At 47.8% G+C, this 57,671-nt stretch carries 52 protein-coding genes (2 of these 52 running past the window's edge); 8 read left to right on the forward strand and 44 right to left on the reverse strand.

What is annotated here, in order from left to right:
- Positions 1 to 902 carry the 5' portion of a WD40/YVTN/BNR-like repeat-containing protein gene (locus ASG93_RS14435; protein ID WP_056833019.1) on the reverse strand. Its footprint begins 133 nt before the window's first position, so 902 of the gene's 1,035 nt are visible here — the first part of the coding sequence; its start codon is at positions 900 to 902; the stop codon falls past the left edge of the window.
- Positions 903 to 1,064: 162 nt separating this feature from the next.
- On the opposite strand from ASG93_RS14435, the gene ASG93_RS14440 reads away from it, so the two are divergent.
- Positions 1,065 to 2,087, forward strand: coding sequence for a polysaccharide deacetylase family protein (locus ASG93_RS14440; RefSeq protein ID WP_082614902.1), 1,023 nt, complete (start codon positions 1,065 to 1,067; stop codon positions 2,085 to 2,087).
- 48 nt (positions 2,088 to 2,135) lie between these two features.
- Here ASG93_RS14440 and abc-f read toward each other — a convergent pair whose 3' ends face one another.
- Complete coding sequence (abc-f, locus tag ASG93_RS14445) at positions 2,136 to 3,983, reverse strand: ribosomal protection-like ABC-F family protein (RefSeq protein WP_056833022.1); 1,848 nt, start codon at positions 3,981 to 3,983, stop codon at positions 2,136 to 2,138.
- A gap of 387 nt (positions 3,984 to 4,370) precedes the next feature.
- Here abc-f and ASG93_RS14450 point away from each other — a divergent pair, with 387 nt between their 5' ends.
- Complete coding sequence (locus tag ASG93_RS14450) at positions 4,371 to 5,387, forward strand: CobW family GTP-binding protein (RefSeq protein WP_056833024.1); 1,017 nt, start codon at positions 4,371 to 4,373, stop codon at positions 5,385 to 5,387.
- A 73-nt stretch (positions 5,388 to 5,460) separates the two neighbouring features.
- On the opposite strand, the gene ASG93_RS14455 is transcribed toward ASG93_RS14450, so the two are convergent.
- Positions 5,461 to 5,919, reverse strand: coding sequence for a Fur family transcriptional regulator (locus ASG93_RS14455; RefSeq protein WP_056833491.1), 459 nt, complete (start codon positions 5,917 to 5,919; stop codon positions 5,461 to 5,463).
- Between the two features lie 157 nt (positions 5,920 to 6,076).
- Here ASG93_RS14455 and ASG93_RS14460 point away from each other — a divergent pair, with 157 nt between their 5' ends.
- The 3 genes from ASG93_RS14460 (at position 6,077) to ASG93_RS14470 (ending at position 9,843) form a co-directional block, all read left to right on the forward strand.
- Positions 6,077 to 7,096 (forward strand): permease, encoded by a 1,020-nt coding sequence (locus ASG93_RS14460; protein ID WP_056833026.1) that lies wholly within the window; start codon positions 6,077 to 6,079, stop codon positions 7,094 to 7,096.
- A gap of 26 nt (positions 7,097 to 7,122) precedes the next feature.
- Positions 7,123 to 8,148 carry a TIGR03943 family putative permease subunit gene (locus tag ASG93_RS14465; RefSeq protein WP_056833028.1) on the forward strand — a complete coding sequence of 342 codons (1,026 nt, stop codon included), beginning with the start codon at positions 7,123 to 7,125 and terminating at the stop codon, positions 8,146 to 8,148.
- Positions 8,149 to 8,946: 798 nt separating this feature from the next.
- A complete protein-coding gene (locus tag ASG93_RS14470) occupies positions 8,947 to 9,843 on the forward strand; it encodes a transposase (RefSeq protein WP_056833030.1) in 897 nt (298 codons plus the stop codon).
- 833 nt (positions 9,844 to 10,676) lie between these two features.
- Here the strand turns inward: ASG93_RS14470 and ASG93_RS35105 are convergent.
- From ASG93_RS35105 to ASG93_RS14540, 15 genes are all read right to left on the reverse strand, one after another.
- Positions 10,677 to 10,829: a hypothetical protein gene (locus ASG93_RS35105; RefSeq protein WP_156410896.1), complete on the reverse strand. Its 153-nt coding sequence runs from the start codon at positions 10,827 to 10,829 to the stop codon at positions 10,677 to 10,679.
- A gap of 188 nt (positions 10,830 to 11,017) precedes the next feature.
- A complete protein-coding gene (locus ASG93_RS14475; protein WP_321166684.1) occupies positions 11,018 to 12,139 on the reverse strand; it encodes a GTP-binding protein in 1,122 nt (373 codons plus the stop codon).
- 89 nt (positions 12,140 to 12,228) lie between these two features.
- Positions 12,229 to 12,792 carry a hypothetical protein gene (locus ASG93_RS14480; protein ID WP_056833032.1) on the reverse strand — a complete coding sequence of 188 codons (564 nt, stop codon included), beginning with the start codon at positions 12,790 to 12,792 and terminating at the stop codon, positions 12,229 to 12,231.
- 4 nt (positions 12,793 to 12,796) lie between these two features.
- Complete coding sequence (locus tag ASG93_RS14485; protein ID WP_056833034.1) at positions 12,797 to 13,960, reverse strand: metallophosphoesterase; 1,164 nt, start codon at positions 13,958 to 13,960, stop codon at positions 12,797 to 12,799.
- Between the two features lie 38 nt (positions 13,961 to 13,998).
- Entirely contained in the window at positions 13,999 to 14,679 is a 681-nt protein-coding gene (locus tag ASG93_RS14490; RefSeq protein WP_056833036.1) for an SOS response-associated peptidase, read from the reverse strand.
- Between the two features lie 153 nt (positions 14,680 to 14,832).
- Positions 14,833 to 15,303, reverse strand: coding sequence for a hypothetical protein (locus ASG93_RS14495; RefSeq protein ID WP_056833037.1), 471 nt, complete (start codon positions 15,301 to 15,303; stop codon positions 14,833 to 14,835).
- Entirely contained in the window at positions 15,300 to 16,556 is a 1,257-nt protein-coding gene (locus ASG93_RS14500) for a DNA polymerase IV (RefSeq protein ID WP_056833039.1), read from the reverse strand. The genes ASG93_RS14495 and ASG93_RS14500 overlap by 4 nt, the downstream gene beginning before the upstream one ends.
- Before the next feature lie 30 nt (positions 16,557 to 16,586).
- A complete protein-coding gene (locus ASG93_RS14505; RefSeq protein ID WP_056833041.1) occupies positions 16,587 to 16,958 on the reverse strand; it encodes a hypothetical protein in 372 nt (123 codons plus the stop codon).
- A gap of 147 nt (positions 16,959 to 17,105) precedes the next feature.
- On the reverse strand, positions 17,106 to 17,393 hold the full coding sequence (locus tag ASG93_RS14510; protein WP_056833043.1) for a stage VI sporulation protein F: 288 nt from the start codon (positions 17,391 to 17,393) through the stop codon (positions 17,106 to 17,108).
- 128 nt (positions 17,394 to 17,521) lie between these two features.
- The gene (locus ASG93_RS14515) at positions 17,522 to 17,788 is read right to left on the reverse strand and encodes a DUF1294 domain-containing protein (RefSeq protein WP_200984482.1); all 267 of its coding nucleotides are present in this window, start codon (positions 17,786 to 17,788) and stop codon (positions 17,522 to 17,524) included.
- 96 nt (positions 17,789 to 17,884) lie between these two features.
- Entirely contained in the window at positions 17,885 to 19,204 is a 1,320-nt protein-coding gene (locus tag ASG93_RS14520) for an alpha-L-fucosidase (RefSeq protein WP_156410897.1), read from the reverse strand.
- A gap of 495 nt (positions 19,205 to 19,699) precedes the next feature.
- Positions 19,700 to 21,745, reverse strand: a complete 2,046-nt coding sequence (gene recG / locus ASG93_RS14525; protein ID WP_056833047.1) for an ATP-dependent DNA helicase RecG — start codon at positions 21,743 to 21,745, stop codon at positions 19,700 to 19,702.
- Positions 21,746 to 21,748: 3 nt separating this feature from the next.
- Positions 21,749 to 22,606 (reverse strand): DegV family protein, encoded by an 858-nt coding sequence (locus ASG93_RS14530; protein ID WP_056833050.1) that lies wholly within the window; start codon positions 22,604 to 22,606, stop codon positions 21,749 to 21,751.
- Between the two features lie 49 nt (positions 22,607 to 22,655).
- Positions 22,656 to 24,389, reverse strand: coding sequence for a DAK2 domain-containing protein (locus ASG93_RS14535; protein WP_056833052.1), 1,734 nt, complete (start codon positions 24,387 to 24,389; stop codon positions 22,656 to 22,658).
- A gap of 29 nt (positions 24,390 to 24,418) precedes the next feature.
- Entirely contained in the window at positions 24,419 to 24,778 is a 360-nt protein-coding gene (locus ASG93_RS14540) for an Asp23/Gls24 family envelope stress response protein (RefSeq protein ID WP_056833055.1), read from the reverse strand.
- A gap of 346 nt (positions 24,779 to 25,124) precedes the next feature.
- Between ASG93_RS14540 and rpmB the strand changes: the two genes are divergently transcribed.
- Positions 25,125 to 25,313, forward strand: coding sequence for a 50S ribosomal protein L28 (gene rpmB / locus ASG93_RS14545; protein ID WP_029197753.1), 189 nt, complete (start codon positions 25,125 to 25,127; stop codon positions 25,311 to 25,313).
- Between the two features lie 101 nt (positions 25,314 to 25,414).
- Here rpmB and spoVM read toward each other — a convergent pair whose 3' ends face one another.
- The 18 genes from spoVM to ASG93_RS14640 all read right to left on the reverse strand — a co-directional run bounded on the left by spoVM (position 25,415) and on the right by ASG93_RS14640 (position 46,943).
- Positions 25,415 to 25,495, reverse strand: coding sequence for a stage V sporulation protein SpoVM (gene spoVM, locus ASG93_RS14550; RefSeq protein ID WP_036634233.1), 81 nt, complete (start codon positions 25,493 to 25,495; stop codon positions 25,415 to 25,417).
- Between the two features lie 582 nt (positions 25,496 to 26,077).
- Entirely contained in the window at positions 26,078 to 26,728 is a 651-nt protein-coding gene (rpe, locus tag ASG93_RS14560; RefSeq protein WP_056833059.1) for a ribulose-phosphate 3-epimerase, read from the reverse strand.
- Positions 26,729 to 26,733: 5 nt separating this feature from the next.
- Positions 26,734 to 27,663, reverse strand: coding sequence for a ribosome small subunit-dependent GTPase A (gene rsgA / locus ASG93_RS14565; RefSeq protein WP_056833062.1), 930 nt, complete (start codon positions 27,661 to 27,663; stop codon positions 26,734 to 26,736).
- Positions 27,663 to 29,777 (reverse strand): Stk1 family PASTA domain-containing Ser/Thr kinase, encoded by a 2,115-nt coding sequence (gene pknB / locus ASG93_RS14570; RefSeq protein WP_056833064.1) that lies wholly within the window; start codon positions 29,775 to 29,777, stop codon positions 27,663 to 27,665. Before pknB ends, rsgA begins: the two co-directional genes overlap by 1 nt.
- A complete protein-coding gene (locus tag ASG93_RS14575) occupies positions 29,774 to 30,538 on the reverse strand; it encodes a Stp1/IreP family PP2C-type Ser/Thr phosphatase (RefSeq protein WP_056833066.1) in 765 nt (254 codons plus the stop codon). Before ASG93_RS14575 ends, pknB begins: the two co-directional genes overlap by 4 nt.
- Positions 30,539 to 30,553: 15 nt before the next feature.
- Complete coding sequence (rlmN, locus tag ASG93_RS14580; RefSeq protein ID WP_056833068.1) at positions 30,554 to 31,621, reverse strand: 23S rRNA (adenine(2503)-C(2))-methyltransferase RlmN; 1,068 nt, start codon at positions 31,619 to 31,621, stop codon at positions 30,554 to 30,556.
- Between the two features lie 479 nt (positions 31,622 to 32,100).
- Positions 32,101 to 33,519, reverse strand: a complete 1,419-nt coding sequence (gene rsmB / locus ASG93_RS14585) for a 16S rRNA (cytosine(967)-C(5))-methyltransferase RsmB (protein ID WP_056833495.1) — start codon at positions 33,517 to 33,519, stop codon at positions 32,101 to 32,103.
- Positions 33,520 to 33,770: 251 nt separating this feature from the next.
- A complete protein-coding gene (fmt, locus tag ASG93_RS14590) occupies positions 33,771 to 34,733 on the reverse strand; it encodes a methionyl-tRNA formyltransferase (RefSeq protein WP_056833496.1) in 963 nt (320 codons plus the stop codon).
- Positions 34,734 to 34,744: 11 nt separating this feature from the next.
- Positions 34,745 to 35,227, reverse strand: a complete 483-nt coding sequence (def, locus tag ASG93_RS14595) for a peptide deformylase (RefSeq protein ID WP_056833069.1) — start codon at positions 35,225 to 35,227, stop codon at positions 34,745 to 34,747.
- 41 nt (positions 35,228 to 35,268) lie between these two features.
- Positions 35,269 to 37,782 (reverse strand): primosomal protein N', encoded by a 2,514-nt coding sequence (priA, locus tag ASG93_RS14600; protein ID WP_056833071.1) that lies wholly within the window; start codon positions 37,780 to 37,782, stop codon positions 35,269 to 35,271.
- The gene (gene coaBC / locus ASG93_RS14605; protein WP_056833073.1) at positions 37,782 to 39,002 is read right to left on the reverse strand and encodes a bifunctional phosphopantothenoylcysteine decarboxylase/phosphopantothenate--cysteine ligase CoaBC; all 1,221 of its coding nucleotides are present in this window, start codon (positions 39,000 to 39,002) and stop codon (positions 37,782 to 37,784) included. The genes priA and coaBC overlap by 1 nt, the downstream gene beginning before the upstream one ends.
- 68 nt (positions 39,003 to 39,070) lie before the next feature.
- Positions 39,071 to 39,298 carry a DNA-directed RNA polymerase subunit omega gene (gene rpoZ, locus ASG93_RS14610; protein WP_056833077.1) on the reverse strand — a complete coding sequence of 76 codons (228 nt, stop codon included), beginning with the start codon at positions 39,296 to 39,298 and terminating at the stop codon, positions 39,071 to 39,073.
- Complete coding sequence (gene gmk / locus ASG93_RS14615) at positions 39,299 to 39,937, reverse strand: guanylate kinase (protein ID WP_056833079.1); 639 nt, start codon at positions 39,935 to 39,937, stop codon at positions 39,299 to 39,301. It lies immediately after the preceding gene.
- Entirely contained in the window at positions 39,927 to 40,187 is a 261-nt protein-coding gene (gene remA / locus ASG93_RS14620; protein WP_009672664.1) for an extracellular matrix/biofilm regulator RemA, read from the reverse strand. The genes gmk and remA overlap by 11 nt, the downstream gene beginning before the upstream one ends.
- Before the next feature lie 33 nt (positions 40,188 to 40,220).
- Positions 40,221 to 41,093: a YicC/YloC family endoribonuclease gene (locus tag ASG93_RS14625; protein WP_321166685.1), complete on the reverse strand. Its 873-nt coding sequence runs from the start codon at positions 41,091 to 41,093 to the stop codon at positions 40,221 to 40,223.
- Positions 41,094 to 41,134: 41 nt separating this feature from the next.
- A complete protein-coding gene (locus ASG93_RS14630) occupies positions 41,135 to 43,009 on the reverse strand; it encodes a bifunctional homocysteine S-methyltransferase/methylenetetrahydrofolate reductase (protein WP_056833082.1) in 1,875 nt (624 codons plus the stop codon).
- A gap of 36 nt (positions 43,010 to 43,045) precedes the next feature.
- Complete coding sequence (dapF, locus tag ASG93_RS14635; protein ID WP_056833084.1) at positions 43,046 to 43,876, reverse strand: diaminopimelate epimerase; 831 nt, start codon at positions 43,874 to 43,876, stop codon at positions 43,046 to 43,048.
- A 271-nt stretch (positions 43,877 to 44,147) separates the two neighbouring features.
- A complete protein-coding gene (locus ASG93_RS14640) occupies positions 44,148 to 46,943 on the reverse strand; it encodes a calcium-translocating P-type ATPase, SERCA-type (protein ID WP_056833086.1) in 2,796 nt (931 codons plus the stop codon).
- A 226-nt stretch (positions 46,944 to 47,169) separates the two neighbouring features.
- Between ASG93_RS14640 and ASG93_RS14645 the strand changes: the two genes are divergently transcribed.
- A complete protein-coding gene (locus ASG93_RS14645; RefSeq protein WP_056833088.1) occupies positions 47,170 to 48,930 on the forward strand; it encodes an NFACT family protein in 1,761 nt (586 codons plus the stop codon).
- Positions 48,931 to 49,477: 547 nt separating this feature from the next.
- Here ASG93_RS14645 and ASG93_RS14655 read toward each other — a convergent pair.
- From ASG93_RS14655 to ASG93_RS14680, 6 genes are all read right to left on the reverse strand, one after another.
- Entirely contained in the window at positions 49,478 to 50,800 is a 1,323-nt protein-coding gene (locus ASG93_RS14655) for a UDP-glucose dehydrogenase family protein (protein ID WP_056833497.1), read from the reverse strand.
- Positions 50,801 to 50,844: 44 nt separating this feature from the next.
- The gene (gene galU / locus ASG93_RS14660; protein ID WP_056833092.1) at positions 50,845 to 51,726 is read right to left on the reverse strand and encodes a UTP--glucose-1-phosphate uridylyltransferase GalU; all 882 of its coding nucleotides are present in this window, start codon (positions 51,724 to 51,726) and stop codon (positions 50,845 to 50,847) included.
- Positions 51,723 to 52,580, reverse strand: coding sequence for a PHP domain-containing protein (locus ASG93_RS14665; protein WP_056833094.1), 858 nt, complete (start codon positions 52,578 to 52,580; stop codon positions 51,723 to 51,725). Before ASG93_RS14665 ends, galU begins: the two co-directional genes overlap by 4 nt.
- Positions 52,581 to 52,655: 75 nt before the next feature.
- A complete protein-coding gene (locus ASG93_RS14670; protein WP_056833096.1) occupies positions 52,656 to 53,567 on the reverse strand; it encodes a selenium metabolism-associated LysR family transcriptional regulator in 912 nt (303 codons plus the stop codon).
- Between the two features lie 112 nt (positions 53,568 to 53,679).
- On the reverse strand, positions 53,680 to 54,117 hold the full coding sequence (locus tag ASG93_RS14675; protein WP_056833097.1) for a hypothetical protein: 438 nt from the start codon (positions 54,115 to 54,117) through the stop codon (positions 53,680 to 53,682).
- Positions 54,118 to 54,328: 211 nt separating this feature from the next.
- Complete coding sequence (locus ASG93_RS14680; protein WP_029195610.1) at positions 54,329 to 54,592, reverse strand: YlbG family protein; 264 nt, start codon at positions 54,590 to 54,592, stop codon at positions 54,329 to 54,331.
- A 47-nt stretch (positions 54,593 to 54,639) separates the two neighbouring features.
- Between ASG93_RS14680 and ASG93_RS14685 the strand changes: the two genes are divergently transcribed.
- Entirely contained in the window at positions 54,640 to 55,644 is a 1,005-nt protein-coding gene (locus tag ASG93_RS14685; protein WP_056833099.1) for an asparaginase, read from the forward strand.
- A 3-nt stretch (positions 55,645 to 55,647) separates the two neighbouring features.
- Here ASG93_RS14685 and ASG93_RS14690 read toward each other — a convergent pair whose 3' ends face one another.
- A complete protein-coding gene (locus tag ASG93_RS14690) occupies positions 55,648 to 56,097 on the reverse strand; it encodes a YlbF family regulator (protein WP_156410898.1) in 450 nt (149 codons plus the stop codon).
- A 129-nt stretch (positions 56,098 to 56,226) separates the two neighbouring features.
- Positions 56,227 to 57,671: the 3' portion of a helicase-associated domain-containing protein gene (locus ASG93_RS14695; RefSeq protein WP_056833102.1), read on the reverse strand. It continues 592 nt past the right edge of the window; the window shows 1,445 of its 2,037 coding nt (coding positions 593-2,037); the start codon falls outside the window, past its right edge; the stop codon is at positions 56,227 to 56,229.

Raw genomic sequence — 57,671 nt, forward strand, 5'->3', positions numbered from 1 at the left:
GGAAATTCGTGTTGGCTCCACGTTTTGCCTCCATCAGATGTCCGAAGGAATTGCCAGGTTTTCTCACTGCTTTGTGAATTTGTTTGCAAGAGTATGAACCCATTTTTTGAATCAGCAAAAGAAATGGCCTGCGGCGCAAGGAAACTTGGCAGCCTGCCTGTTTCTTGCCATGTCTCCCCGTCTGTCATGTGATACAGCATAGATACTTCTTTATCCTTCTTACTGGGCCCGATAAACCAACCCTCGATGGCTGAACGGAACGTAAACATACCCTTTTCTTCATTCGGCATTGAGATGCGGCTTGATGCGGACCAAGTCAAACCCCCATCTTGTGTACGAAGGAGCATCATCTCTTTACCGCTCTGGAACGCAATCAACCCTTGATGTCGGTCAAAAAAGCGAAAAAACGGCTCTTCTCCCCTAGTCTCTAATCCAGGTAAGCCCTTTGCGATTACCTCCCACGTTTGACCACCGTCCAAGGTTAATCGAAGTTCTGATTTATCATTAGAAGCTTCATTGGTAAGCAGCCAACCCGTTCGAGAATCAAAAAAAGTAACCGCAATTGGCATGATTGTGTTAGGCAATCTACTCAGAGCCTGCCAGGTCATCCCACCGTCGCTGGATTTCAAAAATTGTAGATCACGAGTGCTCGAAGCAACACCATAGCCATGAAGCTCATCCACGAACGAGATTGCTTTGGTTGGTGTTAAGTGTCTAGGTTGAACTTGATCTTGAATATCTATTTTTTCACCTGGAACAACTGAAACATCATTGTCACTTTTTTGAGTCGAAGAAGTCATTCGATTGGGAGACGGAGTTGAGACTACTTCATGAAAACAACCTACACACAGCAGAAAAACCAGCAGTATAACTAATTTTTTGTTGCTTATCAAGGCTGTCATGAACTCATTCCTCTCCTTTCTTGCTGCTAATATTGCTTTGGGTATATGTAATGACGGTCTATGATCCGAAATAGTTCATGTCCAATAGCTGCGGCCACTTGAATAGGATGTCCCTTATTAACAAAAGCTAGAGCATATTCATAATGCTCGGAGGGGATTGCCATGACCAAATGGCTTTGGTCCATCGCCATCGCAGGCTTGTTAGCGACTGGCTGCGGTGTGTCAAAAAATAAGCCTATTTACGATCAACGCTCTACGCAAAATTCTCATGTAGAAGAACAAGATTTAACAGCTGATTCTAGTTCCCGCAACGACGAAATGGCTACTGAGCATCTTGCGAGTCCGAGGAGCATGGATAGTCCACTCGCTATTGGAACACCCACGACTTCAGCTCAACCTGAAGCAATATCAACTACTTTAACGCCCAAGCCTAACCCAAAAAAAGCAGCAGCACATCCAGAATCTTCTAAGAAACCTTCCGTTCCTGTTCAAAAAAATCAAGGCCAAGCCAGAATTTCTCAGAAAAAGCTTACGCTCTCTCAACTGGTCGTGAAATATCCAGATACCTTCAAGATGCGCGGCTCTGCTCAGGAAAAGAAAGTAGCGCTAACCTTCGATGACGGACCTGATACCCGTTTTACGCCAAAAGTGCTTGATGCGCTTAAGGCAAGCCAAGTGAAAGCAACCTTTTTTGTACTTGGTTCTCAAGCAAACGCCCACCCCGATATGATTAGGCGGATTGTCAATGAAGGCCATATCATTGGGAATCATTCCTACAGTCATGCGAACCTGCCAAAGCTGACGGTGGACAAATTTCAAAGTCAGATTATGAGCACGGAGAGCGTGCTGCAAGGCTTAATCGGCTACGCCCCTAAGCTAATCCGCCCTCCGTACGGCGCGATAAATGAAGAGCAGGTCAGATGGATCGCTGACCACCATTATTTGGTCGTGAATTGGAATGTCGATTCTCTTGACTGGAAATCGTTGAACTCCGATCAGGTGCTGAACAATATCATGCAGCAAACGAAGCCTGGTTCTATCATCCTTCAGCACTCCGGAGGTGCTGATAGCCAGGATTTGTCGGGGACGGTACAAGCCATTGGACCGTTGATTAGTAAGCTCAAAGCAGCTGGTTACACGTTTGTAACCGTACCTGAGCTGCTTCATGTCGCAAAAAGCAAATAAGCCGGAGCGCATCCTGAGGGTGCGCACCCGGCTTATTCTTTTGCAAATTTATTCTTGCAGCTCCGAGAGCCTACTCTTGATGTCTCGGATGATCTGAAGCTGCGCCGGGGCGTTCTCGGGGCTCCACGCCCCCTCGCTCATGAGCTGCGCCAGCGTTAACTCCAGCTGGCGTCGTTCGTTGGCTCGCGCCAGCAGCTCGGGCGAGCTCTCACTCGCCAAACTCGCTTCCGCATACTCATCGTAAGTGCCGGAGAAAGCGATTGGGCTGCGCTCCGCGCTCAGCCACAATAGCTTCGTCGCCAGCTTACGAATGAAGAAGCGGTCATGCGAGACGATGACCATGGCGCTGGGATAGCGAAGCAGCGCCTCTTCAATCCTCTCCCGCGAATCAATATCCAAATAATTCGTCGGCTCATCCAGCACCAGCAAGTTCGCGCCGCTGAAGTAAAGCTTGAGGAAGGCGAGCCTACAGCGCTCGCCCATGCTTAAATCACCGATGCGCTTGCGCACCTCTTCGCCTGAGAAGAGGAAGCAGCCCAGAATCGTACGGGCTTGGGTCTGCGTCATGGCAGGCAGCGCCAGCAAGCTGTCCAATAGTGTCTCGCCGTCGTCGAGAGACCTTAGCTCCTGCGAGAAGTAGCCGATCGACGTCTGCGGGTGCTGCCGCACCTTGCCGGCAGCGGGCTGCAGTTCACCGACGAGCAGCTTTAGCAGCGTCGTTTTGCCTGAGCCATTGGGGCCGAGCACGGCCAAACGGTCGCCGCGATCCACGCTGAGGCTCAGCTCAGCGAACAATTCGTGTTCGCCGTAGCGGAACGTGGCCCGTTCCAGGCTCATAAGCGAGCGTGAAGCGAAGTCGCTCGCGCTCAGCTTCACCTTCAGGTGCGCCGCCTCCCGCGGCTTCTCCACGCGGTCGCCCTCTAGGCGCTCCAGCTCCCTCATCTTCGCGTTCATCCGCGAGGCATGCGCGCCGGCTCGCGCCTGAAAGTACCCGCGCTGTATCGGCACCTCAGCCATTCGGGCGTTTTTCTCGCCCTGATGGAACCACTGCCGATACGTGCGAATGCTCTCCTCCAGCTGCTCGCGTAGAAGCTGCTGCTTGCGATAGAGCTGCTCCTGCGTACGCAGCTCAAGTTCTTTTTGGCGTGTATACTCCGTATAACCGCCCCGGTATCTTCGGCTGCCTGTCGGCGCCAGCTCGACCAGGCAGGTCGCCACACGATCCATGAAATGGCGATCGTGGGAGACGAACACGACGGTGCCCGGATAGGCTCGAAGCCACGCTTCGAGCCATTCCAGCGACGCCGCGTCGAGGTGATTGGTGGGCTCGTCGAGCAGCAGCAGCTGCGGCGCGCGCACCATTAGACGCGCCAACTGGGCGCGCGTCTTCTGCCCGCCGCTCAGCTGCCCGAGCGGCTGGTCCCACAGTTCGCGGCCGAGGCCGAGCTGCAGCAGCTTGCGCTCCACTTGGGTTTCCCAGTGGTAGCCGTCTAGCCCCATGTATCGCTCTGCCGCCTCCTGATAGTCGGCGAGCAAGCTCTCCATGCAAGGAGCATCCGCGTCCTGCATCCGCGCCTCCAGCTCCTTCAAGCGGCGCTTCGCAGCACAGTGCTCTGGGCAGCCTTCCTCGACATAGGCGTGTGTAGACACCGCCTCATCAGCCTCTGTCTGCTGCCCCATCCAGCCCCACTGATCGAGCGGCAGCCTGCGTTCCACGCTGCCTTTATCCAGCTCCAGCGTGCCTGCCAACAGGCGAAGCAGCGTCGTCTTTCCTATGCCATTGCGGCCATAGATCGCGATCCGCTCCCCTGTATTCACTTCCAACTCCACTTGTTCAAAAAGTGGTTTCCCCGCAAATTCCTTCATCACATTCATCGCTTTTATTAGTAAAGTCATAGACTCATTTCCTCCTTTAAATTCAAATGCAAAAAACCGCAAGCAATCGCCTACGGCCAGGAAGAACAAGTCATGATTTTGGTATGCAAAGAACAGCAACCCCTGAAGGAGTCAGCCCCTTTGGACATACGTATCCCACTCGCTCTACCTGCACAAACGTAGAGTCTGCCTATCAACGAACAATTTCGTTTTAGCAGAAAAAGTTAGGCTACATACTTCATCGTCAAAGGGTACCTCCGAGTTCTTCAAGATGGCTTTATTGTAACATAGCCTCCTGAGCACTCAAGGGAAAAAATTATTATAACCAACTTGCAGCCTGCCCTTTTTTATACTACAATTCAATTCGTAATAATTACTTTTTAATCCCATGACGAAGGAGTCCTTGTTTTGAGCAAAATTCCCGTTATCGTACTGAGCGGATTTCTAGGCAGCGGCAAAACAACACTTCTCATCCGCATGCTTCAAGAAGCTGCCTCTTTTAACCTCAAACCGGCTGTTCTTATGAATGAGCTTGGGAAACAAGATGTAGACGGCCATCTTCTCCAAGAAGCCTCTCCTGATGTTAACATGGCTAAACTGCTCGATGGCTGCATCTGCTGCAGTAAGAAAAGTGATATTAGTGATTCTATTAAGCAACTGTTAGCGCGCAAGCCTGACGTCATTCTCATTGAATTAACCGGTGTTGCCAACCCAGAGGAAATCGTCGATGCACTGACCGAGCCTGCACTACTTCCTCATGTGAAACTGCATAAAGTCATCACCATACTTGATGCCGAAAACGTACTAGAATATAACAGTATTTTCGCCTCGGACCGAGAGCTTGTCCATACACTTCGTAGACAAATGGAAGTTGCGGATCTTCTTATTTTGAACAAAATAGACTTAATCTCTGATAAACAACAGAAGTCCATCGAAAAAACAATTCGCAAATTCAATGAACGCTCCCTAATACTGCCAACCGCACATAGTCAATTTGATTTAGAGCTTATTTTCGGCACTCTGAGTCCACAAGAATCACAATCCACCGTCTCGTCCAATTTTAATAAAAAGTTTCAATTTCAAGCTATTAAACCTGCACAGCCGTCAAGCGAGAAATCCAAACATAACCCATCGTTCTCACGTATTCAAACAATTACAATCCCCATGGTTGAAGACCTTGCCTTGTCACAGCACTTTGTAGAACGTTATTTAACAAAATGGGGCTCCCTACTACTTCGCGCGAAAGGTTATTTGATGATTGGCGCTAAGCACGAATCCTTTGTTATGCAATTCGCAGGCAAACGCACGAACTGGCAGCAGACCACTTTCCAGGGAACGCCTTATCTCGTACTCATAGGTATGGATCTGGATGCAAAAACCCTCGAAGATGACTGGCAAAAGCGATTAACGGAATCCCAACTATAAAAGCAATACATACTAAAAAAAGCAGTTCCGCTGAGTTCACCTTCAGCAGACTGCTTTTACTTTCCATGACTTTTTAATGCAACTCCGAAGAGGGAGAAATGCCCGACTTACAAGCTGAACAGTATCCAAATATCTCAAAACGATGGCTTTGAATTTCAAAACTCTCCGGCAAATCCTTCACCAGCTTCATCGGACAGAACTCGAAGGTGACCGTCTTTTCACAACTGATACAGATCATGTGGTGATGATGATGGGACAAACAACTCGCCTTGAATTTCAAGCCATCTGCCAAGTGAAACTGCTCCAGAACACCCATCTCACTCAACAATCGAAGATTACGGTAGACGGTGTCAAAACTCACACCAGGATATTTAACTTTCATGTATTCATAAACGTCTTTTGGCGACAAATAACTTCCGGATTCAGCGAATAACGTTGCCAAACTTCTGCGCTGCTCTGTAATTCTCCATCCTTGCTGAGCCATTGCCCTTAGCATCTCGTCAATCGTATGCGTATGAGTGCCCACTTGCATTACCCCTCTGTCATAAATTGTTCTATTAACATAGTGCAGCAAATGGTCCTCTTGCGTCAAGTAGATGAACATCTCGTCATTAACAAAGTTGTCCTATTCCCCTTTCATTCATCATAGGTTACAATAGTAATAATTATGATTAAGGAGTCTTCGTCAAATGCCTACTACTGTTTTTCGAGCGAGCATGCATGTTATATTCGCGATCTGTTTCCTTTTAATTGTGCTTATCCTTCTAAACAACGACATGCCTACACTGTCACTGCTAACGACTGAACGTATTCAAACTTTCAAAACCTTGTTCATCAGCATCCTATTAGAAGCCATTCCTTTCATTTTACTAGGTGTATTGCTTTCATCCTTGCTCCAAACATTCGTATCCGAACAAACCATACGCCGCTTCATTCCCAAGAACCCTATTCTTGGCATCCTGTTCGCCTGCGTTTTAGGCATCCTATTCCCAATGTGCGAATGCGGCATGATTCCTGTCGTTCGAAGACTAATACTCAAAGGAATGCCCGTCTATATCGCAGTCGTTTTCATCGTAACCGGACCTATTATTAACCCTATTGTATTCGCGGCTACATTTATGGCTTTCCGAAATCATCCCACAATCGCTTATTCCCGCATGGGACTTGCTTTTGCAGTTGCCATAATAATCGGTCTCGTCCTCTACCGTTTTATCAAAAGTAATCCGCTGCGTATTAGCCGCGCCAACTTTTCCAGTGACGAAGCGTTGGAGGGTCATCAGCACCAGGGTGGCGGCATATCCAGTAAGTTAAATACATTTTTCGTTCATGCTTCTGATGAGTTTTTCGAAATGGGAAAATATCTCGTCTTTGGCTCCCTGCTCACCGCGCTGATTCAAGTTTTTATGCAGCGTGAAAGCCTGCTTGCCATTGGTCAGGGCCCTATCAGTTCCCATTTGTTTATGATGGGCTTCGCCTATATTCTTTCTCTATGTTCCACATCTGACGCTTTTGTCGCTTCATCTTTTCAAACGTCATTTACGTCTGGCTCATTGCTTACTTTCTTGGTTCTCGGCCCTATGCTTGATTTCAAAAGCACACTTATGATGCTTTCCGTTTTCAAATCCAAATTCGTACTCGTGCTTTCAGCATTAATTCTTATCACCGTGCTGGGTTGTTCACTGCTTTTGGAACGCTTTTCTAACTTTTAAAGTCATAAAATCTAGGAGGAATTGACATGAGCGAAGTCCGATTAATAAGCTTTCATTATTTCTTTCGTACGTTAATTTTGCTTGGTTTTTCCAGCTATATCGTTATTCTCACCAAGACAGACGCCCTTCAATACTACATAGCTCCGCGTATGATGATTTATGTCAAAATCGCCTCCGTGATCCTTTACATCATCGCCTGCTATCAAGGCTATATGGCACTGCGTGCTTACTGGGGCAAACCAGTTGCCTGCGAATGTGAACAACCAGTTTCTCGCTCAACCTTGCGCAATTCAGTTGCTTACGGTCTGCTCATTCTTCCGCTGTTAATAGGTTTCCTGCTGCCTAATACAGCATTAAGTAGTGCTATGGTAGCTGCCAAAGGGATGAATCTCTCTGCTGCGAAAGCTAGTTTAGGCAAACAAAATACAGACCTGATCAGCGATAATGGGGCCTCATCAGGAGTGAATGCGTCCAACCAGGGAACTGCAGCTGCTCCAAGCCCCTCAACAGTTCCACCTTTGAACAATACAGCTAACAGCCCTGTTCCTGCTTCTAGTACCGAGACTCCAGCAATCGCTAAATCCGATGCCGAGCTCCAAAAGATGTTCCACGCTGATAACGAGTGGGATGAAGATTTTTCCAAAATTGGCATGATCCTTTATAAAAAAGACACCATCGTCGTTAAACCAGAAATATACATGGAAATCCTCTCGTCCATTGACCTTTTCAAAAACAACTTCATAGGCAAAAAAATCGAACTCACCGGCTTCGTCTACCGCGAAGAAAACATGCCAAAAAGCCAATTCGTTGTCGGACGCTTTGCTGTAAGCTGCTGTTCTGCTGATGCTACCCCTTACGGAGTCATGGTTGACTTCCCGACCGCTCAAAGCTACCCCAAAGACATGTGGGTCAAAGTCACAGGCACCATCCAAAACGGCAGCTACAACGGAAACGAAATCTTCACCATAAAAGCAACCCAAATCGAAAAAACCGCAACCCCAGACTCACCGTATATATACCCAAACTTCGAACCGCTCAAAGCGCTCAACTAGTCAGCACAACTAACAATCCCCAAAAACCGACAAGGATCACTCATGATCCTTGTCGGTTTTTTCTTTACACTGCGGTTGTCCATTAAGATTAAATGTTCCTGTTCCTGTTCGATTAAGTTCTTAATTCTAATTGTTTTATTGTTCTTTACTTAACCAACATGCATTCACCCCTAGCTCATACCTCTACTTCTTACTCCTCACCCCTTACTCCTTACTCCTTACTCCTTACTCCTTACTCCTTGCTCCTTGCTCCTCACCCTTCACTCCTTACTCCCTGCGCTTTTCTCCTTACTTATACTACTAATATTACCATAAAAGGCAAATTGTTTCACCTATACATCAACTTCCAACTCTTATATAGACACTATCCCCATGACTCATTATGTTTTAATATCCACAGAATGCTTTATCCTGAATCACTGCTCAGATCCGATCGGAATTCATGACTTTCATACTTTGAAATATTATTTTAATCCCCGCCACCCTGTATTCTTCAAAACAAGTCTTACCACGAATCATAAGCTTCATATTGATCATATACCCAAACCATAAGATTAAACTCTTTTGCCGAGACTTTCATTTAAATCTCCTGACTAGCCTCCATAATCCCCTGTACCGTTTTCCTCCTATTTTATGACTAATTGTTTCTGCACTAATTTGCTACGCCCTGATTAATAATTTCACCCACGTACTCAAAAATAAAAAAGAAAAGTATGAATTATTGTTGATATAAGAACAAACATTCGATATAATGAAATAGAACAAATATTCCCAACTTGATCGAATTGAGGTGTCATAATGGGGACGAACTTCCATTTACCAAGCACTCTAGAGCAGTTTCAGCAGCAATTCCCCACTGAAGAAGCCTGTATAGATTTCTTTTTCTCAACGAAATGGCCCTCCGGTTTTTCTTGTCCTAACTGCGGGCATTCGCATGCCTATATAACAAGTACACGCCGACTCCCTCTTTATGAATGTCTTCAATGCCATCACCAAACTTCCCTTACAGCTGGAACTATAATGGCAGGCAGTCGCACGTCTTTACATAAATGGCTTACAGCTATTTTTCTGATATCGCGCACGGAGCAGGGCACGAATGCTGTTGCGCTCTCCAAGATTATTAGTGTCACCTACAAAACAGCCTGGCTCATCCTCCACAAAATTCGTCACGCTATGAGTACAGCAGACCAAGGCACATTACTCTCGGGCATCGTCCAAGTAAACTCAGCTGTCTATGGAAAGCCGTATAATCCTTACTTCCGCAGCCATCCACAGGAACACTATCTTCTAGCAGGTTCCTCCCTTAATATTCAGGGCGAACCTTCTTATATCAAACTCAAACTCGTCCCTAAAATACATGTTAAAGAAAAGCTTTTTCAACGCTCCGCGACATTGGACTTCACCCAACAACATATCGAATCACATACAAACAACATCGAATTTATTACTGGACGCTTTAGTTCCAAAAGATTTCGCACTCTCCTTGCATACGCTGCGCAGGCCGGTAAATCTATTAACAACACTTTCCATGGCATTGGCCAAAAGTATCTACAACATTACTTGGATGAGTTTTGCTATAAGGTAAATCTCACTTTACACAAAGCAACCATCTTTCAGCATTTGACCCACTTATGTACAGTACCTCATGCCAAGTTAACCTCTTTCAATCCCGAAAACACGCCCATGTGCGCCTAATCGCAAGAGTATAATAATGTATCCTTAGGCTGCCCTATATTGTAAGATAATTAGTTTTGCACTAATCCCCAAGCTACTTGTGGTAATATTCACTAGGCTTTTTTGGTGATATACGAAAGCTGAATACAGAAGGGAGTTAGTAGTTAGTAGTTAGTAGTTAGTAGTTAGTAGTTAGTAGTTAGTACTACATCCTTACTACTTTACTGTAGCCTGAGTCAAAGGGATAGCGGGATAGCGGGCATACTTAGTAGGCGAGAAGTAATAGATAGTACTCAAGCATTTCGTTATTCGATTAAAGGAGACCGTCGATTAATTATATTTTTATTTTGTGCCCTATTTTTTTTGCTCTAAAATTTGCCCTGTATGTTGCTTTAGGAATAACTTGTGAGGTATATTTCCCCTATTTTTGCCCTAGAGTCTCCTTAAAATCGATTTAAACGCCTCTGAGAGGGGGATTTGCAGGTGATCTACGTCTACCTGATGCATGAAAATAGCAGTCAAACGGGTTTATTGTCAAGATAAATTTTCGCGATTTAGTTAATCGACGGTCTCTAAAGATACATTTTTTAATAATGGTTTAAGCACTCTCTTCTTTTCCATCTTTCTCACTCTATTTTTTACTATTTTTTACTTTTTTCACTCTTATTTACTCTTCCGTCTTTCCTCTCACTCTCTTATTAACTCTTCTTTTCTTTTCTTTTCTTGATTCCACCCTCTCCACTCACTCTCTCATTTACTCTCATTTACTCTCATTTACTCTTGTTTACCCTTATTTACTCTTGTTTACTATTATTTACTCTTGTTTACTCTTATTTACTCTTGTTTACTCTTATTTACTTTGACTTACTCTCCTTACTACCCTTACTATCCTTTATTTCCCTTTCCTTCCTTCCTTCCTTCCTTCCTTCCTTCCTTCCTTCCTTCCTTCCTTCCTTCCTTCCTTCCCTTCCTTCCTTCAAAACCTGAGCCAAGGGGATAGTGATCATAGTCCTCCGTTAGAAAATAGGTATGACCCGCGTAACAAGTAACCCTAATCACTCGCTCCCCTGCTATCTGAGCCAAAGGGATAGTGGCTAAAGTGTCCCCTTAGACCATATCCAACTCGTTTGTTACAAAGAATATATAAAAAAGAATCCTCAGCTTGATCGCTGGGACTCTTTTGGCATTGAATTGCTTATTTTGCAGCTATTTCGGATAGGGATTCCAGTTTGAGCAATTCGGTTCGAACTGCGTCTTTGGAGAAATTCTCTCCTATAAATACGGCAACATCCGGCACATCGCCTTTAGGATTGATTTTGACGAAATCCATTTCTCTGTAGGCGTACTGGAATAAGAACCGGCTTGAGGTATCGGAAAAACTGAGAATCCCTTTAGCACGGTAAACCTCTTGCGGTAGCTTACTGACAAATTCTTCGAATGCGTTGCTATCTACTGCCCGCTCAAAAAAGTGCGTATACGCCATCACATGATTGTGAGAATGATGATGGTGATTGTCGTACGTATGATCATGGTCATGGTCATGAGGCAGATTATCGCGAGATTCATGTGGCTCATGATCCTCATGATCCTCAGACAGATGGGTCGCATGGTGGACGTCATGATCACGGTCGGTGCTCTGCCCTCGCTCTTCTTCCAGCATCTCGATGAGTCTCATGTCGATTTGGCTGAACACGGTGTAGTGTACAGATGCATATGGATTCCATTCGCGTACAAGAACATCTACTTCCTGAAGCGCCGCTTCCTGTAACAGGTCTGACTTGTTCAGTAAAAGTAAGTTCGCACAACGGATTTGTTCCTGCATAAGCCGGTAGGTCTTGCCTCGGCTTGTCCGGCTTAGCTCCAGCAGTTGCGGTGCATCTACTACGGTGATGACGGCTTTGAGCTCTACTGGGAGTATAAGAGAAGCATCTGTTACTTCATCAATGATTTCCATTGGATTAGCGATACCTGTGGATTCTATGAAAATCAGGTCAGGCTGCTCCTCAGTTACAAGTTCTTTGAGCGCCGTCGCAAGATCACCTCGGCTCGAACAACAAATGCAGCCGCCCAGCAGCTCGGACATCGGTACTTCATTGGCAATTAATTGCCCATCCAGGTTAACTTCACCAATCTCGTTCATAATGACCGCGGGTTTACGTCCCGCTTCGGTAAAATGATCAATTGCCTTCGTTAATAAGGTTGTTTTGCCGCTTCCGAGGAACCCGGATAATACATATACGGTAACTCTTTTGTATGCTGCCATACTCATTCTACCTCCGTCAAGCAGTATGATAGCAAATGCTTCTAACCTGCTCATAATTGATTTCTCTTCTATTATTCGTAATTATTACTTTTAAGTCAAGAGGATACAACATTTCCGTAGACTTGGGCATGTTGATTCCTTGATTATGTTTCTATTATTTCAGAGGACTTTTGCTTCACTTCGAATTTAGTAAAAAGGATCGGCCATTTTCCTACAAGCTGGACAAGAAAGGGAAATAGCTTGACCCACAACAGGCTGTTTACCCGATCGGTTGGCTTGAGCGGAAGCTCTAGTCGATCATAAAGGATTGTCGCAGCTTCTTCGACAAGTGCTAGCGCTAGGTCCGCTGGAGCAGCTGCGTTGACTGCTTCCAAACGCGGAAGATAGTGTTGACTGATGGATTCCGATAAATGATGCTCAGACAAGTTGTCTGAACCCATCACTTCCCCCATCCCTAAGCTGACGAGATGTGCAACATCTGTATCGAAAGCATGAGGAATGCAGTAAATTTCCAACGCTAAAGCTGCTATGTATATCTCCCTTAATAACTCGTCTTCTTTAGACTCGGATAATATGGGATCTTTTAGGTAGGCCGCAACGACCGGTTTGATTGTTTCCCAGCTATTTTCTATGCTTTTCATTGTAAACTGCATCATTGCTGCAGCGAGTTCTATTGGTGTAATTTGTTTTCTGTCTGCCTCTTGCATGTGCTTAACCCTCTTCTCTGTCGTTACTTTTAAAATGAATGATGAGTTCAATTATTTCTGAGCGGCTGCCTAGACGAATGGGTGGTCCCCACGTACCAAAACCTGAGGAAACGATAGCATGAAGGTTGCCTTTGCGCAAGTAGCCCCAATCTAGCTCAAAGAGCCTTCTGGTTATGAGGTGATTAGGCGCCATTTGGCCTCTATGTGTATGACCTGATAGCATCACATCTGCTCCAGCATCGGCTGCTTTGTCTAGGTGGTAGGGTTGATGGTCCATCACGATTATTGGCTGCCCGGGATCTGCGCCCTCCAGCAATGCAGCCAGCGCCTTACGTCCATCGGGCGTTCGCTCGGCCGCTTTATCTTTTCTCCCAACGATGTAAAGCCGTTCTTTGATATGAACGGTTTCGTCCATGAGCACACGAATGCCGATCTGCTTCATTTGCTCCACGAAGGCAGCAATATGTCCGCCAATGTACTCATGATTACCGAGCACAGCATAAATCCCTAGTGGAGCTTGCAGTTCTCGCATGGTTTTACCCATATTATAGCGGATAAATGGCTTAATATCATCGTCAATGACATCCCCCGGCAAAAGAATCAAATCCGGTTTTAAGCCATTGACTTGCCCTACAAGCTTACGCAGATGGCGGTTTCCCACAATTGAGCCCAGATGGATGTCGGAGGCTACTGCGATGCGAAGCTGCTCCCAGTCTCCCGCTTTTTTGGGAACTGTAATGTCATATCTGCGAATAATAGGGCTCCGTGCATTATAAGAACCACGAATCATAGCGATGAGTATAATCCCTACATTTATCCAACCGAGAATCGGAACGTAAGTATTTGAAGGAATGGATGCCAGATGGAACACACCTATCGCCAAATCAGTAAACGGCAGCAGCAGCACTCCAAATTGCATGATGGCAAACCAGTAGGAGCCGATAATTTTTAATAGTCGTGACACGCTGGCAGGCAGCACCCGCGAGCTCACCCATGCTAATAGATATGACAAAGCGATAATCCAGAAGACAACCCAGTATAGTGCTGGATGAAACCAAGAACCTAGTTGGTTGGATAGAAAGACTTGACCGTGCCAACCTATGTAGCCATTCACACCAAAGACAATAATGAATATAAGTGTGATGCTTATTGCCATACGTACTTTCATGCTATGACTCTCCCATTCTGTTCTCAAAGCCAGTTCTTCTATATGAGCAGGCTTAACGGTTCTATGCATATCTCATCGTCGTTGCGAACATTGCCCACTCGGCTCGACACTGGGTACGCAAACATTTGCTCAGCCGGATACGGTTGTAGTAATGGTCGTAGCGTGTCGGTGTTTGTGATACTGCGATCCAACCAAACTGCCTCCATCTCTCTCGGCAAAATGACCGGCATACGCTCATGAATATCCGCCATCATTTCGTTCGCCTCTGTTGTAACGACGGTGCATGTAGAAATACGCGTGCCATCCGGAGATGTCCACGTGTCGTACAGTCCTGCCATACTAAAGATGCCCTTGCTGCGCAGCATAATACGCATCGGCTGCTTTTGCTTACCTGTCCCTTTCCAGTCGTAGAAGGAGTCCGCCGGAATCAGGCAGCGCTTACGCTCAAACGGCTTGCGGAAGGCAGGCTTATCCGCGAGCGTCTCAGCTCGTGCATTGAGCATCTGGTAACCTAGCTTCTCATCCTTCGCCCACTCTGGAACGAGCCCCCAGCGCAGCTCGCCAAGTTTATTCTTCTTCCCGTCATGGACGATAGCCATGACTTGCTGTCCAGGTGCTACATTATATCTGGGGCTATATCTTCCAGAATATTTGTAATAAATATCATAATGAAGCATAAGCTCCTCTAGCGTCACGGTGATCGTATAGCGTCCGCACATTAGTACACATCTTCTCCTTTGCACGGTTCTCCCACATGAGAACTAATTCTTTTAGCTGCTGCAACACTCTTCCTCCATTATGAGAAAAAGAATTACTCACGTCAATTCGCGAAAGCCCGAGGAAGATTTCTCCACGGGCTTTCATTCTTCTGGTTATTTTTCATCTGCTACTCGGCCGATAATTTCTTTTATATATTTTTTCAACTGGACACTGATTTCCGAACGCATAACATCACGAGTCATCCCAAAACGATCCTCATAACCTCGACATAGAAAACGGTGATACACGACCAATTCCGCATGTTCGTCACTGATGATTTTTATATTACGCTTAGTCAATTCACGCCGTATATCATACATGTCTCTGCTTATTTTGTTCATGACCACTTGACCAGTTGCTAGATAAAGCTGCTTTAAAAGGTTAGAACTACTCTTAATGTCATCTACGCTCTTTTGTACTATTGTAAGCATGTGGGGTAGTAAGATGTAGTCACGAATCATATTGAGCTCCTCTGATGTAGGGCGAGACGTTTTTTTGGGATCATTTCGACTTTCATATTCCTCTTGATGTTCGGTGAGTAGCATCTTTGATTTCCAACGCTCATTACCGTCTAGTTTGCTCATTTGTAATGACCTCCAATCTGTTCCGCTCGTTCTCGTGCTACTCCGGCCGTTAATAAAGAGGATGCCCGCATAATAGCGGCGCTGCCAAATCGATCTTTGATTTCATCAGTCGCTTTTTCCAAGCCGTATGCTTTCTCACGGTCCTCGAATAGAGTAAGCTGGTAAACGCTATCGTCCACCAATTGTGTGAGTGATATATGCAAGTGACTTACGGGCATTCCACTCCAATATTTATGAAATATCCCGAGCACTGCTGCCGCTACTTCATGAGAGAGCGACGTAGCTTGCTGCAGTGTTACCTGCCGACTAAACCCTGTAGACCGTACCCCATCGGTCTCCGCTGCACCAACGGTCACCACATGGCCCATGTATCTATGTCTCCTACTACGGCGACAGACCTCCACGACCAACTCTAAAAGCACAACCTCAATATCTTCAAGCTTACGATAAAGGCTGCTTCGCAGCGCCTTACCATGGCTAATAGATTTCAGTTTGTTACGAATACTTGGTACAACCGGGCTAGGATCGATGCCCCGCGCCGTCTGCCAATAGTACTCCGCTTGAATATCGCTTTGCTTTCCCATCTCAAAGCGCATGCGTCGTTTGAATTCGGCCAATTCCAATCGCGCTATGTCACCAATCGTGTTTAATCCCATTCTTATAAAATGACGAGTCATTCGCGATGCGACCATAAACATTTGGTGTACGGGCAGCGGCCACAAATCAGATTCAATATTGTCAAAGCCTAGTTTGAAGATACCTTCAGGTCTTTTTTTCGCGAAATTGTCCGTTGCCATCTTGGCTAATATTTTTGTTGGTCCGATCCCGCAGCGAGTCCAGACCCCAGTTGATAGCAGCACGCGAGATTGAATTTGCAGTGCGATTTCTTCCGGAGAACCAAAACATGAAGTAGAGCCGGTAACATCGAGAAATTGTTCATCTATGCTGTACGGCTCAACCTGATCAGTAAAAGACTCAAAGATCTCAGTAATGAATAGGGATATGGTAATGTAGGTTTGCATCCGCGGTCGAATGATGTTCAAATTCGGGCATTTAGCAAGCGCCTCACCTACCCTTTCAGCCGTTGTCACTCCATGAAACTTGGCGACTGGGCACGCCGCGAGAATGATGCCTGATCGGCGTGAAGGATCGCCTACGGCTACCGGTTTATCTTTTAGCTCAGGATGAGCGGCCTTTTCGATTGATGCGTAGAATGATTGGCCGTCGATCAGAAAAATCGTCCTTTCATGCATAGCGCTTCACCCCGCCGTGGCGATCTCTGCTCACCGCAATCCCCCCCGCATATTCATGAGCGTGGTCATAAGCTCAGCCTTGACCAAGCTGCGAAGCATCGTGAAATGATGAATGTAGCCTCGGACTTTGTACTCTACATTAATGCCTAAGGCATTCATTTCAGTATGGATAACTTTAATATCTCGTTTCTTCATCTGGCTCTTAATACTTTGTAATTCCGGATAAATAGCCATTTCAACCTCTCTGAGATAAAAAAGAATATGATTGTACACGATTTTATCCTTATAAACCTTGAGCTCCTCCATGTCCCTTGCCAGCATATCGAGCAAAATGGGCAGCAGCGTGTATTCTTTGATAATTTGAACATCCTCTTCTGTCTCAATTTTTGAACCAACACTCATATCCTCACCACCATATGCGAACATATATTCGTGTTACTTATTATATACCGAACATGTATTCGTTATGCAAGTGAATTTTTCTGGAAACAAAAAAAGCCACTTAACGGGGCATCTTTTGACCCTGCAAGTGGCACATTTCGCCTAAGTCTATCGAAACATGGACCATAGTTTAATCAAGTGAAAGGCATTGTTAGGATCAATTTTTTGGGCTAGGATAAACTCGAGAATTTGGTTCGTTTGGCTTCCGGTCAGCTTCTCGCCGAGAATGCCGGCAGCAAGCCCTATTAGGCGTGTAACCTTCGTATGATTTTGCAAATCAGCCTTCGTAACGCCCTGCAGCAGCATCTTCATGCGTTCCTTGATTTCCGGATTTTTCATCTTGAACTTTACGCGCTCCACGAGCGCGGGATCGATGCCATAGTGCTGGTAACTCAATGTTCGCACCCCCGATACCTGTCATGTTCCTATCTTATGAGTGAAAATGCGTAAACTTGACTCAGAGCTTTGTATAAAAAAAAGAAAAAAGCCACCGCTGCCGGTGACTGTTCGTCTATTTAGCCATGTTACATATAAATCGCAATCAGAATGACGCATATACAATTTAACGCAACAAGCAGCGGCATGCCAATGACGAATGAGGTATGTTTCGTCTTATGGCGCCAAGCCCTCATACCAAGCCACCCGCCAATCCCGCCGCCGAGAGCAGCCAGTATAAAAAGACGTTTTTCAGGCACTCTACGCCCGCCTTTTTTCGCTTGTCCTTTGTCATGTCCCATTTCTATGAACGTAACGATATTCATCAGCAGTAAGTAACAGAGGAAATAAGTCAAGTTCCATACACCTTCGTTTCCAAAAAAATAGTAAGATTCCTACTATCATCTTAAAATCGAATGCGGGTACGGTCAAATGTTAATTTATTTCTTTCTTTATAGCAACTCCAACTCCACAACCGTAGCTCTTTGATCCGGCAGCGGATAGCTGAAGTGTTCAGGTTTAGCGAAACTAACGAACGCATCGTCCGGATACTGAGCGGCGCTCCAAGGACGGCTTAGGAAGAGCTCGGAACCATCAGATAGCAGCCTTGCTTTCTTCACCTTCCCAGCCAAACCATTCAAGTTAACGGGGCCCACGCTTTCCTCAAACAAGTGGGCATACAGCAGATTGCCCTTTTGCGTATACCTGCCCCACTCCGGTTTCGGTAAGTCGGCTTGCCCGCAGCCGTAGATGCTATCCCCATTTTTTTGAACCCAATCGCCAATCTCTGCCAAAATGTTCAACGACTCCTTCGGAATCTCGCCGAGCGCATTCGGACCCACATTCAAGAGCAGATTCCCATTTTTGCTGACGCACTCTATCAGCTTCCGGATAAGGGTAGTTGCCGATTTATATTGGAAATCTTGGGCTGCGTACCCCCAGTTATTATTCAGCGTGATACAAGCTTCCCATGGAAGCGAATTGCCCTCGTCATCCGTCACGCCTTGCGGCGGAATGATCTGTTCCGGTGAAGCAAAGTCGCCCGAATAGCTGAGCGGATTGTTCGTGAAGATGCTTCCGCCTTCTTCGCCGCTTGCGTCCAATCGGTTGTCTACGACGATATGCGGCTGCAGAGATCGAATCATCGCCATAAGCTCGGTTGCTTTCCAAGTCTCCCCCTTCATGTGATCATAAGAGAAGTCAAACCACATCACATCCAGTTTGCCATAGTTCGTCAGCAGCTCCCTTACTTGTCCATGCATGTACTGAAGGTACCGATCGAACGTCTCCGGATTTCTGGCATAGCTCTCATTATTCCGCATCGGATGAATGCGATCCCCATAAGCCGGATAATCCTCATGATGCCAATCGATTAGCGAATAATAGAGTCCCACCTTTAAGCCTTCCGCCCGAAACGCTTCAATAAATTCGCGAACCAAATCTCGCCCGGCCCGTGTATTCGTTGACTTATAATCTGTGAGAGCGCTATCAAATAAACAAAAACCGTCATGATGCTTCGCCGTCAATACCGCATATTTCATACCCGCTTGCTTCGCCGCACGAGCCCACGCCTTTGGATCATAACGGACAGGATCGAATTCATCATAATACGTTTGATAGTCCTCTACCGAAATACGCTCGACGCTTCGCACCCATTCTCCTCTAGCAGGAATGGCGTACAGTCCCCAATGAATAAACATACCGAATCGATCCTGCAGAAACCACTGCGTACGCTCTGTTCGTTCTTGAATAATCGGATGATTGCTTGTCATCAGCTACACACCTTTCGAATTTAAATGCGTGTTTAAAAAGTCCACTTTCAGAACCGAGAAGGTTGGACGAAGTCCGGAGAAGGAGGAACGGAGCGTAGAGATTTGCTACGTGAGTACCGGACTTCCCGGTTTCGTTCAAGATACTTCGTTATCAAAGTGGATTTTTTAAACAACCTCTTCAAACTTCACAGCTTTAGTTTATCAAGCCTGTGTTATAATTGACAGGTACGAAACTAACCTCAATCAGGATATAATTAACATTTTCAGGTGAACATGATGATGAATACGCAGCAAATTACATTCCTATCAGACCTCTGCAGAACCTACAGATTCACATTTTGGAAGCCCATCTTACACAATGCACCGCTTCGTGGAAGGAGCTTAATTTTACACCAGCGCAAACGGGGCAAAGAATAAAAATAGCAAAAACGCTAGGATCAGCGACTGACAGTTATTCATCAGTCTATCCTAGCGTATTTTTCGTTATAAAGCGGGTTAATCCAACACTTCACTGTCAAAAATATGAGAGCGCTGCAAGTAGGCCCTCAGCGGCATGAATGAGGCGCCCGTCCAGAAGGACGAGTCACCGACAAGCTCAGCCGCATCATCGCGTGCCTGCTCCATGACTTCAAAGTCCGCCATCATGTCGGCGATCCGGAACTCCGGCAGCCCGCTCTGCTTCGTGCCAAAGAAGTCCCCCGGCCCGCGCAGCTCTAGATCGCGCCGGGCAATCTCGAAGCCGTCGGTCGTTTCTGTCATCGCCTTCATGCGCTCCTTGCCGACCTCGGTCTTCGGGTCGGCGATGAGCACGCAGAAGGACTGGTGCTCGCCGCGGCCAACCCGCCCGCGCAGCTGGTGCAGCTGCGACAGGCCGAAGCGGTCGGCGTCGTAGATCACCATCAGCGTGGCGTTCGGCACGTCCACGCCAACCTCGATCACCGTGGTCGATACAAGCGCCTCCACGGTGCCCTCCTTGAATGCGCGCATGATCGCTTCCTTCTCCTGCGCGCTCATTCGCCCGTGCAGCAGGCCAATCCGCATGTGCGGAAAATGCTGCTGCAGTTGAATGTGGACGTCGATGGCATTCTGCACGTCCAGCTTGTCCGACTCTTCGATGAGCGGACAAATGATATAGGCCTGCCGCCCTGCGGCGACTTCACGCTGGATGAAGCCGAGCACACGCTCCAGCATCGCGTGCTGAACCGCGTACGTCTTGATCGGCTTACGCCCCTTCGGCAGCTCACGCAGCGTCGAAACGTCCATATCGCCGAAAGCCGTAATCGCCAGCGTGCGCGGAATCGGCGTCGCCGTCATCGTCAGCACGTCGGGGTTCATGCCCTTGCGCCGCAGAATGCTGCGCTGGTTGACCCCGAAGCGGTGCTGCTCGTCTGTCACGACAAGCCCCAGCTGTCGGAAGTAGACGTCCTCTTGAATGAGGGCATGTGTGCCGACCAGCACATCGATCATGCCCATCTGCAAGGAGGCCAGCAGATCCCGCCGCTGCCGGTCGGTCGAGCTGCCTGTCAGCAGCGCAACCTGCAGCCCATAGGGCTCGAACAGGCCGCTCAGCGAACGCATATGCTGCTCGGCCAGAATCTCCGTCGGCACCATCAGCGCGCCTTGGTAGCCGGCCTTTACCGTCGCGTAGAGGCCTATGGCCGCGACGATCGTCTTCCCCGCACCGACATCGCCTTGCAGCAGTCGGTTCATGGCGTACGGCTCCTGCATGTCATGCAGAATCTCGCCTACGACCTTCTTCTGCGACTCCGTCAGCTGGAAGGGGAGCGCGCGCACGAAGGCGCGGACAGCAGGCAAGTCCACCTGCTGTTTCAGCCCGTCCGCGCGGCTGCGCGTCACGGCGCGGTAAGCCTGAAGCTTGAGCTGGAATAGGAACAGCTCCTCATACACCATGCGCCTGCGCGCCTGCTTGCCTTCATCCACACCGCTTGGCGTGTGGATGACTGCCAGCGCCTTGCTGCGCGGCATAAACCCATACCTGCCGGTAATGCCAACCGGCAGCACTTCACTGATCATCGCGCTGTACTGCGTCAGCGCCTGCTGAATGACCTTACGCATCCACTTCTGCGTAACAGAGCCTACAACCGAATAGACCGGCTGGATCGTGCCGGTATTGGAATCGCCTTGTCCGGGAAACTCCGAATCGGACACGCTCATTTGCCTGCGCTTGCCGTCCCATTTGCCGGTGATTATAATCTCCTGCTGCGGCCGCAAGCGGTCCTTCAAGAAGTGGCGGTTGAACCACACCGCCGTCAGCAGGAACTCATCGACCATCACCTTGCAGGATAGCCGGGACTTGCCGCTGTAGCGCTGCAGCACCGGCTCTCCGATGATATACCCCTTCACCGTGACGCGGTCGCCGTCCTTCACACTAGCTAAATCACGCACCGTGTAATCCTCATACCGGAACGGCACATATTCCAGTAAATCCATAACCGTAAAAATGCCCATGGAGTTGAGCTCAAGTGCCTTCTGAGCGCCCACTCCATGGACTTCGCGTACTTCGAATTGATTCAATTCCATATCTTACACCGTACTCACGAACGCTGCGATGGTGCCTGGTCCAGCGTGTGCGCCAATAACAGGTCCCAATGTAATGTAGTCAACATGCTCCACAACAAATTGCTGCATGATGGCTGCGCGCAGCTGCTCCGCACCTTCCAAATTGTTTGCATGAGCAATGTATAAGCTGCGGATTGTATTACCCGATACATCCGCCGCCAACAGCTCTAAGATTCGCGCAACCGCTTTTTTGTGACCGCGAACTTTATCAATTGCAGCTACTTCGCCCGCTCGGTCTAGAGAAAGAATGGGCTTTATGTTTAGTAAAGAACCGAAAAGAGCGGATGCTTTGCCGATTCTTCCACCTTTTTGCAGGAATTCTAGTGTATCTACAAGGAAGTATATGTAAAAGTTCTCTCTCATCGTTCGTACAAGCTCCAAAATCTCATCGACACTTTGCCCCGCCTTAGCTGCTCGGGCAGCAGCTACAGCAAGAGCCCCAATTCCATAGGAAGCCGAGCAGGAATCGAATACATGAACCTTGCCTGACGAGTCCTCCAGCATCGTGGAGGCCAGCAGCGCTGATTGGTACGTTCCGCTCAGCACGGATGCCAAGTGAATCGAGATAACCTCCGTATCGGGCTCTTCCAGCAGTCCCTGATACAAGTCCAGAAACTCCGCAGGAGACGGCTGCGACGTTCGGGGAAAGTACGGTGACGAGGTCAGCTTCGGATAAAACTCCTCAGACTGCAGCGTCACCGTATCTAAATATTCTTCATCTCCAAAATGGATCTTGAGAGGCACCATCTCGATGTTAAGTTCTTGTCTGAGTGCCAAAGGTATGTCGGCCGTGCTGTCCGTCACGATACGAATGTTTGTCAACAGGGCTCACTCCATTTCACGAATTTACTCCACTGCGAATGGTATTCTATTACTCAACGGAAAACAGGTACGCATACAAAGGCTGTCCGCCAGGATGAAGCTCAATTTCTATTTCAGGATAAGCCGCCTGAATGAACGCCTCCAGCTCCTCCGTCTCTGCATCGACGGCATCTTCTCCGGTGAGAATAGTGACAATTTCGCTGCTTTCTTCAATCATTTCCTCCAGCAGCTTCTTGCAAGCATCAAGGAGACTTGGCTGAGAAGATACAATGCGCCCATCTTGAATGCCAATAAAATGGCCCTGTTTGATATCAATTCCGTCCATGTTCGTATCGCGCACAGCGTAAGTAACTTGGCCCGATTTTACACGTCGAAGTGATTCACCCATGGCTTCCGTATTTGTTATGGCATCCGCCTTCTCTTGGAACGCCAGTATGGCTGCAAGACCTTGCGGAATCGATTTAGACGGGATCACAATCAGCGTTTTATTGTCTACCAATTCAATAGCTTGCTGCGCAGCCAAAATAATGTTGGAATTGTTGGGCAGCACATAGATCGTGTCTGCATCAATACTGTTAACCGCATTCACAATATCCTCGGTGCTCGGGTTCATCGTTTGTCCTCCGGATAGAACAACATCAACGCCTACACTAGACAAAATATCGGTAATGCCGTCACCTAGAGCAACCGCAACGAAACCATACGGCTTGCTTGGCGTTACAGCTGTGGCCGTGGTAGAAATAGAAGCTTCGTACCCTTCTGTCATATCTTCCAATATATGTGAATGCTGATCGCGCATATTTTCAATTTTGATACGGCTCAAAGCACCGTAATTCATCGCTTGGTTCATCACTTCACCCGGGTATTCGGCGTGAATATGAACCTTCACCAACTCGTCATCGGCTACAACCAGCAGCGAATCCCCCAGCTTGCTCAGTTGATCACGAAACGTGCCTTCATCGAAAACAAATCCCTTGACCTTGCCTGGAGCAATCGTCAGCATAAATTCCGTGCAGTATCCGAATTCGATGTCTTCCGTAGCCAAATGTGCCTGTGCGGGAAGATGTGCGTGCACTTCCTTCGCTAGGTTCATGCCGGGAACGAGTGAAACCCCACCAAGTGTTGTATCCATCGTAGCATAGTCATCACTCACTTGAACCAGACCGCCGCTTAACGCCGCGACAAAGCCTTCATAGACACACACTAGCCCTTGTCCACCTGCATCAACCACACCAACCTGTTTGAGCACAGCAAGCTGCTCAGGCGTTCTAGCGAGGGCTTCCTTTGCTTTGCCAAGAACCTCCTGCATAAGATCAAGCAGATCGCCTCCACGTCGATACTGTGTGGCATGCTTAGCGGCTTCTTTCGATACCGTCAAAATTGTTCCTTCCACCGGCTTCACAACAGCTTTGTAAGCTGTCTCTACACCTTGCTGCAGAGCGCCCGCGAATTGCTGTACATTTATATGCTCAAGATCATGCACATGCTTCGCGAATCCGCGAAACAGCTGTGACAGAATAACCCCTGAGTTGCCTCTCGCGCCCATCAGTAACCCTTTGGACAATGCATCAGCTGCTTTCCCAATATGGGAGGATGGCTTCTTTTTAAGTTCCTCACAACCCGCAGTGAGTGTCAAATTCATGTTGGTGCCGGTGTCTCCGTCGGGTACAGGAAAAACGTTCAATCCATTAACCTTATCTACATTTCTGCGAAGGTTATCCGCACCCGCCAAGACCATGGCAGTGAAGTCATTTCCATTTATTGAAATAAAGCGCTTACTCAAAGTGATTCCCCTTCCTGGTTATCGGGCTTTTACTTGGCTACACGAACGCCTTGAACAAAAATGTTCACATCGTCTACATGAAGCCCTACAACGTCGTTCAAAATATATTTGACTTTCGTTTGGACATTGCCTGCGACTACGGATATTTTGGTTCCATAGCTGACAATAATATAAAGATCAATTTCGAGTCGCCCGTTTTCACGACGAACTTCGACACCGCGGCTTAAATTGTCCCGGCCTAGCAGTTCAGCTATCCCGTCTTTCAATTGCTTTCGCGTTGCCATGCCGACAAGTCCATAACAATCTAACGCAGCGGATCCCGCCAGTGTTGAAATCACTTCATCGGTAATATACACTTTTCCGTACTCGGTTGTGAGTTCAATTGGCATTATCTAACAACTCCTTCAAGTTTCGCTTCAGCAGGACTAACTTTGTAAGCATTCCCTCTCCTGCTTTGCTTTAAGCAAATTCGACTTTATCAGTCAATTACTATGTACTTGGAATGCAGGCTAATCTTCATTGTACTATAACATACTGAATAAATAAACGGCAAAAGTGCAGGTAATTCGTTGACTAGGCTCCTTTTGCTATGCTATTATATTTAAGTGTGTTTTTGCTGGTTATATAATGAATCGCAACAAACCTAACAATGTCTAAAATTATGGAAAGCTGTCATGTCAAGTCTTAGGCTTGCCACCCAGGCTGCTTTGTATACTGCCCAAGGAGGTGTCAAACATGTCCCGCAAATGTTTCATTACAGGTAAAAGTCCTTCTTCAGGAAATCACGTGTCCCACGCTAACAATAAAAACAAGCGTACTTGGGGAGTTAACGTTCAAAAGGTTCGCATCCTCGTTGATGGCAAACCAAAACGGGTTTACGTAAGTACTCGTGCGTTGAAATCCGGAAAAGTGGCTCGCGTTTAATTCGTAGCTGCGCATACTTACACTTTCTTAATTGAAAGACAAAAAGCACCTTATCGGTGCTTTTTTTGCATTTCTGGGGAATGGAGTTAGTAAGTGTTAGCCTAGTTTTTACTAAACGTATTAAGTACGGCTTTCACGAATCCACCCAAAAATCTTGGTAGTTTGATTGTGTAGAACTTCATTCTCTACCCCTCCTTAGAGTTTTGTCAGCAAACTGACTCATAAGCATTAGCTTAAAGTTTTCGCCAGAAAACGGATTAAATAAGCATTAGCTTATACTTTGCGTCAGAGAACTAACTTCGTGAGCATTGGCTTAGAGTTTTCGGAGAAAACTTATGTCGTAAGCTTCACTAGCTGCATGACTGCTCCTTAGCATCGTTACAACAGTATATGCCCCGATAGTGAAAAAGTACCTTCTATTTTACTTTCTCCCATCAATTCGCTTCCAGAAAACAAAAAAAGCTACAAGAGCACTTCGCTCTTGTAACTATATGTATGCGGCTAGGGGGCAGTTATACCCAGCTGCGTGTAAAGCGCATAAATTAAACTGAAAATAAAATAGAGAAGAACAGAAATAACGATGAACCAAATACGAAACCCTATTTGCTCAAACCTGCGGAAGAATCGCATCCCTACATATAGGGCGCCAAGCGAGAATATATACTTCGAAACATCGTGTATATTTGAAAAACACGCCAATAGGACTGCGCAAAGCAGACTGTACATCAACAACCAGAGAAATCTCATCGTCCTTCGTTCCCCCTCTACCCGCGTATCCGCCTGATAGCCTCCGCACGATCGGACTGCCCGAACACAGCATTACCGGCAACCAACACATCGGCTCCAGCTTCCACCACCTGGCGAGCCGTCACCTCGTTAATACCGCCGTCCACTTCAATATGAAGCCCGTTCAACCCCTTCGCATTCGCTTGTTGACGCAAGGCGCGAATTTTGCTCAGCATGCCAGGAATGAAAGCCTGTCCGCCGAATCCAGGATTGACCGTCATAATAAGCACAAGATCCAGCTGTTCATCGAGAACATGTTCAATTAGCGAAATCGGGGTTGCAGGATTCAGCACAACCCCTGCTTTGACCCCGCTTTGCTTAATAAGATGAAGTGTCCGATGCAGATGCGCACAAGCCTCCACATGGACGGATATCAAATCGGCACCCGCTTTGACAAAATCAGGGATATAGCGATCTGGCTGCTCAATCATCAAATGAACATCAAGCGGCAGCTTGGTCACGGGGCGTATCGCTTCAACAACAAGTGGACCAATTGTGATATTGGGCACGAAATGGCCGTCCATGACATCCACATGGATCAAGTCGGCTCCGCCAAGCTCCGCATCCTTAATCTCTTCCCCAAGCTTAGCGAAGTTAGCTGATAAAATAGAAGGTGCTACATGTACCATCCGTCCTAATACCTCCTCTTCCGATCCTTGATTTCAGTTAAAAACAACAAGTAATGATCATAACGAGAAGCTGCAATCGTTCCCTCTGCTACCGCATCACGAACCTTGCAATCCGGCTCATGCAGATGCAAACAGCCTCTGAACCTGCAGCCCTCCGCTATCGCGGCAAACTCCTTAAAGCAGCCGCTAAGACCCTCCGCTTCGACTTCCATAAAGTCTAACTGGCTGAATCCCGGCGTATCGGCCACAAGGCCGCCATTCGTGAGCGGCATCAGCTCAACATGACGTGTTGTATGCTTTCCTCTGCCTAATCGCTGAGAAATAGCATTCGTCTCTAGATTAAGTCCGCTAATCATCGCGTTAAGCAAAGAAGACTTACCCACACCAGATTGTCCAGCAAAAACGCTGACTGCTCCGTCCAGATGATGCAGAATTGCATCCACGCCTTCTTGCAGCTTAGAACTTGTCTTCACTACCGTATAACCGATTCCCTCATAGAGCTTCGTAATCCGCTTCAGCTCGGCAACCGTCATGTCTTTGGGAACGGAAGACTCCTCATCTTCGGTCAATAAATCACTTTTCGTGAAACATAACAAAACATCAATGCCCGTATTTTCAATATGGACCAGAAATTTATCTAACAACTGTAAATTGAGAACAGGCTCTGTCACCGAAAAAACGAGCACAACCACGTTGACATTGGCGATTGGAGGTCGGATGAGCTCCGAAGTGCGGGGAAGGATTTCAGTAACAGTCCCTTCCCCATTCTCCGTTTCCTCGTACATCACGCGATCTCCAACAAGGGGGGTTATGTTTCTGTTTTTGAAAACGCCTCTTCCGCGGCAGGTAACCGTCTTGGCTTCACGGAGATCCGCCTCCTCGGGCAGCACATAATAATAGCCGCTTAGCGCTTTTACGATGTATCCTTGCGGCATTAAGGTGTGCCTCCAGCAGGTGGTTTAGAAACAGCGCCGCCAGTTTGACCTTGCCCACTGCCGCCAACCGGAATAGCCGGTCCATTGCTTTGCTGTTTAGGCGATGGCGATGGTAACGTGGAAGGGCTAGGCGATACTGTCTTTCCATTTTTTTGATCCAAGTAGTCTTGATATGTGCGAGTAATGGAGTTGACCAAGTTATCTCCTTCTTTAATCAAGATGACAGCTTTCTTATCTGGAGAAACAATAACTTTGACATCCATATTCTGAGGCTTCGATACTTTTTCTGTTTTGTATTCGAAGTTCTCATACTGGGCATCACTTACGACAATTTTGAACTCGGAATCTTTGCCTTCCGTCGTCGGCTTCACAGCAATGCTTACCGTCAGTTGTCCGGCATCCTCCGGCAATCCGTCACTAATCACCAAGGAAATCTCGGCACCAACGGAGACGTCCTGATTTTTTGTAAAAGGAAACTGTTGAATGACCTTGCCTTTGGCGATCTTGTAGCTCTTCTCGCGCGTAATCCCGTTCACAGGAAGCTTCAAATTAAGTTTGGTAATCTGCGCCTTAGCATCTGCTTCCGTCATTCCGATGAGATCCGGCATTTTAAACGTTTCCTTGGCTTTGCTTACGGTAAAAGCAATGACCGCTTTGTCCGACTCAAACTCTTCGCCAGCCAGAGGGGATTGCTTCAAAATGATATCTGGCGCACCATCAGACGTCTCTTGTGTAATCGTAATCTGCTCATCCTTGATGCCGAGGGCTTGCAGCTTCAGCTTAACATCCTTATATGGCTGCCCTGCATAATTATCCATCTTGATTTTGGGCGTACCCTTACTAACATACAGCGTCACTTTGGTGCCCACATTCATTCTCATCCCGGTAGGATCTTGACGAATGACAATGTCTTTAGCCAGCTTGCTGTCCGTATCATATTCAACCGTGGAGCCCAGTTTAACCGCCGTCAATTCTGCTTGAGCTTGAATCAACGGTTTGCCTGCCACATTGGGAACCTCGACCGTTTCAATCGCGAACATCCCTTTCACGTACCCGACCATATACCACATAGCGCCGAGCACCATTAACAAAACGACAATCCAAATGAGCGGCTTAATCCACCCTTTTCCTTTGGAAGGAGCTGGCTCTTCCCGCAAGGCAGGTTTCTCAGGTACATCATCATCATCATCATCGAACTGTCCGAGTTGGTCTGCGCGAATCGCAGGCATCACTAGGGTACGCTCTTCGTCCATCCCATCCGCATCCCAGAAAGCGACCTTCGCTTCATTCCGGCGATCCGGATTCAAACAGGTATCGAGATCTGCCATCATTAGCTTCGCTGACTGGTAGCGTTCTTCAGGCTTTTTGCGCATGGCTCTCAAAATAATGTTCTCCACGCTTTGCGGAATGAGAGGATTCACCTTACGCGGTTCTTCCACATCTTCCTGCAAATGCTTCAAAGCTACAGAAATCGGGCTCTCACCGAGAAAAGGCAGGCGAGCTGTCAGCATTTGATACATCACGATACCCAAAGAATACAAATCGGATTTCTCCCCTGTATTCGTCCCTTTGGCATGCTCCGGTGAGAAATAGTGCACAGAACCGACAACCGATCCGGTTTGTGTGATGGTGGAAGACGTGGCAGCCCGTGCGATACCGAAATCCGTCACTTTCACACGGCCATTTTTGCCGATCAAAATATTGTGCGGTTTGATATCCCGATGAATGATTTCATTGTGGTGAGCGTGATCGAGGGCATCTGCAATCTGACTCGCGTAGTGAACCGCATCTTCGACCTGCAGCGGTGCTCTCTCTTTGATGACATCATTCAAGGTCGTGCCTTCTATGTATTCCATCACAATATAATGCACGTCTTCTTCTTGTCCGACGTCATAAATACTGACGACATTAGGATGAGAAAGTGAAGCGGCTGCTTGAGCTTCTCTACGGAAACGACGAATGAATTCTTCATCGTGCACATACTGCTGGCGCAGTACTTTCACAGCCACTTTACGATTTAATAATAGATCATGCCCTTTGTAGACTAAAGCCATGCCGCCTCCGCCAATACGATCTAAGATTTCATAGCGGCCTCCAAGCTTTCTACCGATCAATTCCCATCACCCCTTTTTTCGTCCGAATCATGATCGTGCGCAAGTAAAACGACCGTTACGTTATCGTCTCCACCTTCATCAAGCGCGCTTTGAATCAACTGTTCCGCTGCATCTTCCATACGTTCATGTGAATTGACAATGCGTAAAATGTCGCCGGAATCTACCAATCCGCTTAAACCATCCGTACAGATCAGAACGATATCACCCGGACGCCACGCGTACTCATAGAGATCCACCTCTACGCCCGGCTCTGTGCCTAGTGCACGTGTAATCCAGTTACGTCTAGGGTGATGATCGGCCTCTTCGATGGTAATCTGCCCGGTCTTTACGAGCTCATACACCAAAGAATGATCTTCCGTTAGTTGTGTGATCGATTCACCGGTGATCTTGTAAGCGCGGCTGTCACCGATATGTCCAATAATAAGAAGCTCTTGCGAAGCAATAATGGCAACAACCGTCGTGCCCATGCCATGATAACTTTCTTGCCCTGAGGCGAATTCATAAATTTTCTCATTCGCCTTTTCAATGGCTTCCTTCAGCACTTGCTTACAAGCTTCAACAGACATTCCCCAATGGATCGATTGCAGCTCGTCTGCAATCATTTCGATGGCCATTTGGCTGGCGATATCACCAGCTTGATGTCCCCCCATGCCATCAGCCACAATAGCCAAAGATAGGCCATTGAGATCATGATGGATGGCGGCTCGGTCCTCATTCACTAAACGGACTTTGCCAATATCGGTACGGCTTACCATCTTCATCCGGATTTCACCTCATTACTTGTTCTCCATATGCTTCGCGCGCAGTTGTCCGCAGGCAGCAGCAATGTCACTACCTTGTTCACGACGTATGGTGGCATTAATTTTGCCCTTCTCAAGAATACGTTGGAAGGTGAAAATATCATCCCTAGGCGTACGTTTGAAATCCCGTTCGGCCACGAAATTCACAGGAATCAGGTTCACATGGCTAAGCGGCATATCCTTCAGCACTTGTGCTAGTTCCTCTGCATGTTCAGGCTGGTCATTCACTTCCCCCATAAGGGCATATTCAAACGTAATTCGTCTGCCGGTTTTGGCAATGTAATACTTACACGCATCAATTAAATCTACGAATGGGAATCTACGATTGACAGGCATCAGCTTGGATCTGAGCGTATCATTCGGCGCATGAATAGATATCGCCAGATTGACTTGCAAATTCTCATCAGCGAACTTGTAAATGTTCGGCACAATCCCACTCGTCGATACCGTGATATGACGCTGTCCAATGTTCAGACCTTTGGGGTGAATCATGACACGAAGGAAATTCATCGTCGCTTCATAATTTTCAAAAGGCTCGCCAATACCCATGATGACGATGGAAGAGATTCGCTCCTCAGTCTCATCCAGCAATTTCTGGGCTTTAACAACTTGGGCCACAATCTCACCCGGTCTCAAGTCCCGCTTCAAACCGCCCAACGTAGATGCACAAAACGTACACCCTACCCGGCACCCAACCTGCGTTGTAACGCAAATACTGTTGCCGTAGTTGTGCTTCATGACAACTGTTTCAATGGCATTCTTGTCTTCCAATTCAAATAAAAACTTGACTGTACCGTCCTGCGACTGATACTTGGCAATTTCGGAAAGCGTAACGAACTCAAACTGATCCTTCAGTTTGTCCCGCAGCGTCTTCGGCAAGTTCGACATCTCATCGAAGCTGAATACCCGCTTAATATAAAGCCAATCGAAAATTTGCCCGGCACGAAAGGAGGACTCGCCGTTCTCTTTTACCCAGCTCTGCCATTCATCCCAATTCAAATCATATACAAACGGTTTATCTTTCTCATAAGGTTTATTTCCCATATTTATCACAACCTGTTGTTATTTGTCCTGATTTTTTGCTAATCGTATGTTATTTTATCACAAAGCGGGAACGAACACACGTCCCCGTGGTTAGCAGCTGCGAACGATAGGCAATTACGTGCCGAGTAACCGTCAACACCAACCCAAACCACCCGAGCATTACCTGCAAAAAGTGCAGAGTAAATCCAATACCTAGCGCCTTTTGAGGCAATTAACTGTAAAAAATGCAGCTAAGTCGAATACTTAGCCCTTTTTTGAGGCAATCAACTGTAAAAAGTGCAGTTAAATCTAACACTTAGCCTTTTTTGAGGCGATTTAGCTGTAAAAAGTGCAGTTGATTTAGATAAAATCAGCTTAATTCCCCTGATTCACTCATTTTTGCTGTACAAAATGCAGTTTGTACCCGTGATTGTCCCGGTTTCCTTGAAATTAACTGTAGTTAATACAGTTAAACCAAGAACCGTTACGCAGCCTACAAGCTATACACGTTTGCGAAGCCGTGCAATGAAGAAACCGTCGGAATGGAACTGCTGCGGAAGGATTTGCACCATACCGGCTGCTGCAGCCGCAGGGTCAATGCTTGCGAAAACATCCGCCGGAAGCGGTGCTAGCTCAAACTCGCTATGCTCGGCGAGGAAGCGCTCAACCATGCCCGCGTTCTCCGCGTGCTCAATCGTGCACGTGCTGTAGACCAGCACGCCGCCCGGCTTGAGCAGCCTATGCACTTTGCTCAGAATAGCATGCTGCAGCTCGCTAATTGCGTCAATCTCTGCTTCCTGCTTCGCCCACTTGAGGTCAGGCTTGCGGCGAATGACCCCAAGGCCCGAACAGGGCGCATCAAGCAGGATGCGGTCAAATGACTCCGCCGCAAAATGTTCGTCCAGCTTCGCAGCATCCAACACAAGCGTTTGGATCGACGACAGTCCCAGACGCTCCGCTTGATCTGCGATCAGCTTCTGCTTGTGCTCGTGCAAATCACAAGCCCAGATCTTGCCCACATCGTCCATCTTCTCGGCGATATGGGCGGTCTTGCCGCCAGGGGCGGCGCAGCAGTCCAGCACCGTCATGCCTGGACGCGGATCCAGTGCTTCGGCGACGAGCATCGAGCTCTCGTCTTGAATCGAGAAGTCCCCCTGCTGGAAGCCGGGGACTAACGCCATGTTTCCGGCCCCCTGCACAAGGATGCCGGCCGGGGCCAGCTCTGACGCTTCCGCGCTGAGGCCGCTGCCTTGGAGCTGCTCCAGCAGCTCCAAGCGACTGCGGCGTCTCGCGTTCGCGCGAATGCTTACGTGCGGCGGCTCATTGTTCGCCGCACAGATCTGTTCCGTCAGCTCGGCACCCAGCTGACGGATCCACCGGCGCACGAGCCATTCCGGATGGGAATGGCTCAGCGCGATGCGCTTTACGTCGCCGAGCGCAGCCGGCAGCGTGAGCTCCTCTTTGCTGCGGATGACCGCGCGCAGCACGCCGTTGACCATGCCCGAGATGCCTTGATGGCCTCGGCGCTTCGCGATATTGACCGCTTCGCTCACGACCGCATGGTCGGGAATGCGGTCCAAATAATGCAGCTGATAGAAGCTCAGCCGCAGCAAGCATCTCACCCAGGGCTCAAGCTTCGCGAGCCCCTTGCTGACGAAACGCTCCAAGAAGAAATCGATCGTATTTTTCCGTCCGATGGTCCCATAAACGAGCTCCGTCGCCAGTCCCGCATCCGCCCGCTCTAGAGCATGCTTTTGCAATACCTGATTCAGCAGTAAATTGCTGTACGATTGATTTTCTTCAACCCGAATCAGCACATCCAGTGCCGCATCACGGGCAGAATGCTTAACAGCGCTGCTCTTCGCAGCGCCTGAGGATGATTTTGGAGCAGAGGGCTTGCCGGCCCCCTGCGGTTTCATAAGTCCGTTTTGCGGACGAGTTGGTTTTTGCGTTGACAAATCGAATACCTCATTTTTTAGTTGAATAGAAAGTATAGGTTGTATACTTTAGCTTCGCATCAACCTTGACAAACGCATTCGTCCCAAAGGGACGACGGAGTCGTTTATCCTTGGTTGAATAGAAAGTATAGGTTGTATACTTTAGCTTCGCATCAACCTTGACAAACACATTCGCCCCAAAGGGACGACGGAGTCGTTTATCCTTGGTTGCTTTAGTTACTCTGTCCGAATACCGTACCAGCTGGGATTTGCACCCCTCGTACGAACTCTGACACGGGCATCGCCTTTTTGCCTGAAGGTTGGATCTCGGTCAGCCACAGCGTACCTTCACCCGTCATCACTTCAATGCCCTGCTCATTACTGCCAAGTACAGTTCCAGGAGCAGGTGCCTCACTGCTGATTCCAGAGAAGCTTCGGCTTCTTGGCTCCGAAGAACTTTTGGGATTCGCGCTAGCCCACACTTTCATAACTTCCCCATTCCAGAGCGTGTAAGCACCGGGGAACGGGTTTAAGCCGCGTACTTGATTCCAAAGCTCGACAGCAGAACGCGACCAATCGATCAACTCGTCCTCCCTGCGGATATTCGGAGAATAAATGGCCTCTGCCTCATTTTGTGGGGCAACCTGAATACGTCCTGCCAGTAAATCCGGCAATGTACGCTTAAGTAGATCAGCACCAGCTATACTTAGCTTTTCAAATAATGAGCCCGTTGTATCCGTATCTTCGATCGGAAGCTCCACCTTTGAAATCATATCTCCGGTATCAAGACCTACGGCCATATACATAATCGTAACACCTGTTACAGCTTCGCCACGAATCACAGCATGATGGATCGGCGCTCCGCCTCGATATTTGGGCAGCAGTGAAGCATGGATGTTAATACATCCGTACTGCGGCAGGTCCAAAACCGCTTTGGGCAAAATCTGTCCGTAAGCAGCTGTTACAATCAAATCCGGTTTTAATTGTCTCAAAAGCTCAACTGAATCCGCTTGACGCAATTTCTCCGGCTGAAGTACCGGAATCCCATGCTTTTCTGCTTCAACCTTCACCGGAGGCGGCGTCAGGACGCGCTTCCGCCCTTTCGGCCGATCCGGCTGTGTGACAACCGTCGTTACGTTATAGCCTTCCTCCAAGAGCAGACGCAAGGAGGGTACTGCGAAATCCGGCGTGCCCATGAAAATAATGTTCACTCGGAATCTTCCTCTTCTTCAGCTGTATACGTTTTGGTTGCAAGATCCGTAAACAGAACACCGTTCAAGTGATCGATTTCATGAAAAATGCAGCGAGCCAACAAATCCGTCCCCGTCACTTCAATCGGATTCCCATCACGATCTTGACCTTTGGCCGTAACATGGAGCGGTCGAAGTACATCGCCGCGAAGTCCAGGAATGCTTAAGCAGCCTTCCGGCCCCAGTTGTTCACCGCTGGAAGTGACAACCTCAGGATTGATCATTTCAATCAAACCACCGTGCTCTTCTCCGCAATCCATGACAATAACGCGTTTAAGAATACCGATTTGCGGGGCAGCAAGACCCACGCCCTCAGCTTCATACATTGTGTCTGCCATATCATTTAGCAGTTTATGCAGATTGGAATTAAATTTCGTAACCGTAATGGCTTTCTCACGCAGCACTGGATCTGGATCTTTAACTATAATACGAATAGCCATAATGTGCACCTACCTTTGAAGTCTTCTCTATTTGGGGTTCCTTACATCAAATATTGCGGGTCTACATCCACGCTTATCAGCAGCTTTTCTTTCGCTGAGCGCTCTTCAAACCAAGCTACTGCTTTAGCCACGATCTCTGCAGCCTGATCTTCCCCCCGATATTTTACCACGCATTGGAATCGATATCTATCTTTGATTCGTGAAATCGGCGATGCAACAGGTCCTAGCACGTCCATTTGAAAAGATTGATCCGCGGACAACGTGTTCGTAAACAGATCCACCTGCTGAGCCTGATACGTAAAAGCAATCTCCTTCAATCTTGTTACAAAAGCCTCCGCAGAGCGCACCAGAAGCGGAACCTGCTCATGCGAGAAAGTGATCAGAATCAACCGCTGATAAGGCGGATAGCCTAAATTTGCGCGTATATCAAGCTCATGGTTCGCAAAAGCGATATAATCGTGCTGGCTTGCATACTGTACACTATAATGTTCAGGTGTGTATGTCTGGACGAACACTTCGCCTTGCTTTTCATGGCGACCCGCCCGGCCTGCTACCTGTGTTAACAACTGAAAAGTCCGCTCCGCTGAACGGAAATCCGGCAAATTAAGCACCGTATCCGCTGCGATAACCCCCACTAAGGTCACGTCGGGAAAATCCAGCCCTTTGGCTACCATCTGCGTGCCAAGCAGCACATCCGCCTGCTTTTCGCGAAACATCGTCAGCCATTTTTCATGCGAGCCTTTCTCCGTCGTGGTATCGACATCCATGCGGATGACCCGTATCCCGGGGAAAATCTTACTAAGCTCCTCTTCAACACGCTGTGTTCCTGTTCCAAAATGACGAATATGCTCCGACTGGCAGCTAGGACACTGCGTGACCTCGCGCTCCGCATAGCCGCAATAATGACAGCGCAGCATACGCGAGCTTTGATGATAGGTTAGTGAAATATCACAATGCGGACATTGCGAGACGAAACCGCATGTACGGCACATCACGAACGTCGCATACCCACGCCGATTCAGCAGTAAAACAATCTGTTCTTTCTTTTGTAACCGATCTTCGATCGCTTTATACAAGGAACGGCTGAACATAGAACGATTTCCGTTTTTCAGCTCCTCACGCATATCGACAATAGCTACTGGGGGCATGGGTCGGCTGGCTACGCGTTCCCGCATCGTCAACAAACGAAAAGGAGGTTTCTCCCTGTCACGGCGTCGCCTTGTCTTCTCGATACTTTCCAGAGAGGGAGTTGCGGAACCGAGCACAACGACGGCATTTTGCTGCTTTGCTCTTTGAACCGCCACATCACGAGTGTGATATTTGGGGCTCTCCTCCTGCTTATAGGAAGATTCGTGCTCTTCATCAATGATAATAAGGCCAATTCTCGTAAAAGGAGCAAAAATCGCCGAACGAGCGCCGATCACAACCTTCACTTGCTTGCGCATAATTTTACGCCATTCGTCGTACCGTTCGCCATTCGATAACCGACTGTGCAGGACAGCGACCAAATCGCCGAACCGCCCTTTAAATCGTTCTACCATCTGTGGTGTCAGCGAAATTTCGGGAACGAGTACAATCGCTTCTTTGTCCATATCCAAGCACTGTTGAATGGATTGTAAGTACACTTCGGTTTTACCGCTGCCCGTTACCCCATGCAGCAGAAATACCTCATTCCGTTCCTCCGCTACAGCATCCCGAATTTCCGCGAAGACACGACTCTGTTCTTCTGTTAAGGGAAGCGGCTTCGTCCGCGTGAAAGCACGCCCCGCATAGGGGTCGCGCATCACTTCGACCTCGCGAAGCTCAATCCACCCCCGATCCGCCAAGCTTTTGACCGTGCTAGCGCCGACCTCCACCGTTTCCATCAGCTCCGTAAGCCGAATCGCGTGTGGATGCTCCATCAAATAACGCAGCACATCCTGCTGTTTGTTAGCTCTGGCAGGAAGTTCGGCCAAAGCCTCTTCCAGTCCGCTCCCTCCAGTTGGAGGGAAAACGGTTAACGCCTTCTTCGTATTCATGCGGTCTTTGACCACTTGTACTTCCGTTAGGATACCTGCGCTCAGCAGTTGTTTAATGAGGGCGCCGTCACTTGCAAAACGCTCCATTAAAGCATCCATCGAAACTGAGCCTTTGGACTTCACGAAGCTAACAATCTCTTGCAGATCTGACATGTCCAGCAACGACTGCTCGCCAGACTCCTCCCCAACCCCAATCGCCCGCTCATATTTCGCCTTGAGTGCAGCGGGCAGCATCGCCTGGAGTGCTATAACTTCATGGCACAAGTACATGCGGCTGACCCATCTCCCCAGACTCACAAGTTCCTCCGTAAGTGGAGGAACCAAGTCCAGGACGTTCTGAATCGGCTTGATGCGATTCGCATCCACCTGCGTTTCCTTATGCAGTTCGACAACAAAGCCTTGCAGCACCCGAGGGCCGAAAGGCACACCAACGCGACTGCCCACTTCAACCCATTTGCTTAAGGAAGCGGGTACTTCATAGTCGAATGCCCGGTTCGTTTGTTTCGCTGGGACATCGACAATGACTTTGGCGTACATCAGGATTTCCCCGCTGCGGTATGCATACGATCCGCTGCAAGCTCAAGCAGTCTGCGTGCCACATCTTTCTTACTCTGTATAGGCAGGGCCTCTACGAGCCCATTACGATCATAAAACCGCACCACATTCGTATCTCCGCTAAAGCCCGCACCTTCCTGTGACACATCATTACCAACGATGAGATCACAGTTTTTACGGTTCAGCTTGTCCATCGCATGCTCATCCAAACGCTCCGTCTCCGCTGCAAACCCAATGACGAACTGATGCTTTTTGAGCGCACCGATTTCCTGTAAAATATCCGGATTTTTAATCAGCTCCAGTGTTAGCGAGTCCGCCTTCTTTTTGATCTTCTGCTCGGAAACAACGGCTGGGCGGTAATCGGCAACCGCAGCAGCTTTGACAATGAGGTTACTTTCGTCCAAATGAGCTAGCACGGCCTCTCTCATATCCAAAGCAGACTGAACTTTGATGAGCTGGACACCCTCAGGTGTGCATAACGCAGATGGCCCTGATATCAGTGTCACCTTGGCTCCCATACGCGCCGCTTCTTCAGCGATAGCATAGCCCATTTTGCCGGAAGAATCATTCGTAATGTACCGCACCGGATCAATGCGTTCAACGGTGCCTCCGGCAGTCACAAGAACACGTTGTCCTTCTAAGCGCCTAGCCTCCCCCTTAAAATGACGCTCAATAGCAGCAAGAATCTCTTCAGGTTCAGCAAGCCGTCCTTTCCCGACGTATCCGCAAGCCAACTGCCCTTCGCCCGGTTCGATAAAACGCACGCCACGACTTAATAAGGTCTGCATATTATGCTGCACAGCCGGATTCACATACATATGCACGTTCATTGCAGGCGCTACCCATATCGGTGCCATGGTTGCAAGAAGCGTCGTACTGAGCATATCATCACCAAGACCAAGCGCCAGCTTGCCAATCATATTCGCCGTTGCAGGCGCAACAAGCACGAGGTCAGCGCTATCCGCCAAGTTGATATGGGATACAACCGAAGGATCTTTCTCATCAAAGGTATCCACGAAAACATGATGACGAGACAGCGTTTGAAACGTTAATGGCGCTACGAATTCAACAGCTGATTTGGTCATAATAACACGCACAATTGCACCAGCTTGTGTCAATTTACTCGTTAACGCAGCAGCTTTATAAGCGGCAATGCCTCCGCATACGCCGAGTACAATCGTTTTGCCATGAAGTACACTCATAGGTATCCCCTTTCTACGCACAATTTGAGAAAAAAATAACAACCACTAGGGTTGTTGGGTAAACCAATTTATTTCTTCTGATATTTCTCTGTCTCTGTCGTCTCAAGTTTCTCGTAACCGATATAGTTACCGTAAAGTTCTTCTAACGCAACTCCAACATGTTTATGGGCCTTTTGGCCTTTCAAATTTGATTTAGCGCCATCACGCAAGGATCTTGCTCTTTTGGAAGCAGCTACAACTAGTGAATACTTGCTATCCACGATATCAAGCAGTTTATCAATTGAAGGGTATAGCATTCAATTCACCTCATCCATCCATTGTACGATTTTGGGATACATCCGATCTTTTTTGCAATGTTCTGCTAAGAGAATCGCTTGTATTTTGGAACAAGCCGTTTCTACATGGTCATTTACAATCGCATAGTCATAGTGCTCCATCAAGCGAATTTCATTCATAGCTACCGACATGCGGCTGCGAATGACTTCATCCGTTTCCGTACCACGTGTTACAATGCGATTCTCAAGCTCATCTAGAGAGGGCGGCAGCAAGAAAATGAAAACACCTTCGGAAAACTTTTGTTTGACTTGCAGAGCACCCTGCACTTCGATTTCCAAGATGACATCTCGACCGGAGCGCAGCGTTTCCTCAACAAAACGTCTCGGAGTACCGTAGAAATTACCTACATATTCGGCCCATTCCAGCACTTCATCCGTTTCGATCATCTGTTGAAATTGCTCACGCGTTTTGAAGAAATAGTTCACACCGTCCACTTCCCCTTGTCTAGGAGAACGGGTTGTGGCCGATACCGAGTATACGATATCCGGCGAACACTTGCGCAGCGCGGCGCAAACGGTTCCCTTGCCGACACCGGAAGGACCCGATAAAACAATCAGAATGCCTCTCTCACGCTCAAGGGTATTCGTATTACTCGTCATGATCATCGTCCTTGTTGGAAAGTCTATGCGCTACCGTCTCTGGTTGTACTGCCGACAATATCACATGGTCGCTGTCAGTGATAATAACGGCACGGGTTCTTCTACCATATGTAGCGTCAATCAGCATGTGACGATCACGCGCTTCTTGAATGATCCTCTTGATCGGTGCCGATTCCGGACTTACGATCGAGATAATGCGGTTCGCTGATACGATGTTGCCGAACCCGATATTAATTAATTTGATAGCCATTACGACTTCCTCCTCGCGAAGCTCCATGCCGCTTCACTCGATATTCTGTATTTGTTCGCGCATCTTCTCAAGCTCTGCTTTCATCGTAATCACTCTAGCCGTAGGCTCCGAGTGATTGGACTTGGATCCGATCGTGTTCACTTCTCGATTCATTTCTTGAATCAAGAAATCCAACTTTCGTCCAACAGGCTCTTTCTCTGTCAGCAATTGTTCACATTGCTCAAAATGACTTTTCAGTCGAGTTAATTCCTCATCCACATTCGAACGATCTGCGAATATCGCAATTTCTGTCGCTAGGCGCTGCTCATCCACAGGCGTTTGCTCCTGAAGAAGTGACTGAATTCTGTACGTCATCTTAGCCGCGTAGTCTTGAACCACTTGAGGTGCTAATGCTACCAATTCGACATGGATTCGCTTCAATTCCGCCAAGCGCTCACGAATATCTTGCTCCAGAAACGCTCCTTCCCGCAGCCGCATGTCGGATAATCTGGCAACGGCCTCCTGCAAGCAGGCGCATAGCTCCTGTTCAATCTCTTCATCAGGTTCCTTACGCGACTCCTTCATCTGAATGAGATCCGGAAGTTTCAATAAATCTTCGAGTTCGACCTGCTCGGCAAACCCATAGCGTTCCTTCAACTGCTCTGCAGCCTGTAAATAAGCATCTGCCAAAGCAAAATTAACCGTAACGCTCTTCGGGGAAGCCGTTTCACGTTCCGCCGTGACGAAGACGTCTACCCGTCCTCTCTTCACCGCTTGCAGCACCGTTTTCTTCAAAGCGTCTTCAAAAGCCGCCCATTCCTTCGGCAATCGAATCGACACTTCACTATACCTATGATTGACCGATTTCACATCGATAAACACGTTGTATCCCGCAAAAGAACGATTCGCTTGTCCGAATCCGGTCATACTGCAAATCATCCTAATCACATCCATTAACCTATTTTAATTCATTTTGAAAGTGGGTACAAGTGGAAATCATGCCGATTCGACTTTTCCCATACATACTTCGTTAGGTCTACGCACATCTCATAGGCCAGAAAAGGGGTCATCAGATAGATGCCATTAAAGAAAGGCATTGCTGCATCCAGAAGCTCTTTGGCAATCTCAACGCCCATTGCCCGTCCTGCTTCGCCCTTGAGTCCATTCATGCGTTCTCTTACTTCATCGGATAACCGAATACCTGGAACTTCATTATGCAGATATTCAGCGTTCCCTCCGCTAGCCAGCGGAGCAATACCTATGAAAATCGGTATATTTAAATGCTTCGTCGCTTCATAAATTTGTTCAATCAGCTTAGCGTCGTAGACGGGCTGCGTCATGATGTAATCGGCGCCAGCTTCAATCTTGCGTTCCAAGCGCTGAACCGCTTTGTCCAAATGTTTCACATTCGGATTAAAAGCAGCCCCAACAACGAAGTTGGCTTTCTGCTTTAGCGGCTTACCCGAGAAGGCAATGCCTTCGTTAAGCTGCTTAATCATGCGAATAATCTCGAATGAGGTCAGATCGTAGACGGAGCTGGACCCAGGGAGATCGCCGAATTTGGCGGGATCGCCGGTCACGGCCAGCACGTGGTCAATACCTAGTGCGTGAAGACCCATCAGATGGGACTGCGTCCCAATCATGTTGCGGTCGCGGCACGCGATGTGGATCAGCGGTCGCGTGCTTAAGCGTTCCTGCACGAGGTAGCCGAGGGCCAGGTTGCTCATGCGCGTCACGGCCAGTGAATTGTCGGCCATCGTAATGGCGTCGACATGGGCATCCTGCAGGGCCTTAGACCCCTGCATAAATTTCTCGATGTCGAGATCCCGCGGGGGATCCAGCTCGACAATGACGGTTTTGCGCTGCTTCACGATTTCGAGCAGCGAAGGTTTGCCTGCCGGCGGCGCAGGCTTCGCCGGGGCGGGCTCGCTCACGCGCACAGCTCGCGCGGAGGACACCGTACCAGGCGCAGCTGGGACGTAGCCTTGCAGCGCCTGAGCGACGGCGGCGATATGCTCCGGCGTGGTGCCGCAGCAGCCGCCGATGATGCGCGCGCCGAGGTCAGCGAAGCGCAGAGCGCTCTCGGCGAAGTACTGAGGCGTCGCCGCATAGGTGTAGTGCCCGTCGACGTAGTCGGGCAGCCCCGCGTTCGGGAACGCGGAGAACGGGATGCCGGCGATTGGAGTTAGCTTCTCCATCGAACGGAGAATCCCGTTCGGGCCGACGCGGCAGTTGAAGCCAATAACGTCAGCCCCGTCGTCGCGCAACCGCCCGAACGCTTCTTGCAGCGGAACGCCGTCTTGGGTGCTGCCAGTGCCTTCGTTAGCGAACTGACAAATGACAGGCAGCTCACTCATGCTGCGAATGATGCGCAGCGCGAGCTGCAGCTCTTCCAAATCATAAAAGGTCTCAAGCAATAGCCCATCTACAGGTGAATCCAGCAAGATGCCAATCTGCTCGCGGAGTGATTCCTCAACATCCGACGTACGAACGTTTTTGCGCTTGCCCGCACGAATAGATCCGATAGCTCCAACGACATATGCTTCGTCGCCAACCGCTTTTCTGGCAAGCTCAACACCTGCGCGGTTAATGGCTTCAACATCGCCTTCTAATCCGTACTTGGATAATTTTTCGCGATTAGCCGAGAATGTATTCGTTTCAATAAGACGCGCACCTGCCTCAAAATAACGGCGGTGCACGTCAGCAACCGTTTCCGGTCTAAGCAAATTCAATTCTTCATAAGAAATGCCGACAGGAAATCCCATCTGATATAAATAAGTCCCCATAGCGCCGTCACCGATTATAATGTCCCGCTGCAGCGCCGTACGAAGATCCAATTTCATAATAAATTCCCCACCTACCAAAAAAATGTAATGAACTTAAAGCGTGCCCGTAAATACTTCTTCTGCAGGTCCGGTCATATAAACATGGTTATCCGCTTCATTCCATTCGATAAACAACTCTCCGCCTTTGAGCGAAACTGTCGCTTCACGGTCCGTTAAACCGTTTAATACGGAAGATACAAGCGTTGCACAAGCGCCAGTTCCGCAAGCAAGTGTAGGACCTGCTCCTCTTTCCCAAACGCGCATATCCGTATAAGCACGATTTTTTACCGTAACGAATTCGACATTGATTTTACGCGGGAACATCGGATGCACTTCGAGCTTCGGCCCCCATGTGGCCAGATCGAAATTCACAGCATCCTCCACATAAATGACACAGTGCGGATTCCCCATCGAAACCGCTGTAAAACGAAATTCTTTTCCGTCCACTTCAATCGGGTAATTAATAACTTTAGCTTCATCGACCGTAGTTGGGACTTGAAGGCCGTTCAGGATCGGTTGACCCATATCTACGCGAACCGTCCGAACTTTGCCATCTTGTACGTTTAATTGTACCTTTTGTACGCCTGCGCCAAGTGTTTCAACGGTAATCTCCGTTTTATCAATTAGCTTATGATCGTATACATATTTAGAAACGCAGCGAATGGCATTGCCGCATTGCTCGGCTTCAGAACCGTCGGAGTTCATAATGCGCATTTTGAAATCAGCCTTGTCAGAAGGAAGAATATAGACGATGCCGTCGGCTCCAATACTAAAGAAACGATTGCATAGCTGGATCGCACGCTGATCTGCATCAGCAGGAAGTTCTTTCTCACCAGCTACTACGATAAAGTCGTTGCCTAGACCATGCATTTTTGTGAAATTCATTGTTTATAGCACTCCCAGTATGCGGTTTAGCCATTATCATAGCGTAAAAATGTCTTGATGCATAGTCCTTACTTCCCATTCCAACCGAATATCTCTCTGATTCGCCACGACATGAGCTAATGGGATAGTGTTACTAGCTGAATTATTCGATATCCGACTTTTACATCCCATCCCATGGAGATCTAAGGCCCGTTTCAAGCAAAAAAGCCGCCTCAAGGCAGCTTTGTGCACCACTTTCATTTCAAATGAGAAAAAGGTTGCCTTCAAATCCCTATCTAAAACTCGGCTTGGACGAATTGTACGAAACAGAACGAGGTGAATTCTTGTTGCGCTTTGGCGACAGCACGCTGCCCAGTCCCATTAAAAAGGTCGGAATGCCAGCGGCGACCAGAACCAGAATCCAATCCTTCCAACCAAGTGGAACGGTTTTGAAGATAGGTTGAAGAGCTTCCACATACATAACGGCCAACATCAAGATGAGCGAGGAAAGCACAGCGAGAACAAGGTACCGATTTTGAAAAGGATTACGGTGGAAAATAGAGCGTGAGCTGCGGCAATCGAACACATGAATGAGTTGAGCCATGACCAAAGTGGCAAATGCAACGCTTTGCGCTTTCACTAAGGTATCAGCATCAGATGGGTTGACTCGCAATACGAGCCAGAAAGCACCCAAGGTGCAAACGCCGATCAGAATACCTCTGGAAATAATTTTCCAACCCAAACGTCTTGCGAAAATATTTTCTTTTGACGAGCGCGGCTTGTGCTGCATCAAATCCTTCTCCGCTTGATCCACACCCAGCGCCATAGCAGGAAGGCCATCGGTGACAAGATTCACCCATAGAATTTGAATCGGTACTAGCGGCAAAGGGAGACCGGCCATCATCGCAATGAACATCGTCATAATTTCGCCCACATTCGAGGCAAGCAGATACCGGATGAATTTACGAATATTTTCATAGATACCGCGTCCTTCTTCAATCGCTGCAACGATCGTGGAGAAGTTATCATCGCTGAGAATTAAAGAGGAAGCTTCCTTGGATACATCCGTTCCTGTAATCCCCATCGCGATGCCGATATCCGCAGCTTTGATCGCTGGTGCATCGTTCACGCCATCCCCCGTCATAGCGACGACATGTCCTTTACGCTGCAAAGCTTTGACGATACGCAGTTTATGCTCAGGGGAAACTCTCGCATACACGTAGGTATCATTCACTTTAGCATCCAGTTCATCGTCCGAGAGACTCGCAATCTGCTGACCGCTCATGCTGACTCCATTTGCTGGAATCATACCAAGCTGCTTAGCGATCGCCTCAGCAGTTGTCTGATGGTCACCTGTAATCATGATCGTTTTGATGCCTGCTTTACGGCACTTTGAGATTGACTCACGAACTTCTTTGCGCGGTGGATCAATCATGCCGGTTAATCCGACAAAGATCAGACTGTTTTCTACATCCTCATAATCCTCGTATCGGTCACTGCTCTTAAGTTCTTTGTAAGCAATCCCCAACACCCGCAGAGCGGATTTGGCCATGCCTTCGTTGGCAGAAATCACTTTCTGTTTCAGCGTTGACGTAAACGGAATCACTTTTCCATCCCATAGGATGTAGCTGCAATGTTGAATGAGAACATCAGGAGCGCCCTTCGTGCAAGCCATCCGACCATGCTCAGAAGTCACAAGAACAGACATCCGTTTACGCTCAGAGTCAAAAGGAAATTCGGCGATACGCTTATATTTCTCGCTTAGCGACTCCTGGGTAATGCCACTCTTCGCACTCAGGACCACTAATGCACCTTCGGTTGGATCCCCTTTAATGTTCCATACAGAGACGACGCCGTCTTTGCCGTCCTTGCCCTTCTTCCGTTTCAACTCCTGCTTTTCCTCATACAAGGTTGCATTATTACAAAGCACGGACACGTGAAGCAGCCTGCTGAGTGATGGGTTCTTAAGCGCATCGGTGTTTTGTCCACTTAATTGGATATCCCCAACCGGCGTATACCCGTCGCCCGTCACTTCCAGCACATCGCCGCCCACCCATAAGTGCGTAACCGTCATTTTATTCTGCGTCAGCGTTCCTGTTTTATCAGAGCAGATGACCGAGGCACAGCCTAAGGTTTCTACAGAAGGCAATTTCCTTACAATGGCTTTGCGCTTAATCATACGCTGTACGCCGAGTGCAAGCGCAATGGTTACTATAGCCGGAAGTCCTTCCGGAATAGCGGCGACGGCTAAGCTGACACCCGCCAGGAACATCGCATAAGGTGGTTGTCCATGCATAATACCTGCGATAACAACGAGAACTGTCAGTGCAATCGCAACGATAATCAGAATCTTCCCAAGCTGTTCCAAGCGATGCTGAAGCGGCGTTTCCATCGATTCTGTATTTTGAATCAGATCAGCGATTTTCCCCATCTCCGTGCTCATCCCGACACGAACCACAATAGCTTTGGCCGTTCCACGCGATACCATCGTACCCATGAAACCCAGGTTGCGCTGATCCCCCAGTGGTACTTCATCGTTAGATATAGGCGATGTTATTTTGCTGACGGCCACCGACTCCCCTGTTAGGGCTGACTCCTCGATATATACGCCATTCGTTTCCAGAAAGCGCACATCTGCCGGCACCCGGTCCCCACTTTCGAGCAAAATAATATCGCCTGGGACCAAATCACGAGCTGGTATTTGATGAGCTGCGCCTTCTCTCCAAACATTTGCATTAGGGGCTGATAGTTCTTTAAGTGCACGTAATGAACGTTCCGCACGAAATTCCTGTGTAAAACCAAGAATGCCATTCATCACAATAATAACGATAATGGTAATGGCATCTAAATATTCACCCAGCAAGCCGGAAATCAAGGTCGCCCCCAATAAGACTAGCACCATGAAATCTTTGAATTGATTCAAAAGCAGTGTAATCGGAGAAACACGCTTCCCTTCGGAAAGCTCGTTTCGACCAACTTCCGCCTGTCGCTTCCAAGCTTCCTCCCAGGGCAATCCTTGCTGCATGCTCACCTGCTGTGACTGCAGGACTTCTTCCGATGTCAACTGGTACCACTTATTCTGACTCATCTGCCCTTCTCCCTCCCACTTCCACATAATCTCGCCATTAACTCATAAGTAAATGTATTCAGACAAGCAGGAAAATATCCCTGAAATCATCTTTCTTGCCGACTAACGCTTAAGTTTTTGTGAAAAGTATGGCATCATAGAGGTTAGCAAAGTTTTTATCCGAGGAGATAATTGTGATTTCAACGCACATTGCAGTTAGCTCCCTAGAAATGGAGTTGTATGTATCATGGCTTTAGACGGACTAGTCCTTCATGCAATTGTTCACGAACTGCAAGCGTGTGTAGGAGGCCGAATCAATAAAATTCACCAGCCCACCGAAAATGACGTTATTATGCACATCCGAGCACAAGGGCAAAATGTGAAACTTCTTCTTTCAGCAAATCCTACCTATCCGAGGGTCCAAATCACCGAGCAGTCCTCGTTAAATCCAATGGATGCTCCTATGTTCTGCATGCTGCTTCGCAAGCACTGTGAGAGCGGTGTGATTGAAGCCGTGGAACAAATCGGCATGGAGCGGGTCATCCGTATGCAAATTCGTCATCGCGATGAATTAGGAGATATGAGCACCAAACAGATTATTGTAGAAATCATGGGCCGTCACAGCAATATTATTCTTCTGGACCCGGCAACAGAAACGATTCTAGACGGCATCCATCACGTAACGCCCGCAATAAGTTCTTATCGGATTGTTATGCCGGGAAGCAGGTATGTCACGCCGCCAGAACAGAATAAGCAAAATCCACTAGAGGCCGATGCCTCTTCGTTCCTGCAAGCTATTCATCAAGATTCCGGTGAAGAAGAGTCCAAGGATAAACCAGAACAAAAATTAGTTCATACATTCAGTGGTTTAAGCCCTTTGATCGCCAAAGAAATCGTATACCGCAGCCGTCAAGACGGGAACAACGAACATAAATTAGACCCAACGGCCCTGTGGACAGCTTTCGATGGTGTAATGACGGCTGTACGGCAGCATCGCTACGAACCCGTCATTGTGGAGCAAGAAGGTACTGGTAAATTGTTCTTTGCCATGACACCTTTAACACACATTACCGGCATTTCCACGTCCTATGCGACTCCGAGTGATTGTTTGGAGCATTTTTATGGCGATAAAGCGGAAAGAGATACGGTCAAACAACGTGTGGCCGATTTGCTCCGTTTTTTGCATAATGAAGCGAATAAAAATGTTAAAAAGTTGGAAAAACTTCAAGAAACCGTTGATGACTCCAAAGATGCCGACAAATACCGGATTCTCGGCGAGCTGTTGACGGCCTCCCTTCACCTGATCAAAAGAGGGGATCGCGAGGTCGAGATCATCAACTACTATGATGAAGACCAGGCTTTGATAAAAATAAAGCTGGATCCGCTATTGAACCCCTCTGAAAATGCTCAGCGGTATTTTAAAAAGTACACAAAAATGAAAAACAGCACCGCGATTGTCGAGGAACAAATTGCACAAACCCATCAAGAGATTACGTATTTAAACTCCTTACTGCAGCAGCTTAGTGTCGCTTCTTTAACCGATATCGAAGAGATCCGCGATGAGCTTATGGAGCAAGGTTATGTACGTGACCGCAACAAAAAACAGCGTAAAAAGAAAAAGAAAGATAAGCCGGCTTTGGCCTGCTACCTTTCCAGTGAAGGTGTCCCAATCTATGTTGGTAAAAATAATACGCAGAACGAATATTTAACGAATCGGCTTGCCTCTTCGATGGATACATGGCTGCATACGAAGGATATTCCTGGCTCCCATGTCGTTATTCGCAGCGATAGCTACTCAGAGACTACCCTGCTGGAGGCAGCCCAATTGGCCGCCTATTTCAGTCAAGCCAAACATTCCAGCCAAGTCCCTGTTGACTATACAGCTATCAAACATGTCCACAAGCCGAATGGATCAAAGCCCGGATTTGTTATTTATGTGAATCAGAAGACACTATTTGTAACGCCGGATGAGAACATGATTAAGCAGATGAACGTTACGATAAAATAACATTCATTTGGATAGAAAGATAAACGACTTCGTCGTCCTTCAGGGACGAGCGCTTTTGTCAAGGTAGATGCGAAGCAAAAGTATAAAACTTATACTCTCTTATCTACAGAAAAAAACTCAGGCTCTGCCTAAGGTCCTTGGTGAAAACCCATTCTTGAGTGCATAGGGGGGGTTCCAAGAACTGTTGAAACGGCCCACAATTAATGCGAAAGTGCAGATATTTTTGTTAAAACCGTTTGAAAAGAGGAAAAGCCTGCTATTATGCAGGAATTTTCTGATTTTCCATCCTGAAATTAAAAAAGACCGCAAAAGCCTGCACGATTGCAGGAATTTACGAATAGGAGCTATTCAAAGAAAAAAGCATGTACAATTGCAGGTTATCACAAACAAACATAGTCACTTCATCTCATTAAAGCTCGCTCAAACCTAAACTTATAAATGTTAAATAAGGGTTAAGCTTTCGCTTAAACCAAACCCGAACCATATAAATTCTGGCTTGTAAATAAAGAACCTAGCGGCTTACCGCTAGGTTCTTTATTTCATGATTTTATGAAATAACCACATCCAACACGGCTGTTTTCCTACCGATCGACACATAGGTAAAACCGAGTCTACTCATCTCTTCTGGTTCAAATATATTCCGACCATCCACGATGAGGGATTCCTTCACAAGACTTCTGACCAGACGCCAATTCAAGCGGCGAATCTCATCCCACTCCGTCGTGATAACCACCGCGTCAGCCTCATGGAGGGCAAGATAAGGATCGGTGAACAGGTTCACTTCCGGAAGGAGCTGAGCGGCATGCCTTGTAGATACAGGGTCATAGGCATTAACTATGGCGCCCCGTTCTTTAAGTGCGGCAATAATATCAAGCGCAGGAGCATCACGTAAATCGTCTGTATTGGGCTTAAAAGCCAAACCTAATACAGTTATTCGCTTCCCATTCAAATTGCCGACTGCACGTTCAATTTTATGTACGAAGCGTTCTCTCTGCAGGTGATTCACTTCAATCACGGAACGTAATATTTTGAAATCATAATCGACGTTCTGAGCAAGCTTAAGCTGCGCTTTCGTATCTTTGGGGAAGCAGGAGCCCCCGTATCCAATACCCGCGTTCAGGAAATGAGGACCAATCCGGCGATCCAGCCCCATTCCTTTGGCCACAAGGCCAACATTAGCCCCCACCTTCTCACACACATGAGCCATTTCGTTAATAAATGAAATTTTGGCTGCCAGAAAGGCGTTGGAGGCGTATTTGATAAGCTCAGCGCTTTCGCGGTCTGTCAGAAGCAGCTCAGTACGTAAAGAAGCGTGCAGGGCAGCAACTCGAGCTCCTGCTTCCTGGTGATCTGCACCAATGACGACACGATCCGGATGAAAGGTATCCTCTATCGCAGATCCTTCTCTAAGAAATTCAGGGTTGGAAACAACATGTATGTCTAAATCAGCAGCAGCTAAAGACTTCAACTGCTCTTCTACCCAGCGACCCGTACCTACCGGTACGGTACTTTTCATCACGATGATCTTGGAAGTAGTGGAATAGGCGGCAATACTTGCAATGACACTGTTAACTTGGGTCATATCCACATCGCCATTGTCCATTGTTGGTGTTCCAACAGCAATGAAGATGATATCGGATAAGAATATGGCGTCACTGATTAACGATGTAAACGATAGGCGGCGGGCTATTAGATTGGACGAGACTAGCTCCTTCAGACCAGGTTCATAAATTGGAATATCCCCTTGCTGCAAGCGAGCTATCTTTCCTTCGTCACGATCAGCGCAAATCACCTGATGCCCCATCTCCGCGAAGCAAGTACCCGATACCAGACCGACATATCCCGTTCCAATAACCGCAATTCGCTGCACCTGTACCATGCCATCCAACCTCCCAAGTTTCCATCCGCGTTTCTCTATTTTAAATCCAACTGATGAATCAGAGATAATAGATAGGCTTTTACTTGGTCCTGTAAATCCGGACGCTGCAAGGCAAGCTCAATAGTCGCTTCAATGTATCCCATCTTATCGCCAACGTCATAGCGCTTAGCTTGCATCAGATAGGCAGCCATTTGCCGCTCCCTGTTGAGTACACGCAAAGCGTCGGTCAATTGAATTTCACCGCCGCGGCCAGGCTCTTGCCTCTCCAAAATACCGAAAATTTCCGGCATAATGATGTATCGGCCAATAACGGCTAAATTCGAAGGCGCCTGATCTCGGTCCGGCTTCTCAACCAGATCTTCGATCAACCGGTACTTGTCCAGACTGCTTGCCGGGGAGACGATCCCATACTTACTGACATCTTCCCATGGCACTTCTTGCACAGCAATGACAGACGTTCCGGATTGTTCATAAATGTCCATCATTTGCTTAAGTCCCGGTGGTGAGGATTGAAGAATATCATCGCCAAGAAGAACCGCGAATGGCTCATCCCCAATAAATTTGCGGGCGCACAGAATCGCATGACCAAGTCCGAGAGGCTGTTTCTGCCGAATATAGTGAACATCGGCCAGATTCGAAACGGATTGCACGATTTTGAGAAGCTGCGTACTGCCTTTTTCCTCCAGCATCATCTCAAGTTCGACCGATTTGTCGAAATGATCTTCAATGGCACGCTTATTGCGTCCAGTGACAATAATAATATCTTCAATGCCAGATTCAATCGCTTCTTCAACGATATATTGGATGGCAGGTTTATCAACGATCGGCAGCATCTCTTTGGGCTGCGCCTTGGTAGCTGGCAGGAAACGAGTTCCCAGACCAGCTGCAGGGATAATAGCTTTGCGAATTTTCTTCATGAGCGCTGCTCCTTCTCTGGCTTTAGGCGTTGTAAAACTTCGATTCCTATTCGCCTCGAACCGATAGGTGCGTGGAATACGACACCGCCTCGTTCACCATGGAAATCGGAACCAGCCGTTATGAGAAGTCCGGAACGCAGTGCAAGGCTGAGATACTTCGCCTCATCTTCCGGCGTATGATCAGAGTGATAGACTTCAATACCATCCAAGCCTTGATGGACAATTGCCTCTACAAGGGCATCATCATGGTAAATACCTGGGTGTGCGAGGACGGCCTTCCCTCCCGCTTCTCGGATCCACCTAATCGCCGTAGCTGGCTCAATTCTTGGTGGATTGGCATAAGCGGCAGCACCAGTTCCTAAATACCGGTCAAAAGCCTCGCTAATCGAGCTCACATAGCCTTTGTGCAGCAGTACCGCGGCAATGTGAGGCCTTCCAACTGTGTCGCCTTTACTCTTAATATTCTCTACTTCCCGAAGCACTTCCGCCATCGTAATGTCTAGTCCAAGCTGCTGCAAGCGCTCAATAATCATGTTATTGCGGGTATCTCTCGTGTCTCGCAAAGAAGCCAGTCTCTGAAGAAACCCCTCATTATGAATGTCAATATAATAACCTAGCACGTGGATATCCTGACCATTAGCTACAGTCGAAATTTCAACGCCTGGCACAACCTCAATACCGAGCTCACGCCCCGCTAAGAGCGCCTCTGAGACACCTGAGACCGTATCGTGGTCAGTTATCGCTAATGCGCCCAGTCCAGCGTCAAAAGCCATTTGAACGTTAGCAGCAGGGCGCTGAGTCCCATCTGATGCTGTCGTATGTGTATGTAAATCCGCTTCGATTCTTGCAGACATTTTCTATTCCCTTCTTTCATCGTAAATGATAACTATGAACACATCATTAAGCGAACTGTAGACTTATGTAAAATATTAAAGGAAGCGGCTTAAATCCTCTTGTCGCAAGAAAGTCATGAAGCTTACTGCCGAAATTGGCAGCAGCGTAGAGTTCAAGTAAATGGCATAGAAGCTGCGTTCAAAGACAATGTTCTCGATCTGCTTCACTTTAAAGAGACCTAGCGTCACTTCATGCTTAACGGACGACTGGGAAAGAATGGATATGCCCAAACCCGCTTCAACAGCAGATTTAATAGCACCTGTGCTGCCCAGCTCCATGACAATTTTCATGGAAGAGCAATCCATGTTGCAGCGCGCGAACTCTTCTTCCATCACTCTTCTCGTCCCGGAACCTTGCTCACGAAGCACAAACGGATATTTCAGCAGCTCTTCCAGTGTGACAACCTCCATATCGGCTAGCGGATGATCCGCAGGCACGATGAGCTTAAGCTCATCACTAAGAATCGCTTCGGTATGGACATCCGGATGATGAATAGGCGCTTCGACAAGTCCGAAATTGAGCTGATGACCCAGGACCTCGTCCAAAATCTGAGTTGTATTCATCACTTTCATCGATACGGAGATGTTAGGATAGTCTTTGCTGAAGGGTCCAAGAAGGCGAGGTAAAATGTATTCCCCCATCGTCAAGCTGGCGCCCAACTGCAGCCGTCCTTCAATCATCTTCGTAAATTTGGACATAGCAACATCGGTCTCACGGATAAGCTCAATGCTGTTTTTAGCAAATGGCAGCAGAGCTCGTCCCGCTTCGGACAGCTCGATCTTTTTGGTGCTGCGGTGAAATAGCTTGACGCCGAAATAATCTTCCAGAGATTGCACCTGCATGGTCACAGCAGGCTGTGTCATATGTAAGGCTCCCGCCGCGTGAGAGAAGCTGCCTTTCTCCGCCACGGTAAAGAAGATATGCAGTTGATGAAAATTAAGTGCCATGTAAACCCGCCTCTCTTTGTTTCCATTATATGAAATCGCAAGCACACAGTCCATTAAGACACAAAAAAGAGCATGCCTTCATCGACACACTCCAGTTAAGCAACCTATTCGGCTATCGACGCTTGCGACTGTTCTTGATCAGTGTCATGCGACGCGAGTGTCTAAGCCAAGAATAATAAGACTTCAAATCACGAAGCTCCATCGTTTCCGACATTTTCCCAAGGAAAGTAACAATAATCATTTTGTGAAGCGGATTGCCCACGAGATCAGTCTCATGCTCCAAATGGGCAAACTCCGCCACAACAACTAAGTCATCATCAATGAGATAAACGTCTTCTTCATTGCGATAATAAGGGACGATGCTATCATTTTTAAGCTTTTCCCACAGAAAAGCGCAAATTTCCTCGAGTGAATTGTTTTCGCTAGAAACACGATCACTCCATCTCAGCTTTGCATGATTCGTGATCACGACGTCCGCCACTTTCTTGTCACCCAGCTGTACGAAGAATGGTTCATAAGTACTCCATCTCCCCATCACCTTGTCTTTCATGATCACAACCCCTTTCCTACTAAAATGAGACCGTGTACCTATTCCCTATCTGCATGTAAGTTATATTTTACTTGATTATAACTTTTTTTCCCATGAAAGAATATATAAAATTATTAATAAATATTTGTGAGATCATGAAAAAATGCTTATTTTCTAAAAATTCAAAAAATAAAAAAAGCTTCTTACGAAGCTTTCGTTTTGCACTGCAGCCTCAAAGGGTGTAAAATCTAGTTTTGTCCGGCACATCACTACTGTATTCGGTTTTAATTTCGTTACGGTAAGACTTCTCTACCTTCTTGACGTACGGGAGCTTCAAAAGGTTCCGTGTTGTCTCATCTACTTTGCTGGCATGTATATAAAGAACGGCATAATTCATTTTCTTGGATATGTAATGAAGGGAACCGAACCGTTCCAAGTTTCTCGCGGCTTTGATATCGTTTACCCAAATGATTAATCCGCTACGCTCGATCATCATGATTGCAACCTCTTTTCAATAATCCTAGTATGGAGTGAACCCGCTACATGAAGCCTTCTGACACCATTGTCCGCATATTCCGTGGAAGCCTAACAGAAAGTATTCACCGCGTCCACCTCGCGGTCGTTAACGCTGGAGGGACGCTGCTGCATCAAGCAGGCGACCCGCAGCTGCTCACCTTCGCCCGTTCGACGGCGAAGCTCATTCAAGCCTTGCCGGTGATAGAATCCGGCGCGGCTGATCATTTCGGCCTCACCGATGCCGAAATCGCCTTATGCTGCGCTTCCCACAACGGGGAAGCTGAGCACGTGAGCACGGCCCAGGGTATCCTGGGCAAGCTCAGTTACCACCATGAGCACCTGCAGTGCGGTGCACATGATCCTTACCACGCGCCTACTGCACAGGCGATGCGCGAGCGAGGTGAATCCCCGAGCACCTTGCACAACAATTGCTCGGGCAAACATTCGGGCATGCTGGCGCTTAGCGCACACCTGGGTGCATCGCCGAATTCCTACATGAGCATCCAGCATCCTGTCCAGCAGCTTATGCTGGAAGCCGTGTGCGCCATGACCGGCGTGCCGAAGCCGCAGATGCAGCTCGGGATTGACGGTTGCGGGGTGCCCGTATTCGGCATGAGGATTGACCAACTGGCACTCGCCTTCGCCAGATTAGGCCGCCCTGACGAATTACCGAAAGGACGTGCAAACGCTTGCCAAAGAATTGTCGCCGCGGTGCGAAAATATCCTCAATTCCTCGCGGGAAGCGACCGCTTCGATACGCGATTAATCGAGGTAACGGGTGGCCGTATCATCGGCAAGATGGGAGCCGAAGGCATCTTCGCCATCTCGATTCCTGAGCAGGGATTAGGCTTCGTCTTAAAGATCGAAGACGGTCATGCTCGGGCCTTGTATCCCGCTGTCGTCGAAGCTTTGAAGCAGCTAAGCTTGCTTTCGGAATCCGAAGTAAGCGAACTTGCCTCCTATCATACCCCTACCATTCATAACTGGCAAGGAACCGAGGTCGGAATCATCCGCCCCGATTTCCAGCTTTAGTGATTACCCGCAATTCCCGCTGCAGCTTCCACCGGAACTGCAGCCTTTGCCAGTTGGGAGTGGATTATTGCTTGGGACTTTAATCGTATCGGAGACCGCATGCGCGATCGTTGTAGAAACTGTAAACAACAAATCGTCCAAACGGTCTTCCGCTTCTTTGAACCTGCGCACCGCTTCAACAGCATGCAGCTTCTCCTGAATCTCATTCACCGCGGCTAATGCTTCGTGATAGCTTGGGTGGTAATGCCCGAAGCGTTCACATTCCTCGAAAGCATCTTTCTTTCTGGCGAAAACCGCTTTAAGATCCCGAACTTCCGTGCTGTTCTCCACAGCGATCTTCCAATATAAATAATCTGCCACTTCTGCAGAGGAATTAATCATATCACCCATGTCATAGGCCTGCATCAGAACGGCCGACATATCTATTGTTTCTGCTTCCATTGTCTGTAACATAACTTAAGTTCAACATCCTTCCTCTCAAAAAATATATAACATCTCTACTATACCACAGTTCCCCAAGAGTTTCTTCCTTTTCTCTTTGAAGCGAAATCCTCATCCATTTGCTCACTCGCTCATTCTAACCTATGTATAAACACCTTCATCATTGATACCTGGCAAAATTAGCTTCATTTCCTTCCAATCCTCACTCGCTAATGAAATCTCCTGATATTCCTCCAGTCCTTCTAATATCCAGCCCGATCGTTCCTCACGTAGAATTCGGGGAATAATGAAGCGATTCCGTCCTTCTTTACGAAGCTGCAAAACGCTTTTCCATTCGATAGCTTTACGGATCATTTCTTTGCGCGTTGAGCCGTGATACTCACGAAATTCCTTAATCCAGCTTACAGGAATATCCTGCATATCTGGATACAACTCGTCTCGCTCCGGCAAGTGGGTATCCATTTCATAGAGCTGGATGGTATCCCGTGAATAACAAAGGCCACCTGTCTGATTTTCGGACGAAATCAAGGTATTGGCAACCGCTGCATTCTCGTCTTTTCGGCTGCTTCTTGGATGGAAACCCATATTCTCTAAACACTTCGTAAGGACAGTAAGATGTTCACGCAAAACAATAAAATCTGAGCCGCCAATGCGTTCCCCAAGAAGTGGCAGGCATTTCTCATTTCTAAGCAAGGCCTCTGCAATATCCTCGGAACGACAGCGAAGCAGTGTTATTTCTTCGATATATAGCTTACCGGCTTGCTCCCCCCATTGCTGCAAAGTAATCGTTATATGCGCGGGCACTTCGTAAAGAGCATTCTCGTGCAGATACCGAATCATCTCTTCGCTGCTCATCCCATTTTCCCAAGCACGGTAGAAGCTTTCTTTGGTTATACGATAGGTACGAACAAGATCTGTCGTTTGGAGATCAGCGAAAGCCGTGATATCCCATTCTGTGCGAAGCGATACATCAGGGGGGAGTAAAATTTCGAAATCAGGCTGCACATAAAGCGAGGGACGCACCTCAACATGCGTTTCTGACAATCTGAGCTCATTATCCTCATGATGTGATGCCTCTTGTATCGGTGTGATTAACCATCGAAACCATAGATGATCTTCCTTATCGGCACCCAACTCTATGAAACGGAAAACAGATAAAGGCGTTATCCATGCGGTCATGATGGCCTTGCGAAGTGAGGATTCATCCGACACCTGCCCCCCTAGGGAACAGCAAGAACGAATTCCTTTAGCAATAGTGTCCACCTCATACCACTGCCCGATATCTCCCCTCTCCATCAATGATATGCCATGTTCAAGCCAAACAGGTGCCGGAACCAACAATTGACGCCAAATCTGGTATAATTGCCCCTGCTGCCTGTCGTAGGAGTCCTGAAGCCATCTTAAACAAGCATGCTGATTGAAGAGGTAACGGTCACCTTGGCTGTGAATGGAGAGGAAACCCATGCGAATAGCCATTTCAATCATTAGCGCGGCAGGCTCGTCATAAACGTCTCTAAATGCGTAACTAATCCCAGCAGAGCGTAATATGTCATTAGGCAAGGCTAGATGTTCCGTTAGCTTCTGCA

Origin of the sequence: Paenibacillus sp. Soil787 (assembly GCF_001429545.1) — a bacterium.
Taxonomy (GTDB): Bacteria; Bacillota; Bacilli; order Paenibacillales; family NBRC-103111; genus Paenibacillus_E.

Bases quoted from the DNA above. Each gene is read 5' to 3' on its own strand.
- ASG93_RS14440 (WP_082614902.1), top strand. From the start codon at position 1,065: ATGACCAAATGGCTTTGGTCCATCGCCATCGCAGGCTTGTTAGCGACT.
- abc-f (WP_056833022.1), bottom strand. From the start codon at position 3,983: ATGACTTTACTAATAAAAGCGATGAATGTGATGAAGGAATTTGCGGGG.
- ASG93_RS14455 (WP_056833491.1), bottom strand. From the start codon at position 5,919: ATGCAAGTGGGCACTCATACGCATACGATTGACGAGATGCTAAGGGCA.
- ASG93_RS14460 (WP_056833026.1), top strand. From the start codon at position 6,077: ATGCCTACTACTGTTTTTCGAGCGAGCATGCATGTTATATTCGCGATC.
- ASG93_RS14465 (WP_056833028.1), top strand. From the start codon at position 7,123: ATGAGCGAAGTCCGATTAATAAGCTTTCATTATTTCTTTCGTACGTTA.
- ASG93_RS14470 (WP_056833030.1), top strand. From the start codon at position 8,947: ATGGGGACGAACTTCCATTTACCAAGCACTCTAGAGCAGTTTCAGCAG.
- ASG93_RS35105 (WP_156410896.1), bottom strand. From the start codon at position 10,829: ATGATCACTATCCCCTTGGCTCAGGTTTTGAAGGAAGGAAGGGAAGGA.
- ASG93_RS14475 (WP_321166684.1), bottom strand. From the start codon at position 12,139: ATGAGCAGGTTAGAAGCATTTGCTATCATACTGCTTGACGGAGGTAGA.
- ASG93_RS14480 (WP_056833032.1), bottom strand. From the start codon at position 12,792: ATGCAAGAGGCAGACAGAAAACAAATTACACCAATAGAACTCGCTGCA.
- ASG93_RS14485 (WP_056833034.1), bottom strand. From the start codon at position 13,960: ATGAAAGTACGTATGGCAATAAGCATCACACTTATATTCATTATTGTC.
- ASG93_RS14490 (WP_056833036.1), bottom strand. From the start codon at position 14,679: ATGTGCGGACGCTATACGATCACCGTGACGCTAGAGGAGCTTATGCTT.
- ASG93_RS14495 (WP_056833037.1), bottom strand. From the start codon at position 15,303: ATGAGCAAACTAGACGGTAATGAGCGTTGGAAATCAAAGATGCTACTC.
- ASG93_RS14500 (WP_056833039.1), bottom strand. From the start codon at position 16,556: ATGCATGAAAGGACGATTTTTCTGATCGACGGCCAATCATTCTACGCA.
- ASG93_RS14505 (WP_056833041.1), bottom strand. From the start codon at position 16,958: ATGAGTGTTGGTTCAAAAATTGAGACAGAAGAGGATGTTCAAATTATC.
- ASG93_RS14520 (WP_156410897.1), bottom strand. From the start codon at position 19,204: ATGACAAGCAATCATCCGATTATTCAAGAACGAACAGAGCGTACGCAG.
- recG (WP_056833047.1), bottom strand. From the start codon at position 21,745: ATGGAATTGAATCAATTCGAAGTACGCGAAGTCCATGGAGTGGGCGCT.
- ASG93_RS14540 (WP_056833055.1), bottom strand. From the start codon at position 24,778: ATGCCAATTGAACTCACAACCGAGTACGGAAAAGTGTATATTACCGAT.
- rpmB (WP_029197753.1), top strand. From the start codon at position 25,125: ATGTCCCGCAAATGTTTCATTACAGGTAAAAGTCCTTCTTCAGGAAAT.
- spoVM (WP_036634233.1), bottom strand. From the start codon at position 25,495: ATGAAGTTCTACACAATCAAACTACCAAGATTTTTGGGTGGATTCGTG.
- rpe (WP_056833059.1), bottom strand. From the start codon at position 26,728: ATGGTACATGTAGCACCTTCTATTTTATCAGCTAACTTCGCTAAGCTT.
- rsgA (WP_056833062.1), bottom strand. From the start codon at position 27,663: ATGCCGCAAGGATACATCGTAAAAGCGCTAAGCGGCTATTATTATGTG.
- ASG93_RS14575 (WP_056833066.1), bottom strand. From the start codon at position 30,538: ATGAAGATGGTAAGCCGTACCGATATTGGCAAAGTCCGTTTAGTGAAT.
- rlmN (WP_056833068.1), bottom strand. From the start codon at position 31,621: ATGGGAAATAAACCTTATGAGAAAGATAAACCGTTTGTATATGATTTG.
- rsmB (WP_056833495.1), bottom strand. From the start codon at position 33,519: ATGAAACCGCAGGGGGCCGGCAAGCCCTCTGCTCCAAAATCATCCTCA.
- fmt (WP_056833496.1), bottom strand. From the start codon at position 34,733: ATGGGCACGCCGGATTTCGCAGTACCCTCCTTGCGTCTGCTCTTGGAG.
- def (WP_056833069.1), bottom strand. From the start codon at position 35,227: ATGGCTATTCGTATTATAGTTAAAGATCCAGATCCAGTGCTGCGTGAG.
- priA (WP_056833071.1), bottom strand. From the start codon at position 37,782: ATGTACGCCAAAGTCATTGTCGATGTCCCAGCGAAACAAACGAACCGG.
- coaBC (WP_056833073.1), bottom strand. From the start codon at position 39,002: ATGAGTGTACTTCATGGCAAAACGATTGTACTCGGCGTATGCGGAGGC.
- rpoZ (WP_056833077.1), bottom strand. From the start codon at position 39,298: ATGCTATACCCTTCAATTGATAAACTGCTTGATATCGTGGATAGCAAG.
- gmk (WP_056833079.1), bottom strand. From the start codon at position 39,937: ATGACGAGTAATACGAATACCCTTGAGCGTGAGAGAGGCATTCTGATT.
- remA (WP_009672664.1), bottom strand. From the start codon at position 40,187: ATGGCTATCAAATTAATTAATATCGGGTTCGGCAACATCGTATCAGCG.
- ASG93_RS14625 (WP_321166685.1), bottom strand. From the start codon at position 41,093: ATGACCGGATTCGGACAAGCGAATCGTTCTTTTGCGGGATACAACGTG.
- ASG93_RS14630 (WP_056833082.1), bottom strand. From the start codon at position 43,009: ATGAAATTGGATCTTCGTACGGCGCTGCAGCGGGACATTATAATCGGT.
- dapF (WP_056833084.1), bottom strand. From the start codon at position 43,876: ATGAATTTCACAAAAATGCATGGTCTAGGCAACGACTTTATCGTAGTA.
- ASG93_RS14640 (WP_056833086.1), bottom strand. From the start codon at position 46,943: ATGAGTCAGAATAAGTGGTACCAGTTGACATCGGAAGAAGTCCTGCAG.
- ASG93_RS14645 (WP_056833088.1), top strand. From the start codon at position 47,170: ATGGCTTTAGACGGACTAGTCCTTCATGCAATTGTTCACGAACTGCAA.
- galU (WP_056833092.1), bottom strand. From the start codon at position 51,726: ATGAAGAAAATTCGCAAAGCTATTATCCCTGCAGCTGGTCTGGGAACT.
- ASG93_RS14665 (WP_056833094.1), bottom strand. From the start codon at position 52,580: ATGTCTGCAAGAATCGAAGCGGATTTACATACACATACGACAGCATCA.
- ASG93_RS14670 (WP_056833096.1), bottom strand. From the start codon at position 53,567: ATGGCACTTAATTTTCATCAACTGCATATCTTCTTTACCGTGGCGGAG.
- ASG93_RS14675 (WP_056833097.1), bottom strand. From the start codon at position 54,117: ATGAAAGACAAGGTGATGGGGAGATGGAGTACTTATGAACCATTCTTC.
- ASG93_RS14680 (WP_029195610.1), bottom strand. From the start codon at position 54,592: ATGATGATCGAGCGTAGCGGATTAATCATTTGGGTAAACGATATCAAA.
- ASG93_RS14685 (WP_056833099.1), top strand. From the start codon at position 54,640: ATGAAGCCTTCTGACACCATTGTCCGCATATTCCGTGGAAGCCTAACA.
- ASG93_RS14690 (WP_156410898.1), bottom strand. From the start codon at position 56,097: ATGTTACAGACAATGGAAGCAGAAACAATAGATATGTCGGCCGTTCTG.